Origin of the sequence: Enterobacter sp. JMULE2, assembly GCF_013337145.1 — a bacterium.
GTDB classification, from domain to species: domain Bacteria; phylum Pseudomonadota; class Gammaproteobacteria; order Enterobacterales; family Enterobacteriaceae; genus Enterobacter; species Enterobacter mori.
On the sequence record NZ_SGWD01000013.1, the window covers coordinates 1 to 57671 of the forward strand.

The 57671-nt window shown below is 53.6% G+C and carries 49 protein-coding genes and 8 pseudogenes (1 of these 57 running past the window's edge); 47 read left to right on the forward strand and 10 right to left on the reverse strand.

Features of this window, described 5'->3' with window-relative positions; translation table 11 throughout:
• Positions 1–130 precede the first annotated feature (130 nt).
• Positions 131–325 (reverse strand): hypothetical protein, encoded by a 195-nt coding sequence (locus EXW94_RS12265; protein WP_050862694.1) that lies wholly within the window; start codon positions 323–325, stop codon positions 131–133.
• Between the two features lie 337 nt (positions 326–662).
• Between EXW94_RS12265 and EXW94_RS12270 the strand changes: the two genes are divergently transcribed.
• The 7 genes and pseudogenes from EXW94_RS12270 (at position 663) to EXW94_RS12305 (ending at position 5834) form a co-directional block, all read left to right on the forward strand.
• Positions 663–1016, forward strand: a complete 354-nt coding sequence (locus EXW94_RS12270) for a hypothetical protein (RefSeq protein WP_174340214.1) — start codon at positions 663–665, stop codon at positions 1014–1016.
• 162 nt (positions 1017–1178) lie between these two features.
• Complete coding sequence (locus EXW94_RS12275) at positions 1179–1427, forward strand: hypothetical protein (RefSeq protein ID WP_174340215.1); 249 nt, start codon at positions 1179–1181, stop codon at positions 1425–1427.
• Between the two features lie 142 nt (positions 1428–1569).
• The gene (locus EXW94_RS12280; protein WP_174340216.1) at positions 1570–1974 is read left to right on the forward strand and encodes a putative zinc ribbon protein; all 405 of its coding nucleotides are present in this window, start codon (positions 1570–1572) and stop codon (positions 1972–1974) included.
• 4 nt (positions 1975–1978) lie between these two features.
• The gene (locus tag EXW94_RS12285) at positions 1979–2395 is read left to right on the forward strand and encodes a putative zinc ribbon protein (protein WP_174340217.1); all 417 of its coding nucleotides are present in this window, start codon (positions 1979–1981) and stop codon (positions 2393–2395) included.
• A 320-nt stretch (positions 2396–2715) separates the two neighbouring features.
• Positions 2716–3166 (forward strand): annotated as a pseudogene (locus tag EXW94_RS12295) (transposase); the annotation flags it as partial.
• Positions 3167–3336: 170 nt separating this feature from the next.
• Positions 3337–4449 carry an IS256 family transposase gene (locus tag EXW94_RS12300; protein WP_302480540.1) on the forward strand — a complete coding sequence of 371 codons (1113 nt, stop codon included), beginning with the start codon at positions 3337–3339 and terminating at the stop codon, positions 4447–4449.
• 251 nt (positions 4450–4700) lie between these two features.
• A complete protein-coding gene (locus EXW94_RS12305; RefSeq protein WP_174340219.1) occupies positions 4701–5834 on the forward strand; it encodes an IS110 family transposase in 1134 nt (377 codons plus the stop codon).
• A 319-nt stretch (positions 5835–6153) separates the two neighbouring features.
• Here EXW94_RS12305 and EXW94_RS12310 read toward each other — a convergent pair whose 3' ends face one another.
• From EXW94_RS12310 to EXW94_RS12320, 3 genes are read right to left on the reverse strand one after another with little or no spacing between them, the layout of a single operon-like run.
• The gene (locus EXW94_RS12310; protein WP_174340220.1) at positions 6154–7692 is read right to left on the reverse strand and encodes an IS66 family transposase; all 1539 of its coding nucleotides are present in this window, start codon (positions 7690–7692) and stop codon (positions 6154–6156) included.
• Between the two features lie 49 nt (positions 7693–7741).
• Positions 7742–8089, reverse strand: a complete 348-nt coding sequence (gene tnpB / locus EXW94_RS12315) for an IS66 family insertion sequence element accessory protein TnpB (protein ID WP_000612591.1) — start codon at positions 8087–8089, stop codon at positions 7742–7744.
• The gene (locus EXW94_RS12320; RefSeq protein WP_045910926.1) at positions 8086–8484 is read right to left on the reverse strand and encodes a transposase; all 399 of its coding nucleotides are present in this window, start codon (positions 8482–8484) and stop codon (positions 8086–8088) included. The genes tnpB and EXW94_RS12320 overlap by 4 nt, the downstream gene beginning before the upstream one ends.
• 1139 nt (positions 8485–9623) lie before the next feature.
• Here EXW94_RS12320 and EXW94_RS12325 point away from each other — a divergent pair.
• Entirely contained in the window at positions 9624–10238 is a 615-nt protein-coding gene (locus EXW94_RS12325) for a DUF2913 family protein (RefSeq protein ID WP_174340221.1), read from the forward strand.
• A 370-nt stretch (positions 10239–10608) separates the two neighbouring features.
• Here the strand turns inward: EXW94_RS12325 and EXW94_RS28215 are convergent, their stop codons facing one another.
• Positions 10609–10875 (reverse strand): hypothetical protein, encoded by a 267-nt coding sequence (locus tag EXW94_RS28215; RefSeq protein WP_254797833.1) that lies wholly within the window; start codon positions 10873–10875, stop codon positions 10609–10611.
• 128 nt (positions 10876–11003) lie between these two features.
• Between EXW94_RS28215 and EXW94_RS28470 the strand changes: the two genes are divergently transcribed.
• A complete protein-coding gene (locus tag EXW94_RS28470) occupies positions 11004–11135 on the forward strand; it encodes a hypothetical protein (RefSeq protein ID WP_302480539.1) in 132 nt (43 codons plus the stop codon).
• Positions 11136–11264: 129 nt separating this feature from the next.
• Here EXW94_RS28470 and EXW94_RS12335 read toward each other — a convergent pair whose 3' ends face one another.
• Positions 11265–11507: a TraR/DksA C4-type zinc finger protein gene (locus EXW94_RS12335; protein WP_174340222.1), complete on the reverse strand. Its 243-nt coding sequence runs from the start codon at positions 11505–11507 to the stop codon at positions 11265–11267.
• Complete coding sequence (locus tag EXW94_RS12340; RefSeq protein WP_174340223.1) at positions 11500–11721, reverse strand: ANR family transcriptional regulator; 222 nt, start codon at positions 11719–11721, stop codon at positions 11500–11502. The genes EXW94_RS12335 and EXW94_RS12340 overlap by 8 nt, the downstream gene beginning before the upstream one ends.
• Positions 11722–12225: 504 nt before the next feature.
• Between EXW94_RS12340 and EXW94_RS12345 the strand changes: the two genes are divergently transcribed.
• From EXW94_RS12345 to EXW94_RS12490, 30 genes and pseudogenes are all read left to right on the forward strand, one after another.
• Positions 12226–12903, forward strand: a complete 678-nt coding sequence (locus tag EXW94_RS12345; protein ID WP_217436435.1) for an SDR family NAD(P)-dependent oxidoreductase — start codon at positions 12226–12228, stop codon at positions 12901–12903.
• A gap of 85 nt (positions 12904–12988) precedes the next feature.
• A complete protein-coding gene (locus EXW94_RS12350) occupies positions 12989–13300 on the forward strand; it encodes a putative quinol monooxygenase (protein ID WP_174340224.1) in 312 nt (103 codons plus the stop codon).
• A 187-nt stretch (positions 13301–13487) separates the two neighbouring features.
• Positions 13488–14120 (forward strand): helix-turn-helix transcriptional regulator, encoded by a 633-nt coding sequence (locus tag EXW94_RS12355; RefSeq protein ID WP_174340225.1) that lies wholly within the window; start codon positions 13488–13490, stop codon positions 14118–14120.
• Between the two features lie 268 nt (positions 14121–14388).
• Positions 14389–14880: a type VI secretion system contractile sheath small subunit gene (tssB, locus tag EXW94_RS12360; protein WP_174340226.1), complete on the forward strand. Its 492-nt coding sequence runs from the start codon at positions 14389–14391 to the stop codon at positions 14878–14880.
• 34 nt (positions 14881–14914) lie between these two features.
• Positions 14915–16461, forward strand: a pseudogene (gene tssC / locus EXW94_RS12365) (type VI secretion system contractile sheath large subunit).
• A 13-nt stretch (positions 16462–16474) separates the two neighbouring features.
• Positions 16475–17812, forward strand: coding sequence for a type VI secretion system baseplate subunit TssK (gene tssK, locus EXW94_RS12370; protein ID WP_174340227.1), 1338 nt, complete (start codon positions 16475–16477; stop codon positions 17810–17812).
• A pseudogene (gene tssL / locus EXW94_RS12375) lies at positions 17809–18461 on the forward strand (type VI secretion system protein TssL, short form). Before tssK ends, tssL begins: the two are co-directional and overlap by 4 nt.
• Before the next feature lie 3 nt (positions 18462–18464).
• Positions 18465–20176: pseudogene (locus EXW94_RS12380) on the forward strand (OmpA family protein).
• Positions 20177–20191: 15 nt separating this feature from the next.
• On the forward strand, positions 20192–20683 hold the full coding sequence (hcp, locus tag EXW94_RS12385) for a type VI secretion system effector Hcp (RefSeq protein WP_050862713.1): 492 nt from the start codon (positions 20192–20194) through the stop codon (positions 20681–20683).
• Between the two features lie 443 nt (positions 20684–21126).
• Positions 21127–22485: a group II intron reverse transcriptase/maturase gene (ltrA, locus tag EXW94_RS12390; RefSeq protein WP_254797834.1), complete on the forward strand. Its 1359-nt coding sequence runs from the start codon at positions 21127–21129 to the stop codon at positions 22483–22485.
• Between the two features lie 230 nt (positions 22486–22715).
• A pseudogene (gene tssH, locus EXW94_RS12395) lies at positions 22716–25360 on the forward strand (type VI secretion system ATPase TssH).
• 14 nt (positions 25361–25374) lie between these two features.
• Positions 25375–25947, forward strand: coding sequence for a type IV secretion protein Rhs (locus EXW94_RS12400; RefSeq protein ID WP_174340228.1), 573 nt, complete (start codon positions 25375–25377; stop codon positions 25945–25947).
• 44 nt (positions 25948–25991) lie between these two features.
• A complete protein-coding gene (locus tag EXW94_RS12405; RefSeq protein ID WP_375336647.1) occupies positions 25992–26408 on the forward strand; it encodes a putative T6SS immunity periplasmic lipoprotein in 417 nt (138 codons plus the stop codon).
• A gap of 17 nt (positions 26409–26425) precedes the next feature.
• Positions 26426–26644 carry a hypothetical protein gene (locus EXW94_RS12410; protein ID WP_174340229.1) on the forward strand — a complete coding sequence of 73 codons (219 nt, stop codon included), beginning with the start codon at positions 26426–26428 and terminating at the stop codon, positions 26642–26644.
• 67 nt (positions 26645–26711) lie between these two features.
• Positions 26712–29348 carry a type VI secretion system Vgr family protein gene (locus EXW94_RS12415; protein ID WP_174340230.1) on the forward strand — a complete coding sequence of 879 codons (2637 nt, stop codon included), beginning with the start codon at positions 26712–26714 and terminating at the stop codon, positions 29346–29348.
• Positions 29341–29880: a hypothetical protein gene (locus tag EXW94_RS12420; RefSeq protein WP_174340231.1), complete on the forward strand. Its 540-nt coding sequence runs from the start codon at positions 29341–29343 to the stop codon at positions 29878–29880. Before EXW94_RS12415 ends, EXW94_RS12420 begins: the two co-directional genes overlap by 8 nt.
• 8 nt (positions 29881–29888) lie before the next feature.
• Entirely contained in the window at positions 29889–31802 is a 1914-nt protein-coding gene (locus EXW94_RS12425; RefSeq protein ID WP_174340232.1) for a LysM peptidoglycan-binding domain-containing protein, read from the forward strand.
• Positions 31799–32383: a hypothetical protein gene (locus EXW94_RS12430; protein WP_174340233.1), complete on the forward strand. Its 585-nt coding sequence runs from the start codon at positions 31799–31801 to the stop codon at positions 32381–32383. The genes EXW94_RS12425 and EXW94_RS12430 overlap by 4 nt, the downstream gene beginning before the upstream one ends.
• A 93-nt stretch (positions 32384–32476) precedes the next feature.
• Positions 32477–32743: a PAAR domain-containing protein gene (locus EXW94_RS12435; RefSeq protein ID WP_174340234.1), complete on the forward strand. Its 267-nt coding sequence runs from the start codon at positions 32477–32479 to the stop codon at positions 32741–32743.
• 3 nt (positions 32744–32746) lie between these two features.
• A complete protein-coding gene (locus EXW94_RS12440) occupies positions 32747–33907 on the forward strand; it encodes a hypothetical protein (protein ID WP_174340235.1) in 1161 nt (386 codons plus the stop codon).
• Positions 33894–37313 carry an ImcF-related family protein gene (locus tag EXW94_RS12445; protein WP_174340236.1) on the forward strand — a complete coding sequence of 1140 codons (3420 nt, stop codon included), beginning with the start codon at positions 33894–33896 and terminating at the stop codon, positions 37311–37313. The genes EXW94_RS12440 and EXW94_RS12445 overlap by 14 nt, the downstream gene beginning before the upstream one ends.
• Entirely contained in the window at positions 37313–38908 is a 1596-nt protein-coding gene (tssA, locus tag EXW94_RS12450) for a type VI secretion system protein TssA (RefSeq protein ID WP_174340237.1), read from the forward strand. Before EXW94_RS12445 ends, tssA begins: the two co-directional genes overlap by 1 nt.
• A gap of 20 nt (positions 38909–38928) precedes the next feature.
• A complete protein-coding gene (tssF, locus tag EXW94_RS12455; protein ID WP_174340238.1) occupies positions 38929–40692 on the forward strand; it encodes a type VI secretion system baseplate subunit TssF in 1764 nt (587 codons plus the stop codon).
• Positions 40647–41747, forward strand: coding sequence for a type VI secretion system baseplate subunit TssG (tssG, locus tag EXW94_RS12460; RefSeq protein WP_174340239.1), 1101 nt, complete (start codon positions 40647–40649; stop codon positions 41745–41747). Before tssF ends, tssG begins: the two co-directional genes overlap by 46 nt.
• Positions 41728–42264 carry a type VI secretion system lipoprotein TssJ gene (gene tssJ / locus EXW94_RS12465; protein WP_174340205.1) on the forward strand — a complete coding sequence of 179 codons (537 nt, stop codon included), beginning with the start codon at positions 41728–41730 and terminating at the stop codon, positions 42262–42264. The genes tssG and tssJ overlap by 20 nt, the downstream gene beginning before the upstream one ends.
• Entirely contained in the window at positions 42257–42709 is a 453-nt protein-coding gene (gene tssE / locus EXW94_RS12470; protein ID WP_174340240.1) for a type VI secretion system baseplate subunit TssE, read from the forward strand. Before tssJ ends, tssE begins: the two co-directional genes overlap by 8 nt.
• A 14-nt stretch (positions 42710–42723) precedes the next feature.
• Entirely contained in the window at positions 42724–43194 is a 471-nt protein-coding gene (locus EXW94_RS12475) for a hypothetical protein (protein ID WP_174340241.1), read from the forward strand.
• A gap of 81 nt (positions 43195–43275) precedes the next feature.
• Positions 43276–44652, forward strand: a complete 1377-nt coding sequence (locus tag EXW94_RS12480) for a VasL domain-containing protein (protein WP_174340242.1) — start codon at positions 43276–43278, stop codon at positions 44650–44652.
• A 29-nt stretch (positions 44653–44681) separates the two neighbouring features.
• Positions 44682–45329 carry a hypothetical protein gene (locus EXW94_RS12485; protein WP_174340243.1) on the forward strand — a complete coding sequence of 216 codons (648 nt, stop codon included), beginning with the start codon at positions 44682–44684 and terminating at the stop codon, positions 45327–45329.
• A gap of 606 nt (positions 45330–45935) precedes the next feature.
• The gene (locus EXW94_RS12490) at positions 45936–46172 is read left to right on the forward strand and encodes a hypothetical protein (protein WP_174340244.1); all 237 of its coding nucleotides are present in this window, start codon (positions 45936–45938) and stop codon (positions 46170–46172) included.
• A 112-nt stretch (positions 46173–46284) separates the two neighbouring features.
• Here the strand turns inward: EXW94_RS12490 and EXW94_RS12495 are convergent.
• Positions 46285–47033, reverse strand: a pseudogene (locus tag EXW94_RS12495) (IS5 family transposase).
• A gap of 240 nt (positions 47034–47273) precedes the next feature.
• Here EXW94_RS12495 and glgB point away from each other — a divergent pair.
• The 3 genes from glgB (at position 47274) to glgP (ending at position 53586) form a co-directional block, all read left to right on the forward strand.
• Positions 47274–49460 (forward strand): 1,4-alpha-glucan branching enzyme, encoded by a 2187-nt coding sequence (gene glgB, locus EXW94_RS12500; protein ID WP_174340245.1) that lies wholly within the window; start codon positions 47274–47276, stop codon positions 49458–49460.
• 221 nt (positions 49461–49681) lie between these two features.
• The gene (gene glgC / locus EXW94_RS12505) at positions 49682–50974 is read left to right on the forward strand and encodes a glucose-1-phosphate adenylyltransferase (RefSeq protein ID WP_174340246.1); all 1293 of its coding nucleotides are present in this window, start codon (positions 49682–49684) and stop codon (positions 50972–50974) included.
• A gap of 164 nt (positions 50975–51138) precedes the next feature.
• A complete protein-coding gene (glgP, locus tag EXW94_RS12510; RefSeq protein WP_174340247.1) occupies positions 51139–53586 on the forward strand; it encodes a glycogen phosphorylase in 2448 nt (815 codons plus the stop codon).
• A 60-nt stretch (positions 53587–53646) separates the two neighbouring features.
• Here glgP and EXW94_RS12515 read toward each other — a convergent pair.
• Together EXW94_RS12515 and EXW94_RS12520 are read right to left on the reverse strand one after the other, a co-directional pair.
• A pseudogene (locus EXW94_RS12515) lies at positions 53647–54128 on the reverse strand (transposase); the annotation flags it as partial.
• A gap of 37 nt (positions 54129–54165) precedes the next feature.
• Positions 54166–55197 (reverse strand): IS630 family transposase, encoded by a 1032-nt coding sequence (locus EXW94_RS12520; protein WP_174339222.1) that lies wholly within the window; start codon positions 55195–55197, stop codon positions 54166–54168.
• A gap of 163 nt (positions 55198–55360) precedes the next feature.
• On the opposite strand from EXW94_RS12520, the gene EXW94_RS12525 reads away from it, so the two are divergent.
• The 5 genes and pseudogenes from EXW94_RS12525 to EXW94_RS12535 form a co-directional block, all read left to right on the forward strand.
• Complete coding sequence (locus EXW94_RS12525) at positions 55361–55951, forward strand: hypothetical protein (RefSeq protein ID WP_174340248.1); 591 nt, start codon at positions 55361–55363, stop codon at positions 55949–55951.
• 40 nt (positions 55952–55991) lie between these two features.
• Positions 55992–56150, forward strand: a pseudogene (locus EXW94_RS28220) (ISAs1 family transposase); the annotation flags it as partial.
• Between the two features lie 165 nt (positions 56151–56315).
• Complete coding sequence (locus tag EXW94_RS28225; RefSeq protein WP_254797835.1) at positions 56316–56768, forward strand: PD-(D/E)XK nuclease family protein; 453 nt, start codon at positions 56316–56318, stop codon at positions 56766–56768.
• On the forward strand, positions 56707–57315 hold the full coding sequence (locus EXW94_RS28230) for a hypothetical protein (protein WP_254797837.1): 609 nt from the start codon (positions 56707–56709) through the stop codon (positions 57313–57315). The genes EXW94_RS28225 and EXW94_RS28230 overlap by 62 nt, the downstream gene beginning before the upstream one ends.
• Positions 57316–57418: 103 nt before the next feature.
• On the forward strand, positions 57419–57671 hold the 5' portion of the coding sequence (locus EXW94_RS12535; RefSeq protein WP_174340249.1) for a restriction endonuclease. 929 nt of this gene lie beyond the right edge of the window; the window shows 253 of its 1182 coding nt (coding positions 1–253); the start codon lies at positions 57419–57421; its stop codon lies off the right edge, out of view.

Consider the following 57671-nt stretch of genomic DNA (forward strand, 5'->3'; position numbering starts at 1 on the left):
CCTGCTCATCAGAACGTCACCCGACGCCCCTTAAACCTGCACGCGCCCTGCCGCATGCGACGTTCGCTGAACCTGTCGCAGGGCTCCCCGTGCCATTGATACAGAAAGGCTATCCCATGAACCACCCCATTTATGCTTCAGCAACCCGCTGGGTTTGCACGCAGTGCCACCGCCAGTACAGCGGGGCTAAATCCTGTTCTTTCTGCCGCAGCGCGCTGTTCAGCGTGCCGCTCCTGACCCGGGGCATGCGCGATGGACGGTAAGCAACCCGTGGCTGACGCGCGTCTGCGCCTGCTTCGCGAGGCGACTGCTCCGTATCCGGCATTGCTCGCGCAGCGCGCAACGTGCCCGTTACCGGCTCCGCCGACGTACATCCGAATGCTATGGGGCAGATCTTCCGTTGCCGCCATGCCGATCCTGGTGCTGCTCAGTCAGCACAGCCTTTACCGCCCCCGGCACGATCGCTCGCGGCAATGCCAGACCGGCGCGCTCCTTGCCCTGGCCGGCGAGGCCTGGTCAGCGGTTCATCCCGCTGGCATCCGGTGCCTGTTATCCGCCCCCGTCTGGCTGCAGGTTAGCCGGGAAGATACCGGACCTTATCCCCTGCAATACGCGGCCCTGGTGCGTGAGGTCATGCCGCTGTCCCCGGTTCTTCAGGGAGGGTGAGCGTGTACTTTACCACCACCATCAGCTACGCCATCGGTGCCGGTGGCAGACGCGTGCGGGCTTCAGCGCCGGGCCTCAGCGACCGGGTTCTGTATGTCTGTGAAGGCTGCGGTGGCGGGCTGCTGCTGACGACCCTCGATGGCGTTCGCCAGTTTGTGCACAGCCTCCACAACAACGTGGCGATCGTAAAAGCGGCGACGTGTCCGCGCATGCCCCGCGAGCGCAGGCGCACGCCCCGCCAGGCCACCGTGACGCAGCGCTGGTACTGCATCCCGTGCCGGACCCGCTGGTACGGACCCCGGATGTGCCCGTACTGTGAGGACGATCAGTGCGCCATACCGGCACTCTGACCTTCAGCCGGTCACGGTGATTATTGACCATCCCCGGAACATTTTTGAGGCGAGGTCACGAAGCCTCCCTCCCCATTTTCAGCAAAGGTAAAACATGAACATGATGAACATTCACGCCGCGGGTGCGGCCAGTGAACAGCCCGTTACGCCGGAGGAAAACCGATGGAGCCGGTAAAGATTATGTATGCCCTGAACGAACACGGTGATCTGGTTTATGCGCAGGATGCGTGGTTTATCTGGCGTCATTACTGCGTGCTTTGCGGTGCGCTGATGGTGCCGGTGGCCGAAGCCGTGTTCGATTTCGACCACTTTATTCACGATCCGGATGCCGCCGCGCCCGAACAGAAGATCGTATGCCCGCTGCTGGAGAAGGCTGACCACGCCGACGACAGCGACAGCCCACTCCCGTAGTGTCCGGGCAGGATACAGGGGACGATCGGCCGATCCTCCCCGCTTCCTGCGATATCCCTAACCCCGCTGTTCACACGTCACCAGGCTGCCCGTACCGGGACGCCTGGCGCCTGCATGTCGTATGGCGGTAAGGAGAACCACGATGTATGCCAAATCTTTCATAGCCCTTGACGGTCATGGTCGTCTTACCGGAGCCCGAACGGCACAGCGGTATCCGTATGACCGCTACACCTGCCACCTGTGCGGCAGTGCGCTGCGTTACCATCCTGAATACAACACTGAGCGACCGTGGTTTGAACACCGGTCCGACATGCTGACAGATAACGGGGATCAGCATTGTCCGTATGTCAGACCAGAGCCTGAGGAGGCCTGTCTTACCCGGCAACTTAAATATTATGTACCCCATGCCCGCCCGCTTGTTTACCAGTATGACTGGCACTGCAGTGGCTGCGACAGCCATTACCATGGCGAGCACTACTGCCTGTGCTGCCGAACCGGTGAGTTCAGCAGGATGCTCTCTGAGCGGAAATCCGGACGGCAGAGGTAAGGGGATGCGCCTGCTGAAATGTTATCTGGCAAATGACCGTGAAGGTCACTTTGTGACGGCCGGTGAGGCCATGAGCGCACAGGGGCAGATATGGAGCTGTGCTTCCTGTGGATGTCGTCTGGTACTGCATGCCGGCACTTTCAGCGACCCGGCGTGGTTTGAACACGATACGCTGGCCGTGGCCCGGGATGTGCTGATGAACTGCGCTCATCTCGACCCGGAAGTGAAAGCGGAGGCCCGGCACAGGAAGCTGCGCAATATGCTCAACGGACTGGATGCAACGGTAATGACGCTGTCCTGGTACTGCGCGTGGTGCGGGGATCATTACCATGGTCTGAAGCACTGTTACCGGTGTCAGACCGGTATCTACAGCATCGAAGAAGTGAACTGGCAGAGAAACTACTGCTGCAGTATCAGGTAGTCCCCCATCCTTATGAACGCGATACCACCACAGAGGGGGCCTCCCTGATTTAATCCAGAGAGAGTTTGCATTGTGAATCAATCTTATATCCGGGCGTCTGATGCTGTCAGCGTGCGTTTCTGCAGCGGGCCGTTGACCATGACCCGGAACTGGTGGCGCTCAGCGTTACGCCTGGATTGCCGTACCGCGAGAGTATGGCCGATTACCGGTCATTGATTCTGCGTTTGCATACCGAAGTCAGGCAGCGAACTGGTGAATCAATCGAACGTTTAGGTGCCTGGCGGATCTTATCGCTACAGTTTCTTCAGCATCGGATCCCCATAGCAAAGCAAAAGTTTAAAATCACCAACGGGTCAGCTTACAACAACGCGCTCAGGCAGCATGGTTCGATTACAGTCTGGCTTGATGAATCAGCTATTGCTGCATGGACTGACAGTGCACAGCCTGAAGGCCGTAGCCGATCTCTCCACTACACCGATATGGCGATCACCCAGGTTCTGATGAAGCGCGTGTTAAACCTGCCGCTCCGGGCATTAGCTTCATTGACTCGATTTTTACCTGACGGTTCTGCCGCTGCGCTGACTACTCTCAGGTCAGCAAACGGGCAAAGCGCGCCAACGTCAGCATAAAGGTGCCAGCCCGGGGGGAATCTCGACTCTGGTTATCGATGCTACTGGCCTGAAGGTCTTCGGCGAAGAGGAATGGAAAGTCAGGCTAAAGGGGGCTGGCAGGCGCAGAGTATGGTGCAAGCTCCATCTGGCCGCAGACACGAAATGGTAGAGTCTTAGGGCGTGGTGTAAATTCGGAAGGATGGTGAGAGCCATCGGTTTATCCGGTAAGGTAATGGTTAATCAGACAATGATCTTAGAAGGAGTCAACCGATGGCTGACAACAGCATGACATTCAGCAACACCCTGATGTAACTTGGCGGCGAGGATTTTCTGCGTGAGCTCACCGAGTTTATGCTCAACCGCATCATGGAAGCTGATGTTACGCAGCGTATCAACGCAGAGCCTCACGAGCGCAGTATTCAAACCGGCATCGGCGATGTCTGCATCAAAGTGCCGAAGGTCAGGGATCGCAGTGGCAGCGGCATTCGCTTCAACAGCCCCCTGCTACCGCCCTACCTGAAGCGGGCTAAATTTGTTGAGGAGCTGTTGCCCTGGCTGTACCTGCGTGGCATTTCTACCGGCGATTTCAACGAAGTGCTGTCTGTCTTACTCAGCGAAGGCGCTTCCGGCCTCTCAGCCAGCACCATCAGTCGTCTGAAAGCGCAGTGGCTGGATGAGCACCATGCCTGGGCGATACGCGGTATGTCTATCTTTGGGCTGATGGCATTTACAGCAATATACGGCAGGCTATGCCTTCTGGTTGTCATCGGCGTCACTGAACACGGACGTAAAGAACTGATAGCGGTTGAAGATGGCTACAGGGAGTCGGAATCCAGCTGGTACGAGCTCCTGAGCGGCCTTCGCTCACGTGGGCTGACGGCATCGCCGAAGCTGGCAACCGGCGATGGGGCTATGGGCTTCTGGAATGCACAGGCAAAGGTGTTTCCTGATACCCGGCACCAACGCTGTCTGGTACATAAGACCGCTAACGTAATGGCTTCCTTGCCGAAGTTGGTGCAGCCGAAGATAAAAAGTGACCTGAGGGATATCTGGCTGGCAGAGAATCGTGAGTCAGCAGACACGACGCTGGATGCGATGCTGGTGAAGTATGGCGACAAATATCCGGCTGCCATGAAGAAGCTGACGAAGGATCGCGAAGAGCTGCTCGCTTTCTACGATTTTCCGGCGGCGCACAGGGCGTCAATAAGGACGACTAATCCCGTCGAGTCAGCGTTTGCGACAGTCAGGCTACGTAGCAAACGGGCGAAGAACTGCGGCTCAAAAGCAACGACGCTGGCAATGGTATTCAAGCTGCTCCAGACAGCGCAAAAAAGCTGGAATCGACTTAAGGGGGTTGAGCTGTTGACTCTGGTGGCCAACAACGTGCCGTTCAAAGACGGCGAACAGGTGGACGATGAAGCATCAGATCGGAGCGTTGCCTGATGGCTTCATACACCAGATTTGACAATAACTCGTAAGCCATTTGCCCTCCAGTTTCGTGTTACGTTCATGCGCTGATGAAGGTTCAGATTCTCTCCTGACCGACTGACGTCTCAAAATACCAGTAAGACATAATGACTTTCCGTGAGACAGGCGCTGGCCAACGTGGGATATTGAACGCGGGTTAACATCGTTGCCAGTGCCGCATAGCTGAGCTGTTGCTACACCCCGGTATTTCCATCACGGAGGCCTGCATGAACAACAATAGCACGTTGTACGTCGGATTAGATGTTCACAAAGAATCCATTTCTGTTGCCTATGCCATCAATTCAGAACAAGTTGAATTTATGGGTAAAATTAGCTCGACACCCACTGAGATTGAACGTCTTTGCAAGCGCCTGCAGTCAAAGTCATCTCAGGTAAGTATCGTTTATGAGGCCGGCCCCTGCGGCTACGGCCTTTATCGGCGACTGGTGAAGTTCGGCTTTGATTGCATGGTCTGTGCCCCTTCGCTTATGCCAAAAAAACCGGGCGAACGGATCAAAACTGACCGGCGTGATGCCATCAGACTGGTGCGCTCACTGCGTGCCGGAGATCTTTCTGCTGTCTACGTACCCGGTATTGAAGATGAGGCATTCAGAGATTTGGCCCGGGCATGGGCATCTGCCCGCGATGATTTACGGCATGCCCGACAACGACTGAAGTCGTTTCTTTTGGTCCATGGAATCCATTATGTCGGACGGGCTGACTGGGGGCCAGCGCACCGACGCTGGCTCAGCAAATACTCATTCGAGAGTCCCTGGCGGCAATTAGCTTTCGACGAGCACCGCCGCACAATAGAAGACCGGCTGGCACAATGCGAACGGCTGGAGTCAGCCCTGAGGGAGGCGGTTACCGAATGGAGACTTTACCCTGTGGTGGAAGCTCTGCAGGCGATGCGGGGAATTCAGTTTATTACGGCAATTGGATTGATTTCTGAACTGGGCGACCTGACCCGTTTCGAACATCCTCGACAGCTAATGTCATGGTTTGGTATCACTCCATCGGAATATTCGTCAGGTGGAAACAGACATCAGGGCAGCATTACTAAAGCCGGGAACAGCTTTGCAAGGAAACTGCTGGTTGAAGCTGCGTGGAGTTACCGGCATCCGGCACGTATCAGTCCGGCAATACAAAATCGTCAGGAACATTTACCCCGCCCCGTCATTGACAGGGCATGGGATGCTCAGGTCAGGCTTTGCAGAAGGTATCGAAAACTTCAGGCAAAGGGGAAGCATGTCAATATAACGATTGTTGCTGTTGCGCGAGAACTGGCGGGTTTTATCTGGGATATCGGTCGGATAGCAATGTCATTGACACGGCAATCACAACATCAAAAACCAGCATGACGACAGAGGCATCATTTAAAGAAGAAAGATGTATCAGTTTCCTGAAGGCGGCGTAGCCCGGTACAAGAGTAACCCACGTTTACGCTTAGCGACGGCGGAACAGAGCCAATTCGCGACGTAAGAAAGTGGCAGGCTCATATGACGGACCTCTGTAATGCGGTACCCAACCCGCGAATATCAGCGTGATTCACCGTCGGATTTACTGCTACGTCGCCCTCAGGGAATTAGACCCAAAAGATAATTGCAAAAAACCAGAGGTTTCGGTTTGACCCGGAAAGTCATATCAGCGTACAGCGAGAGCCGTATTGACGGGGAGGTGTTATTCAGTTGGCAGTGTGATGCGCCAGGGTAGCAGTTCGCTGACCCGGTTGACCGGCCAGTCAGCTATGACGTCAAGTACATGGCGAAGGTAGCTTTCTGGATCCACGCCGTTCAGTTTGCACGTCCCGATCAGGCTGTACAGCAGCGCTCCCCGCTCACCACCATGGTCAGAGCCGAAGAACAGGAAGTTTTTACGACCCAGACTGACCGTCCGCAGGGCATTTTCAGCGATATTATTGTCTGCTTCGGCCCAGCCATCGTCCGCATAGTACGTCAGTGCCGGCCACTGGTTAAGTGCGTACGCGAACGCTTTCGCCAGCTCTGAGTGTCGCGACAGCGTTTTCATCTTTTCACGCAGCCAGCTTTCCAGGCATTTCAACAGCGGTTTCGTTTTTCGCTGACGTTCAGCAAGCCGCTGCTCCGCCGGCATTCCCCTTATATCCGCCTCTATGGCGTACAGCTCGCCGATACGCTTCAGGGCGTCTTCCGTCAGCGCTGACGGGGGGCGGACGTGCACATCGTGGATCTTTCGGCGGGCATGAGCCCAGCAGGCGGCTTCCGTTATCCGGCCATTGCGGTACAGCTCGTTGAACCCGGCGTACGCATCCGCCTGCAGCACACCGCTGAAGCCGGCAAGATGGGTCTGCGGATGGATGCCTTTTCTGTCCGGGCTATAGGCGAACCAGACCGCCGGTGCCAGCGCTGAACTGGCGTTGCGGTCGTCACGAACATACGTCCACAACCGTCCGGTTTTCGTCTTCTTATTGCCCGGCAACAGCACCTGGACCGGGGTGTCATCGGCATGGAGTTTGCCGTCGGTCAGGACATAGCCCTGAAGCGCCTCTTCCAGCGGGGACAGCAGCCGGCAACATGCATCCACCCAGCCCGACAGCAGTGAGCGGCTCAGCTCCACACCCTGCCGGCCGTATATCTCTGACTGCCGATATAGCGGCGTGTGCTCTGCATACTTCGAGGTCAGCACGCGGGCCAGCAGCCCCGGTCCGGCGATCCCCCGCTCGATGGGCCGGGAAGGCGCCGGAGCCTGCACGATGGCATCGCACTGAGTACAGGCATGTTTTTCCCGCACCATCCGGATAACCCTGAAGGCGCTGCGCATCAGCTCCAGCTGTTCGGCGGTATTTTCGCCCAGATAGCTCAGCGAACCGCCGCAGTCCGGGCAGCACGACTCCGCAGGCAGTAGTCGCTTTTCGTCACGGGGGAGTGATTCGGGGAACGGTTTACGTGTACGGGTCTGACGCAGCGGGCGCTGTACTGCCGGGTCATCCACCCGACCGGTCAGCGTATCGCTCTCTTTCTGCAGCCGGTTCAGATCGGCTTCCATCTGTGCGATACGGCGGGATACCTTTTCGGAACGACTGCCGAAGTTCATCCGACGCATCTTGTCCAGTTGCGCCTGCAGGTGGTCTATTTCGCGTTCACGATCGGCCAGTTTTTCCAGCAGAGCACGGTTCAGCGCTTCCTGTTCGGCCAGGCGCTGTTTCAGTAGAAGGATGTCGTCAGGAGAGGTGTCGTTCATAAGCCCGCATTTTACCAGGCTTATTCAGTGACAACCAGGATAAAGAGATTTACAGCATGGTCAGAGAGGTCAGCAACCGTTTAGGCTGACGCCAGTCGATACCTTCCAGCAGCATCGCCAGCTGCGCCTGCGTCAGGAACACTTTGCCATCACGGGCTGACGGCCAGGCGAAGCGGCCGCGCTCCAGCCGTTTGGTCAGCAGACACAGCCCGTCACCGGTAGACCACAGCAGTTTGACCTGGCTGCCGCTGCGGCCCCGGAAGATGAAGACGTGGCCCGACATCGGATCATCTTTCAGCGCTGTCTGCACCTTTGCGGCGAGGCCGTTGAAGCCGTTTCGCATATCGGTGATACCGGCGACCAACCAGATCTTGGTTCCTGATGGTAGTGGGATCACCGTTTGAGCTCCTGTATCAGCAGGTTCAAAATAGTTTCGCTGATGGCTCCATTCAGGCGGAGTGAACCGTGCCGAAACGTCACTTCACAGCTGATATTGAGTGATTCAGGTACCGCCGTTACAGGCTGTGACCGGGTGGACATTGCAGGGACATCTTCAGCATCAAGCGTTATCGGCAGCAGCTCAGGCATGCGATTCTCTGTTGTTGCAGGAGGTCGGAGTTTTCCTTCACGCCAGTACTGGCGCCACTTGAACAGCAGGTTGTCGTTGATCCCATGCTCACGTGCGAGTTGTGCTACGGAGATCTCTGGTCGGTGTGAGAGTTCAACCATTTTGATTTTGAACTCAACGGGATAATTAGGGCTTTTTTTACGCACTGTGGTTAATGATTTCATGGATAGTGTCCGCCATATTTAGTGTCCACTATCCTCTCAGGAATTTCAGGATCTACCAGACGGTGCTGGGACGACGCTTACAAATACCACGTAGTTTCCCAATTAAATCCATCGTTCTGTTTCCTTTTAATCCTGCCTGGCAGCAATATAAATGTAAGCGCTACGGCAATGACGTCTGTCGACGCCTCTTAGTTCCGCCGATGACAGAATCGGCATCCCCACGCCAGCGGGTAACCTACGCCATGCTGTTCAGACTCGACCTGGTTCAGCGCTCACTACAGCCCGGTGCCGGCGCATTTCTGCTTGTCGTCACTGAGCTGATGGTACTGGGCGATACGACAAGATACCGAGTTATAAATCTTTCAGTGAAAAGTCAACGTTAAGAAATAATCAGTCACACACGTTTTGTGTGAAATTATACAATAAGAAAAATAAAAAAAGCCGCACGGGGCGGCTGCTGGTAAATCTAAACGTCCAGACAAACAGGGAATAGTGTGGATTTGCAACAAACGATTCATTGTTTCATATTGAGGGATGCTGGCAAGTTGCCTTGACTGGTAATTTTATATATCAAAATGATTTATTTTTTCGTTGGCGGTATGTTGCGTCATTCCTTTTATAAATCCGCATTTTTTGCAAACTGGCTTTTTGAAAAATATTGTAGCTTAGCGCCCCTCAACCGAAATGGCGTTACGGCGAGTGAAAATCAAGGCATCTTTGAGTCAGGCGGCGGACGCCGTAGCGCCATCCCGGTTGCGGTGAATCCCCCTCAGCGGCGGGGCTGTTTAGCTGGCATTACCCGAACACGCGTACCTGAGAGCGGATCTGTAGTGGCTAAATACAGGTTCACCTGGAGGCACCATGCGCCGCAATTTCTTCGATTTATGTATCTGTTGTTATCAGCGCGCAGAGTGCAGAGATGTTTAATGAGCCTTTCCGCGCATTTGCATTTATGTGGCCCTGTCCCTGATTCTTGTTTACGGCAACTGAGCAAAGGGAACCGAATGTTAAGCCACCGTATTTACCACGTTCACAGACTGGTTTAACAGCCGTCAAATCGGGTGCCCTATTCGATATTCTCGCGGCTTCTCATAAAAACACTCTTTCATCTTTTATCCCTCCGTTTATACTCCGGCACCATGAAACAGAACAACACATTGACTGCAGAAGAAACCCTGGCCGCGCTGGGGCATCTGGCCTGGTGTGCGCTTGTGGCGCTCAGGCTTGCGCAGCGCGACGGTCAGGCGCTGTCCCCGCTGATGGCGCACGCCTTCCTGATGCGCTGGCTTGGATCAGCTCAGCGGCAGAAACGCTTTTCCCGTGCCATCGCCGATGAAATTGAGGACCTGCTGCGTTGCGGGCGACAGAAGGGGGCGGGCGCGCAGCTTCAGCAGCGGCTGGAGGGCGTGCTTGCCGCCAGTAATGGTCCGGTGCAGGCGCAGTCTGAACTGCACCGCCTGACGTTCGCCATTGACCGGCTTAAATCGCAGGGCTGGGTAAATGCGGTGGTGACGGATAAGGAATGGCGGCGGGAGAGTCTTCAGAGGGAGTATGCCGGGGAGCGGGCCCTGCTGGTCCGCAAATCAGAGCTGGTGCGCCAGTTCTCGGACGCCGGCAGGCTGCTGGGACCGCTCACGTTCATGACCACCGGTGAGCCGGATGCGGTGCGCGATACCCTGTCGGCATTTGCCCTGCTGTCTGAGGTCGCAGAGCCGGACCTCATTATCGTTAAACCCTCTTCAGACGGCGCCTGAAGCGCTTTGTTGACCTTACCCGTGAGCGCCCGGTAAACCGCAGGGCGTGCCTGGCCCGCAGCTGAGTGAACGCTGTGAAGAAGCGCGAAACGGTCTGAACTCTGAAGGTTTTTTCAGAACAGGAGGTGTGGGCTGGCGGGGAGCTTAACAGCACAGAAGAGCAACAGGAAAACCACCGGGCCGATGGGGGGGCGTTTCACGCGCGGCAGCTTTATGGCGTTAACCGTTAAAACAGTCCGGGAAAACATCCACGCCCCCCTTTTCACCTGGGGGGGACTGGTGGCGATGTACGCCGCGTCTGACAGGCTGAACGCTTAAAGGCTGGCGCCGGCCCCCAGGTTTAGTACGGGCGTGAGGTCTGAGCAGAATATCAGTCTGTGCCTGTGCGCTGCCGGAAGTACCACAGCGTAAAATGAAGCAGCCCCATCGCAGCGTGCGCGACACTGTAGACTTCAATCAACCCGGTAAGCGTGACATGCCATTCGCGAAGGGCTGGTGCAAGAGAGGAGTCAAGGAGCCAGAGTATAAACCAGCCGGCACCGGAGAGCACAACAAGCGCTACTGCGCCGAGTCCCAGCCCCTGCACGGAGCCTGCAAGCCCTCGCAGAGAAGCCTCAGGCAGTCTGCGCTTAAGCACTGTGCGAACATCCCGCCGGATTTGTGCCGTGTCTCCCCAGAGATAAGGACAGTAATGCCGCAGACCGCGGAGCATTATGCAGTAAACCGCGGAGCATTATGCAGTAAACAATCAGTATGGCGCTGAGTATGAGTAAAGTCAGGCCCGTGGTGATATGCGCGAGGGCCGTACGGCGTACCGTCTGCGGTAAAAGCGATACCGTTGCTGGTGACGACCTGGCTGAGCACCAGAGCGGCGATAAAACCGTGCAGATAACGTAAAAAAAGCGGGCTGGGTGAGCTACAGGAAATGCCAGAAACTTCGCGGGGTGTTGCGGGTCTGGTACATGGTTTCTCCTTCATGAGTTAACGTGGCGGCGTTCTTTTACGCCGGTTGATTTCACTTTCGCGTCAGTCTGCGTCGTTATCAGCAACACGGACGGAGCCGACTTTCTGATAAAACTCGCTGCGCTCCTGGCATTCCACGCAGGTACTGACGCCGGGAAGCAGCTGGCGACGGCGTTCGGGTATGCTCACACCACAATGCCGGCACTCTTCAGTGCCAGACGATGCAAGCTGCGCGCGAATGGAGGTTAAGCCCTGCGTGATGAGCTGTTCTTCAGCGCCCTGCGCCTCATCTGCAATATCAGCCATGACGGTATTCTCCCCCGGTTTTTTGAGGTGCTGAGCCGCGAACACAACGCTGTTCGCAGTATGCTTTTCGTGCCTGCGCCCACTCCAGATTAACCCTGAACCGCGCTGCCGTTGATGCATCCTGCCAGAACAGCGCGGCATCGTCATAATTCCCTTCTCGTTCCGCATTGACCGCCTGTTCTGCCAGGCGGCTGAATTCACTGTATGGTTTCATTGCTGGTTCCTTGTCCTGTGCCTGCGATCCTTTGCCCTTTCACTGTCGGGGGCCGTGATAGTAGAGCCGGGATTAAGTCTGTACCCGAAACTCTGGTTAATTGGCTGAGAATAATAAATGCAGCATTAACCATTATTTTATTTTCCGGGTAATGCAAGTGTTTTTTAGGTCTTATTTTTATATCAAAATAAATATGTTTTCTTTTTTAAATAGTCTGGGGTGTTTTTTTTGTGTAATTTTAAACATTGAAGGGGCGGGTTATTTTTGGCTGGCATCCATTTACATCGCATTATAAATTGTGCAAACTTAACCTGATGGTGTTACGGCGAAAGCGAGTGAAAATCAAAAGCATCTTTGTGTCGGGCTGTGAAAGCTGTAACGCCATCCCTTTTTCAGTTTATGCAAGGCATCTGCCATTCAGATGCAATCAGCGCAACTGATTATTGCTGGTAGTGAAAGATATATTTTTATGTCTGTTGATATAATTTAACTGAAAGGGACGTCATGTCTGAGATTTGTATTGTAACCGGTGGCTCCAGTGGTATAGGCAAAGCAACCGTGCTCCTTGCCCTGTCACGTGGCTATCGTGTTTACAATCTTGATTTATTCCCGCCAGAGGCTGAACCGCCAGAGGCTTGCGGAATATTTGTCAAATGTGATGTAACAAATCGCAATGACGTGGACGAGGCTGTCAGTTCCGTCTTTGCACGGGAGAGCAGAATTGATGCATTAGTGGTAAGCGCTGGTGTGCACTTTTCTGCAAATATAGAGCAAACGACAGAAGATGATTTTAACAGAATTATGGATGTCAACGCCAAAGGCACCTACTTCCTGTTAAGGTCTGTGATCCCTTTTATGAAAGAAAGGCGGAAAGGCAGCATCGTCATTGTATCCTCCGATCAGGCTATTATCGGCAAGCCAGACAGCTTTGCTTACAATTCATCAAAGGCGGCAATAGCATCAATGGCAAGGACTGTTGCTCTGGATTATGCACAGTCTGGTATTCGCTGTAATGCAGTATGTCCCGGAACGATAGACACGCCCCTCTATCGAAATGCTGTCCAGCGTTATGCCTTAAAAAATGGACTGGATCCTGAGCAGGTTCACAGGGATGAAGCTCAGGCGCAGCCATTAGGCAGAATAGGGACCCCTGAGGATGTCGCATATTTTATTGATTTTTAATGAGTGAAGCTGCATCGTTTATAACCGGCGCATTACTTCCGGTCGATGGCGGCTATACGGCCCGATAAAAAAGGAATTAAGGAAAATGGAATATATTCACTGTGTGGCAAGGTTTCTGGCGAAGAAGGGGATGGCCGATGAGCTTGCAGACAGTCTGCGTAAACTCATCCCGGATACCCTGTCTGAAGAAGGCTGTATGGGCTATGAACTGACGCGGGAAATCGAGTATTCAGGCGCTGATGGCACAAAATGGGATGTCTGTCTGATCGAAAAATGGAAATCAAGGGCGGATTTTGATCTTCACTGCAGAATGCCCTACGTTGTTGAATTTTTTGAAAATACAGCAGCCGTACTTGTTGAGAAATCAGATGTTCGCCTCTATGGCATATTAGTTTAAGCATTTAAGACCTTTAAGGATATTTTCCATCACGTCTTCCCGGGTTACGCCTGTGAATATTTCGCACTCGCCCGTGTATTTTATTGCAACCCAGTAACCCTGGGTCGTTAAGTAGGTTAGTCTGATATCCTGGCCTGCGATATTGATAACTTCGCTTGATTTTGAATGATTAACTGTGATGTCAGGCATGACGATTGAAAAGTTCCTTTCAGATCCATTGATAACGATTGATTGCGGTATCATCCTTGTAAAGGATTTAAAACACCGTTTTATTGCATCAAATGCTGTTTTTTCCCGTCTTGCGGGGAAAAAAATCGACTCTCTGGTCGGCTTAAATGATTTTGATATGCCCTGGGCAGATAATGCAAGTATTTATGTAAATCATGAAAAAGACATACTGAGAGGCGATAATTATTCGGTTATTGAGCCTCTGAACGGTACGACACCGGTTAATCTGATGACAACTAAGAAAATTATTTATGATGCGGCGGGTAAACCGGCAGGAACCATAGCCACCGCAGTGGAAATTACGCAAAACATAAACTTCTTCAATCTTGCAGGCAAATCAGAAAGTATTAAAGTTTGTAACTATGGTGAGAAATATAACCTGACAGCCATCGAGTCAAAAGTGATGTATTTTCTTCTCAAGGGGTTAAAACGAGCAGCTATCTCCGAAAGTACGGGCATTTCTTTAAAGTCTGTTGACTTTCATCTGGCAAACCTTAAGAAAAAGTTTGGGGCGGATAATACGACAGAGCTGGTGATCCTTGCTTACCAGCGAGGCTATCAGGACATTATCCCTTTCTCAATTAAATTCTGAAACCTGTAATTTTTCTAGTATGCCTGAATTAAAAAACGACGTTAAATACCCGTAAGTCAGGTAAGGGGCTCTGCGGACCCCGGAGCAATACTGCTCTGTACGAAGCGGGGAAGGATAAACCTGCATCAGGGCAGGCGGTGTCGCTGTCAAAAACATGAGGCACAGGTTTGCGCGAATGGCGTATTTCTGGCTGATGTATTTTCAGTTCAGCCCTTTTCCGGAGTCTGACTGAAACAAGGTAAATAAAAAAACAAACGGAGGACAGACAATGAGCTATCAGTCAGAAATACCGAAGTCTCGGGTCAACATAAAGCTCGATCTGCATACGGGAACAGCTAAAAAGAAGGTTGAACTTCCCCTGAAGCTGCTGGTTGCCGGTGATTTCAGCAACGGTGCAGAACAGCGTCCCCTTTCTGAACGCCAGAAGGTCAACATTAATAAAAATAACATGAACAGCGTGCTGGCGGAATTCTCGCCGTCAGTCAGCATGGCGGTGCAAAATACCCTGGCCGGCGACGGCAGCGAAGATGCGATTACGCTCGCCTTTCGCGACATGAAGGATTTTGAACCGGAACAGGTTGCCCGTCAAATTCCCCAGCTGAAGGCCATGCTTGCCATGCGCAGCCTGCTCCGCGACCTGAAGGCCAACCTGATGGACAACAACGCCTTTCGCCGGGAGCTGGAAAAAATCCTCCTCGACCCGTCACTGAGCGCTGAACTGCGCGGTGAACTCTCCGCCCTGGCACCGAAACAGCCATAACGCCCGCAGCACGTAACGGATTAACAAAGAGAAGATGCTCATGTCTGTACAGAATGAATTGAATACCGGTGGCGAAACCGTTGTCCTGGACCGTCCTTCCGCCGGCGGGGTGTATGCCTCCCTGTTTGAAAAAATCAGCCTGACCCCGGTTTCTGAGCTCAGCGCGCTGGACATCTGGCAGGACGCGCAGGCGATGTCGGAGGCGACCGCGAATGAACGCCTGACCGCCGGCATGCAGGTGTTTCTGGAGTGCCTGACGAAAGCGGGCTCAAAAGTGGAGAAGCTCGACCGCAACCTCATCGACCACCATATGCGGAGCTGGACTACCAGATTAGCCGCCAGCTGGATGCGGTGATGCACCACCCGGACTTCCAGGCCGTTGAAAGCCTGTGGCGCGGCGTGCAGTCCCTGGTGGATAAAACCGATTTTCGCCAGAACGTGAAGGTTGAGCTGCTGGATATGTCCAAAGACGACCTGCGCCAGGATTTTGAGGACGCGCCGGAGATTATCCAGAGCGGACTCTACCAGCACACGTACGTTTCAGAATACGATTCTCCGGGCGGTGAGCCGGTTGCGGCCCTGATTTCCGCGTACGAGTTTGATGCCTCGCGCAGGACGTTGCCCTGCTGCGCAACATCTCGAAGGTCGCTGCCGCCGCGCACATGCCGTTTATCGGCTCGGCCGGCCCGACATTCTTCCTCAAGGATTCGATGGAAGAAGTGGCGGCCATCAAGGATATCGGTAACTACTTTGACCGCGCTGAATATATCAAGTGGAAATCCTTCCGTGAAACCGACGATGCCCGCTATATCGGCCTGGTGATGCCGCGCGTGCTGGGGCGTTTACCGTACGGCCCTGATACCGTGCCGGTGCGCAGCTTCAACTACGTTGAGGACGTCAAAGGGCCTGACCACGAGAAGTATCTGTGGACCAACGCCTCGTTTGCCTTTGCCGCCAACATGGTGAAGAGCTTCATTAACAACGGCTGGTGCGTACAAATCCGCGGCCCGCAGGCCGGTGGTGCCGTTCAGGACCTGCCCATCCACCTGTATGACCTCGGCACCGGCAGCCAGGTGAAAATCCCGTCAGAGGTGATGATACCGGAAACCCGCGAGTTTGAGTTTGCGAACCTGGGCTTCATCCCGCTGAGCTACTACAAGAACCGCGACTACGCCTGCTTCTTCAGCGCTAACTCCACCCAGAAGCCGGCCCTGTACGACACGGCTGATGCGACCGCCAACAGCCGCATCAACGCCCGTCTGCCGTATATCTTCCTGCTGTCGCGTATTGCGCACTACCTGAAGATTATTCAGCGTGAAAACATCGGCACCACCAAGGACCGCCGTCTGCTGGAGCTTGAGCTCAATACCTGGGTGAAAGGTCTGGTGACCGAAATGACTGACCCGGGCGACGAGCTGCAGGCCTCGCACCCGCTGCGCGATGCGAAGGTGGTGGTGGAAGACATCGAGGACAACCCGGGCTTCTTCCGCGTGAAGCTGCTACGCCGTACCGCACTTCCAGGTGGAAGGTATGGACGTCAGCCTGTCGCTGGTATCCCAGATGCCGAAAGCAAAAGCATAAGCCAGGAGCAGGGATGAAAATTTATCGTCCGCTTTGGGAGGATGGGGCCGCTCTGGCCCCGCAACAGTTCCAGCAGCAGGTTCGCTGGAATGAGTACGTTGCCGACATGGTCGCCCGGATGGGTATTTCTCATCCCTGGGGCGTGGTGGCGGCAGAATTTGATGATGCTGCACTGGTGCTCTCGCGCCTGAACTCTACCCGTCTGGTCGTACGTTTTCAGGACGGCACAATTGTTGATACGGATCTGGCGGATAATATTCCGCCGGTCTGTGATTTGTCCGTCGCAAACGGCTTTGAAGCTGTTGAGGTGGTTGCCGCACTACCGCTGCTGAGTGCCAGTGGTGGCAACCTCGATAACGGGCAGGAGAGCGAACGCCCCCGTCGCTGGAAAGCTGAGCGCGTGGTGGTGCAGGAGCTGGCCGGGCATGAAAACGGTGAGCTGGCGATCCTGCGCAATGCCATCACGCTGCGTCTGTCCACCCAGGAAAACACGGCATACCTGACCTGTCCGGTGGCTCGTCTGGTGCGGAATGCGCAGGGGCAGTGGAGCCGTGACCCGGCCTTTATCCCGCCGATGCTGTCCGTTGCTGCAAGCCCGTGGCTTGCCACCGAACTGGGCGACCTGCTGGTCCGTCTGCAGGCCCGCCGTCGTCGCCTGATGTCCATGCGCCGTGAAAGCAATGAGCGGATGGCCGACTTTGCGGTCGCGGATGTCTCCCTGTTCTGGCTGCTGAATGCCCTTAACAGCGTCGGACCGGTGCTGACGGAACTGCTTCAGACGCCTGAACGTCACCCGGAGCTGCTGTACCGCGAACTGACCCGTCTTGCCGGCAGCCTGCTGACCTTCTCACTGGAGCATGACGCCGACGATATTCCTGCCTATCAGCACGATGCACCGGAACGGGTATTCCCGCCGTTGCTGGCACTGCTCGATAAGCTGCTGGAAGCGAGCCTGCCGTCACGGGTGGTGAATATTCACCTGGAGCACCAGGATCAGATCTGGAAAGGTGCCCTGCACGATGCTCGCCTGCGTGAAGGGGCTGATTTCTACCTCTCCGTTCGTTCCTCGATGCCGAACCATGAACTTCAGACGAAATTCCCGCAGCTGTGTAAAGCGGGCAGCCTGGATGATGTGTCCGATGTGGTGAATGTGGCCCTGAGCGGGATGGTTATCAAACCGCTGACGCATGTTCCGGCCGCTGTCCCGTTGCGTCTTGAGAACCAGTATTTCTCGCTGGATCTGAGTAGTGAGGCAGCGCGGGCGATGCTGGAAGCGGGAAGCTGCACCTTCTATACCCCGCGTTCACTGGGAGATGTGAATCTTGAACTCTTTGCGGTGCTGCGCTCATGAATAAATCCGAACTCAGTCAGATTGAACGTATTTTCTACCCGGGCTGGTTGATGGCCAGCCAGCTGCGGGGTGGTCAGGAAGTCCGGGACGGGGAAGGGCTCTACGCCGCGCCTGTCGTCTGGTGCAGGAGGCAAAAGCGGCGCTCACGGAGGCAGGTTACAGCGACATCAGCCGTGATCACATGGTCTATGCGCTGTGTGCCCTGCTTGATGAGAGCGTGATGAACCGCGGAACCACCGATGATGGTTACCTGACCTGGCGTCGCGATCCGTTACAGGCCCACTTCTTTGGCACCCTCAATGCCGGTGAAGAGCTGTGGGAACGTATTCGCAACCTGCTTAAAGAAACAGCACCAGACATCGCGGTGCTGACCTGCATGTACCGCACTTTGCAACTGGGCTTTGTTGGTCAATACCGGGCCGAAGACGATGAACGACGCGAAGATGTGGTGCGGGCGTTAGGTGAGCGGGTGCCGGCCTTTACGCTGGCACAGGACGCCCCCATCGTTGCCCGGGCATCACGCCTGCGCAGCGGTCGTCGCTGGTACTGGCTGACCTGGGTTGTGGCCGCTGTCGCCCTGGTGGCTCTGTGGTTCTTCCTTTCGTCTTCGCTTACCGAGCTGGTAAGCCAGACCGTCAGGCCGGTGTAAGCGATGCGGGATGCATACCGAAGTCTGTTAACTGCCCTGGGTGCCGTGCTGGCGCTGTGGCTCATTCTGGGATTCTGGCCACTGTCCACGGGTAGCCGCGTGGCACTCAGCCTGCTGGTTATTCTGGTATCAGGCGTGATGTTGTGGCGTCAGCGTCGGGCTTCGCAGGCGCGGGCGACCGCTGTACGGGAAATTGTGGATGAAAACCTGCCGCCGGAAGATTTTCAGGGGGCGGTTATCCTCGTCTGTGGCGATAACGCCCCGCTGTTTGTGTCCGGTTCCCGTCACCGGGAAACCCGGCAGGGCTGGTATCTGTGGGTGAAGGATGGGGAACAGCTGCCACTCCTGGCACAGCACCTGAGTCTGGTGCGCCCGGCACTGGTGTCGCAAACCTCCGTCATGCTGGCGGTGGTGCCTGAACAGCACACCTCCGGCGATGATTTTACCCAGTCCCTGCGAGGCTGGCAGCGTGCTGTCGTCCAGTGCCGTGCGACATTTGGCACTATCCCCCCGATGTGGACCGTGACCTGGGTATCACCTCCTGTGGCCTGCGCGGAGGCTGAGCCCGTCTGGTTTACCACGGTAAGCCAGCGAAGCGGTATTCAGGTGTATCAGCCTGGTCAGGGCAATGTGTCACTGACGGAGTGGACCCGGGAGACCGGTTCAGATGGGCGTCTTTCGCGTATGAGCCAGGGCCTGTGGCTGGACAGTCTGCTTGCCTGGCAGAGCGGCGCGGTGAATGACCTGCTGTCGGTACGACAGGGTGAACTGCCGGTGATGAAGCCCTGCGTGCAGGGTATGTGCATGGTGCCGGTGAGCGGTATCGCGGGCAATCTCTGGCAACAGCACATCACGCCGTGACGGCGCTGCCACCGGATGCCGTTGTGACGACAGAGCCACTGCCGCTGCCTGAACTGCTGATGCCGGCGTTACCGCGCCGACGTGGTGTCAGCCGCAGAATGGTGTTCTGGCGCTATGCCGGATTACTGGGCGGGATTTTCCTGACACTGGCGATGCTGGCCTCCTGGGTGAATAACCAGCGTCTGATCCGCAATGTCGGTGATCACCTTGCTTTCTATCACCATCTGGACGGTCAGCCCGTTGCCCCCAAGCTCCGGGCGCAGCAGCGTCTGCGTGCTGACGGGGCGCTGCTGGATGACTGGCAGCGACGAGGGGAGCCTGTTCGCTACCGGTTAGGGTTGTATCAGGGACTGCGTCTGATCCCGCCGGTAGAAGCGGCCGTGAATGACTGGGCTCCGCCCCCGCCTCCGCCGCCGGTTATCAAAAAGATTATTCAGGGACCGAAAACCGTTCGCCTCGACAGCATGTCGCTGTTCGATTCCGGAAAAGCGGATCTGAAGGTGGGGTCGACCAAAGTGCTGGTGAACTCCCTGGTGGGGATTAAAGCCCGACCGGGCTGGCTGATTGTGGTGGCGGGTCACACCGACAACACCGGCAGCCAGCAGATCAACCAGCCGTTGTCCCTGAAGCGTGCTGAATCGGTGCGCAACTGGATGCGTGACACCGGTGACGTGCCGGAAAGCTGTTTTGCGGTGCAGGGCTATGGCGCAAGCCGACCGGTCGCCACCAATGACACGGCGGAAGGCCGCGCAGCCAACCGGCGTGTAGAGATAAGCCTTGTGCCGCAGGCTGACGCCTGTCAGGTGCCGGGCAAACCAGCGTCACCGGATGAAAGTGACGCATCAACTCAATAAATGGAGAAGTAAACCATGGCAATTCCTGTTTATCTGTGGCTGAAAGACGACGGCGGCGCGGACATTAAAGGTTCTGTGGACGTTCAGGATCGTGAAGGCAGCATCGAAGTGGTCGCTCAGGAACATAACCTGTACATCCCGACCGATAACAACACCGGCAAACTGACCGGTACCCGTATCCACACCCCGTTCCTGTTCACCAAGGAAATCGACTCCTCCAGCCCGTACCTGTACAAGGCGGTGACCACCGGTCAGACCCTCAAGTCTGCGGAATTCAGGTGGTACAAAATCAACGACGCTGGCCAGGAAGTAGAGTACTTCAACACCAGACTGGAAAACGTGAAAGTGGTGAAAGTGAATCCTGAAATGTATGACATCAAGGATCCTTCTAAAGAGAAGCACAACCACCTTGAGCGCATTGAACTGCGTTACGAAAAAATCACCTGGACCTACAAAGACGGCAACATCATTCATTCCGATTCCTGGAACGAACGCGCCACCGCGTAAGCCCGATGCGGACGGGGTTTCCTGTCCGCAGTTTTTTGGTGTGCCGGGCATGCCCGACAGCTTGGGGGTGAGAGTCCCCTGTCCAGCCTGATGGTGGCGAAGGACTAGTGAAGCGCAAGGGCGTCGTCGTGAGGCGGGGTCTGAAGGAAGTGTGGAGCAAAGTTATGACCTGACGAACAGGAATCTGATAAGGCCTATGCATTCGGATGAGCGAGCCAAAGGTCGCGAAAAGCCATAACCATCAAGGGGTGTGTAGGTAGATCAGGCAGGTGTGTAACGAAGGCTGTCGGGCTTACCCCGGGAGATCTGTATGTCGTCCCGTCCCCGGGACTGGATGCCTCGCAAGAGGCATCGATCGGCATCCAGAAGTCAGCAGAAGGCATAGTAGGGGAGACCTGAAGGCCTGAACAGTTATGAGTGGTGAGTATCACCGGAGGTTCAGAATGGCCATGCAGCAGAAAACGCAATGCGACCCTGTCAGGCGGAGACCGGGTGAAGCCCGGGTCATACGCCTGCCCGGGGCTGAAGCCGGTCTGGCACACCCGGAGGAAGAAAGCCCGTCGTCAGGTGACAATCTGATGGAAGTCATTCTCAGTCCTGAGAACCTGAAGCAGGCTCTGAAAAGGGTTAAAGCCAATAAAGGGGCCGCAGGTATTGATGGGATGAACGTACACGAACTTCCCGAATACCTGAAGCTGCACTGGGGGGAATTACGCACCAGTTTGCTGGTAGGCACTTATCAACCACAGCCGGTGCGCAAGGTGGAAATCCCTAAACCGACGGGAGGTTCCCGACAGTTGGGTATTCCGACGGTAGTTGATCGTTTTTTCCAGCAGGCAGTGTTGCAGGTACTGCAAAGCCTCTGGGATCCAACGTTCAGCGACAACAGTTACGGGTTCCGTCCTGGGCGATCTGCACATCAGGCCGTGAATAGGGCGAAAAGTTACGTGGAAGAGGGACACCACTGGGTGGTGGATCTCGATCTTGAAAAGTTTTTCGACCGTGTGAACCACGATGTTCTGATGAACCGGATAGCAAGGCGGTTAACGGACAAACGGGTACTGAAGGTGATACGCGCTTTCCTGAACTCAGGAGTGATGGAAGCGGGAGTCGTCAGACCCCAGACAGAAGGTACTCCGCAAGGAGGCCCGCTGTCCCCGCTCCTGTCGAATGTATTACTGGATGAGCTGGACCGTGAACTGGAAAAGCGAGGACTGAAATATGTTCGCTACGCCGATGACTGCAACATCTACGTCAGAAGCGAGAGGGCCGGAAAGAGGGTTAAAGAAGGCATCACCCGTTGGCTGGATAGTAAGAGACTGAAAGTAAATGAGCAGAAAAGCGCGGTATCACCGCCTTATGACCGCAAATTTCTGGGGTACAGCTTCCGGCGTTACAACGGAAAAATACGGTGTGTCGTAGCCAAAGAATCGCTTAAACGATTTAAAAATCGAATAAGAGAACTGACAGGTAGAAACAGGGGTTGGAAACTCGAACGAGTGATCAGTGCTCTTCGCCAGTATCTGACAGGATGGCTGAACTATTACGCTCTCAACGAGAATGTATCTACAGCAAGACTGTTGGGTAAATGGCTCAGGAGAAGGTTACGTAGTCTGGTGTGGAAACAATGGAAAACATGCCGAAACCGTTACGATCAACTTCGAGAGAGAGGTGTAAATCATGACCTTGCAGCAATGACCGCAGGTGGTCGGCAAAAGCAATGGGCAATAAGCCAGTCTCAACCTCTGTGTATAGCGATGCCCAATAAATTTTTCCGAGATATGGGCCTGCCTGATATGTAGGTAGGTGACGATCAACATAACTGAACCGCCGTATACGGACCCGTACGTACGGTGGTGTGGGAGGAGGCGGTCCGTGAGGACTGCCCCTATCCCGATCTGAGTGCTGTGTGAAACGGGCTTTCAGCAAAGAAAACCACAAACTGCCAGCCCGACCGTATGCGCTTTGGTCCCCTTCACGGGAAACAGCGAGGGGCGGTAGCGTGTCCAGGAACCGACAAAGAGAGAGATTCATGGAAAATCCAGCCATCCTGTTGCGACGTCTGAACCCTTACTGTGCCCGTGCGATGGAAGGGGCTGCTTCCCTGTGCCAGACCCGCGCGCATGCGGAAATTTTGCCGGAGCACTGGCTGCTGAAGCTGCTCGAGCAGGGGGAAGGTGACCTTACGGTGCTGGCGCGCCGTTATGAGTGGGATATGGACGCCCTGTGGCAGGACTTACTCGGCTGGCTGGACAACCTGCCGCGCTCGGTGCGTGGTCGTCCTCAGCTGTCTGACACTATTCAGACCCTGATGCAGCAGGCCTGGCTGATTGCTTCCCTGAACGGCGAGGAGCATATCCGTAGCATCCATCTGCTGATGGCGCTGGTCGATAAACCGAAACTGGCACGCTGTGACGGTCTGTGGCCGCTGCTGACGCTGGGCCAGAGCCAGCTGGAGCGTCTGCGTCCGCTGCTTGATGCGCAGTCGGATGAGCGCCCGGAAATGCAGCAAGATGCAGAACTGGCCGAACAGGGAAGCGATGTCGAAATGGTCGGCCGTCCGATCGGGGCGGAGGTAAAAGACGGCGAACTCAACCCGGCACTGCAGAACGCGCTGGATAAATTCACTCTCGACGTCACCGCCAAAGCGAAAGAGGGCAACATCGACCCGGTGTTTGGTCGTGATACCGAAATCCGCCAGATGGTCGATATTCTGTCCCGCCGTCGCAAGAACAACCCCATTCTGGTCGGCGAACCTGGCGTCGGGAAAACAGCCCTGGTGGAAGGTCTGGCGCTGCGTATTGCTGAAGGCAACGTGCCGGAATCGCTGAAAACCGTCAGCCTGCGTACCCTTGACCTCGGCCTGTTGCAGGCGGGCGCAGGCGTGAAAGGCGAGTTCGAACAGCGCCTGAAAAACGTCATCGACGCGGTGCAGCAGTCACCCACCCCGATTTTGGTGTTTATCGATGAAGCCCACACCATCATCGGCGCCGGTAATCAGGCGGGCGGGGCCGATGCGGCCAACCTGCTGAAACCTGCGCTGGCGCGTGGCGAACTTCGCACTATCGCCGCCACCACATGGTCTGAATACAAACAATATTTTGAGCGCGATGCTGCCCTGGAGCGTCGCTTCCAGATGGTGAAAGTCGACGAGCCGGATGACGACACAGCCTGCCTGATGCTTCGCGGTCTCAAATCCCGCTATGCTGAACACCACGGCGTACATATTACCGACGATGCGGTGCGTGCTGCGGTGACACTGTCCCGTCGCTACCTGACGGGACGCCAGCTGCCGGATAAGGCGGTTGACCTGCTGGATACCGCGAGCGCCCGCGTGCGAATGAGTCTTGATACCGTACCGGACACCATTGTGCGTCTGAAAGCCAGCCTGACAGCGCTCGGCATGGAAACACAGGATCTGCTGGAGGACATTTCCGCAGGCGCATCGTCACACGGAGACCGGCTGGCAGTCATTGAAATATTGCGCACAGAGCTGGAGGCGGAACTTGACGAACAGGAAGCCCGTCTTCACGTCGAGCGCCAGATGGTCGGCGAGCTGATAGCCTGCCGTCAGGACATCAGTCGTTATTCGGACATCGCAGAGCTCCGTCAGCAGCTCTCGCTGCAGCAGGAGAACGACGTGCTGATACAGGTGGAGGTTGATACCCGTACGGTCGCAGAGGTCATCGCCGACTGGACAGGCGTGCCGATCGCTTCACTGATGAAAGATGAACAGACCGAACTGCTGACCCTGGAAAATGAGATCGGTAAACGTGTGGTCGGGCAGGATGCCTCCCTTAACGCTATCGCTCAGCGTCTGCGTGCGGCCAAAACCGGGCTTACGTCCGAGAACGGTCCGCAGGGCGTGTTCCTGCTGGTTGGTCCGAGTGGCGTCGGTAAGACTGAAACTGCGCTTGCACTGGCAGACGTGCTGTACGGCGGTGAGAAATCCCTCATCACCATCAACCTGTCCGAGTATCAGGAGCCGCATACGGTGTCGCAGCTGAAAGGCTCGCCGCCGGGCTACGTGGGTTACGGTCAGGGCGGCATTCTCACCGAAGCGGTTCGCAAGCGCCCGTACAGCGTGGTGCTGCTCGATGAGGTGGAAAAAGCACATCGTGACGTCATGAACCTGTTCTATCAGGTATTCGACCGCGGCTTTATGCGCGACGGCGAAGGGCGCGAAATCGACTTCCGTAACACGGTTATCCTGATGACCTCGAATCTTGGTAGCGACCACCTGATGCAACTGCTTGACGAACAGCCGGAGGCCACCGAAGGCGACTGCATGAACTGCTGCGTCCGATATTGCGCGACCACTTCCAGCCGGCGCTGCTGGCCCGCTTCCAGACCGTGATTTACCGTCCGCTGGCGGAAGCTGCGATGCGTACCATCGTGGAAATGAAGCTGTCACAGGTCAGCAGGCGCTTACATCATCACTACGGCCTGACCACGCAGATTGATGAGAGCCTGTATGACGCACTCACTGCCGCCTGCCTGCTGCCGGACACCGGTGCACGCAACGTCGACAGTCTGCTCAATCAGCAAATTCTGCCGGTGCTGAGTCAGCAGCTGCTGACCCATATGGCGGCGAAGCAGAAACCACACTCTCTGACGCTCGGCTGGAATGATGATGAAGGGATTGGGCTTGAATTTTCAGGCGCGGCTGAACGCTAATCCGGAGGCAGGGAATGACCATTCATGATGCCAGCAAGAAGAAAAAGAAGGACGTCAAAAAGCAGGACGATAATTCCGTCAGAAAACTGACCTCCGGGGAAATCGCCTTAGCCAGAACGGTATTCGGTAACCGGATCGATTACGAGAAGGTGAAAATTCATCATGGCAGCTATCTGCCGTTTAATGCGCAGGATGCGAATACGGCAATGACACCTAATGGTGAAATCTACTTCATCAATCAGTACCGGGATGATTTTTCACAATCGCTGTATTCGCTTCAGCATATGTTTATTCACGAAATGAGCCATGTCTGGCAGCGTGAAAAAGGGATGAATGTTATTGGACGAGGCCTGGTGAGCTGGCTTGTCAGTTATCGCTATACGCTTGATGGTCGCCTGCTGAGTGACTATCCGATGGAGCAGCAGGCACAGATTATTGCCGATAATTTTGTTTTACAGACATTTGGCTATGAAATCTGGTGGCACCTTGAAAATAAAAAGTACCCCGACATTACGCTTGATGGCGACATTTCTGAGGCGGCAATACGTGAAGGGTATAAAAATTCTCTGAGAGGTTTTCCGTGGTGAGTGTGAACCATTTTCGAAAAATTATCTTTATCGTTGCATTAGGCATGTCGTCGGTAGCCCTGACTGGTTGCCCAGGCCCTGGCGACAGAATGAGTCTGGATGAAACTGCGCTGGTGAGCAGAAAAGGTAATGACGTTTGCATGAGTATTAATGATGCGCGAGATTATCAGCCTGCAGACATGGGTATCAATCTTCGGGGTACGCCGCCTAAAGAGAAAGAATTCAACTTCTCACCAGATCTTAAGATTGTTGATGGTGCATTGTGCATTCCACCGTCTTACTACCATTTCATGGATGGTAATAAATACATTGTTGAATTCGTGCTTCATTCAGCAAACAACAAAGATGAACCCCGGAATTTTGTTGTCGGAATAGGCGTTAATGATACCCAGGTATATAACTTTCCTTTGACCGACCGCGAAATTTCAAGGTCTTATGGCTCTATTGACGTTTCTGAATAGTGCCCCGGTAGAACGCCATGAAGGTTTTTATCTTTTTAACTTTAGTGGTGGCGGGAGTGCTGTTTCTTCCGGATACGTGTTCTTACACATTCGTTAAGCGCTTTATCCCCATTAGCGGCGACGGCGAATACGGCATGAATAATTTTGAAATGACCGCTTTGCTGATGAAAACTCTCGCCTGCGCCCTCGGGGCTGGAGCCGTAATCACGCTTTTCGTACTCGCTGAGTACCCCTGATTAAACCTGTTACTTGCCCGTCGGCAAGAAAGTCATGGACTGCAGGTTATCCCATGGAGTCAAAATCATGAGTCTGACAGATACGCTTAAGAACACCCTGTCTGCGCTAACAGAAGGCGGGCTGAACCGCTACCGTCTGGATATTCCGTCCTGCACAGCTTCACTGGATGTGGAAGAGTTTAACGGTAAGGAGTTCATGAGTGAGCTTTACCACTACGACATCATCTTTACCAGCAGCGATCAGAATATCAGTTCAGCACAACTGTTGACCAAACCTGCCACGCTGACCATGGGAACCGGGCCTCTGATGGGGCTGACCGGGCAGAAAGTGGTGCATGGTGTGGTGACGCATTTTAAGCGTATCAGTGGCTCACGTGACCAGGCGACGTACCAGATTATTATTGAGCCGTTCCTGTCTTTGCTGCGCAAGCAATTCCGCACCCACCGGTTTTTTGTCAATAAATCGGTACCGGAAGTCGTCGCCGAAGTATTGCAGGAGCATGGCCTGAAAGGCTGGGAGTATGAGTTCACTCTCAAAGCCGACTATCCGAAGCGTGAGCAGATTAACCAGTACAAGGAAAATGACCTTGCGTTCATTGAGCGTTTGCTGGCTGAAGTGGGGATTTTCTACTTCTTCACTCTGCAACCTGACACCCAGACTGAAGTGGTACATTTCGCAGACAAGCAGAGCGCATGGACGTTCGGTAAGTCTCTGCCGCTCAGCAGTCCATCGGGAATGAGTGACAATGCAGCGGATTCGGTATGGGGGGTTAACGTCCGACAGAACGTGGTTGAGCGTAATGTTACCGCCAGTGATTACAATCACCGTGAAGCCCAGAATGTCCTGGCCTCTGTACCGGCGGACATGACCCGGGGCGACGGTGACGGTGTTACCTATGGTGAGGTCTATCACTACCTGCCGCGTCATCTTGAACGTGGCGACAAAATCACACCTTCAGCAGAAACCGGCAACTTCTGGGCTCGCCTTGAACACGAGCGTTTTCTGTCAGGACAGACGACTATAAGCGGCTGCGCTAATGATGCGCTGCTTTCTCCGGCCCAGGTGTTGACCATCAGTGAAAGTGTGGTAACACCGACACTGCCATCAGAAACGGACAACGGTATTATCATTACCCGCACGGGCTATATCGCCAGCCGTAAAGATGCCCTGATCGTGATGTGGGAAGGGATGCCGTATTACGAGAACCGTTGCTGGCGTCCAGCCGCGAAAAAACGCCCGGTGGTCAGCGGCACGCTGATGGCGCGTGTGACCAGCGCCAAGGATAACGACATCTACGCCTGGCAGGATGCATCGGGCATGTACCGGGTGAAGTTCGATGCCGACCGCGATGATAAGCGCCAGGGCATGGAAAGTATGCCGGTGCGCTTTGCCAAGCCTTACGGGGGGGACAAATACGGCTTCCACTTCCCGCTGATACAGGGCACTGAAGTCGCCATTGCATTCCACGAAGGCGATCCTGATCGTCCGTATATTGCCCATGCTATGCACGACTCCCGCCACGTTGACCACGTTACTGAGGCCAACAGCACGCGCAATGTGGTCAGGACCGCGGGTCTGAATAAACTGCGGATGGAGGATAAACGCGGCGAAGAGCACGTTAAGCTCAGCACGGAGTATGGCGGCAAAACCCAACTCAATTTAGGCCACAACGTCAATGCTTCCCGCGAACCACGCGGTGAAGGTGCTGAGCTGCGTACTGACCGACATGTTTCTATCCGGGGTGGTGCCGGGGTGTTTATCACAGCAGATAAACAGCCGTTTGCCGGGGACAAGATGCTTTCCATGCAGGAGGCGATTGCCCAACTGGAGAATGCACTGAGTATTGCCCGAAGCATGTCAGACGCAGCTGAAACTGCGCAGGCGCTACCCGCTGATATTCAGAGCCAGGTGAAGTTGACTGATGCCCTCAAAGATCTCGCGCAGCCAGGGATGGTGTTAAATGCACCTGAAGGGGTAAGCATTACCAGTCCGCAGGCAGTGCGTATGGCCTCGGGAAGCGCCAGCGTCGGGATTATGTCACAACAAAACACTGACATCAGTGCACTTAAGCGCTTTACCGTGGCAGCGGGTGAAGCCGTGAGTATGCTGGCCCGTAAGGCCGGGATGAAACTCTTTGCGGCTAAGGGAAAAGTAGAAATTCAGGCTCAGGATGATGCGCTTGATGCGATAGCTAAAAAGGATGTGACCGTAACCAGCACGGAAGGGCGGGTTGAAATCACGGCGGCGAAAGATGTCGTGCTGAAAAATCTGGATGGGTCATTCATCCAGTTGCAGGGTAAGAATATTATTCTGGGTTGTGAAGGTAATATCCTGTGGAAATGTGCCAATGCGCAGAAAATGGGTAGTGTAAGCATGAGTAGTGTTATGCCACAGTTTCCATCTGGATATAGTGGAAAATTTACGGCATCGTCTGATGCAGGTGTTCCAGTTGCAGCTGCGGCATACATGCTGACATCGAGTAATGGGCAGAAATTATTCGGTAGAACAGACGAGAACGGTGAAACAATCCCAGTTTACTCATCAAACCCGAATGAGCCTTTTGAATTTGAAATGATTCAAAGTGATTATTGGTACGATAGTGAGAATATTGTGGATAGAGTACATTGTTCATCATTTTCAGATATGTCACTCCAGAGCGATGCCTGTCAATGCAGTGATTGTGAGGAAAATAAAAGTGCGTGATATTACTTTAAGGTTTAAATTTTTGTTATGCATGTTGCTGGCTCCATTTTTTTCTTTTGCAAGTGGTACATGGAATGCTAAATCAGCACAAATGCAATGTGGCTCAGCTTTGGTAAAGGTCAGTGCTGAATGCCAGGTGAATCAAAAAAGCCCAACAGAGAATATATGCAAAAATTACCAAATGGAAATAAAAAACGGCACGAATAATAAAGAGTTTTCTTTGCCATACATCCCGAATAGCCAAAAAGCCCTCCTGGAAGGACAAGGTTATTCCTTTAATGATGTAGTTAAGCCTGGTGATTGGGCCCCCTCCACAATGAAATGCTATGATAATGAAAACGTTGTGATCGGATACCATCTAGGGTTGGATGAAGAGGAGAGCGTAAAGGGTTCATTGTTGTCCTATATTGACGCCCCATTTATTGATCTTTCAGGTAACTTTGTTACAGGTAACAAGCTTTCTGAGCTTAGATCTCGAGAAATAAAAAAACCATACAGTAACACAAACATAGATTTTATTAGCAACCGCTGAGGTATGGTATGTCTGATTTATATGAGTATTTAAATACCAAGAAGGGAAAAGCATATTTTGATGACCAGATTAAGCCATTTTCGTTAATCTCACTTTATCCGGATATAGATACGACCAGAAAGTTAAGAGGCAACAGTCGTACAGCAGGAGATGCAGATAAAGATGTCCAGGATGCTATTATAGATATGATTATTACCATAGCTGTCCGTTATGGATTAAGTTATAAAGAGATATCATATATTTTATTAACAACTAAGGTTGAGTCCGGATTTAACCCTGATGCGGCTGCGGGGGCCACTAGTGCTGCTGGTTTAGCGCAAGGTACTGTTGGCTTTATCAAGGATGCATTGACAAAATCTGAGGATATTCTTGGTTTTCAACTTGACCTTCGCGCGGAAAACGTATTTGATGCCGAGAATGGATGTTATGCGGTAATTTATTCATTTTTACTTAACAAATCTAAGGTGATGGAAAGTTATACATCAGATCAAAGTGAATACTGGGAGTGGCTTTATTTACTGCATCATGATGGAGCCTATAGCTTAGGGAAATATCTCGATGGTACACGTGAGAAAAGTGCAGACGGCAAGAAATGGGCGCTTTATATCACTAAGCATTTATCTGTTGTGGAAGGGTTGCTAAAAAACACTGAAGTTAATACTAAATTTAAATTATCCACGGGGGATAATACAGCATTCAAGAACAAAAATTATATTGCTGCAATCTCTCCATTTCCAAGTTCAACATGCCCAAATTTAGTGTCAGACTATGAAAAAACTCTGGTTTTTATCAAAGGTGTGACAGATGTAAATGGGATGACTGAATCAGTCAATGCTATCGCAGGTTCAGAGGTTGTGTTTACTATTCTTGCTGATAATTACAAAGAATTAGCTAAAGCAACCAGAGAAAAAAACACTGATGAAAAGCATAAGACTCTAACTTATACCGTTAAAAAAGGTGACACTTTATCGGCAATAGCTAAGAGCCATGGTGTATCAATTGAGAAACTTGCAAGAATTAATAAGATTCATAACGTAAACATGTTACGTGTGGGTGCTAAATTGAAAATACCCGACAATAGTCAAAATCATGGGTATGTTAGCCGCTATGTTTCAGATAAGACAAAAAAAGAGATTCTCAAACACGTAGGTGTTGAAAATGCTAATACTAAAGCAGCAATAGAGTATGCCAGAAGTCATATTGTGTTGCCTAAAGGAAGCAAATCAGCAGACTCAGATAAACAACACAATGTTATACACATCAAGACAACCTCAACGAGTAAGGCTGTTAATGATAGAATTAAAAGTGAGCCTGAAAAACATAAAACTGATAAAACAGGCGCAGCAAAACCTATCCGTGTGACAAGGGATTTTGAACCTGTTATTAATTGGGATAACTCAGCTATACAAAGTGTTGTAAGTGCTAAAACAATTAGTGTGTTGAAGGATATAATGAAAAAATCAGGTGTCCATAAAATATACATAACAAGTACAATAAGAACACTTGAATCACAAATCAGGGCTATGTTATATGCAATTGAACATCCTCACACTCCAGGGAAGGGAGTAGAAGAACAGCTTAAAACATATAATTCAGTCGGTGATCAAGTAATACTTGCGTATGCAGATGCGAATAAATTAAAGCCTAACGACCATACTTTTGCTTATAATTGTATGCTAGAAAAGGCAAGAGAGTTGAAAGCAAATGGTAAATTAATATCTAGACATAATGTGACGCTGGAGGAGTATAACAAGGTAAACACATTAGACATCTCATATACGAGGATTGGGGGGAGGGCTAATATGAAGAACTTCATCAATGCGGTTCTTGAGCACAAAAAAAATACTGGTGATATAAAAAACTTTTTCTATCCTGGCAATTCTCGTGGCGAGCATGCATTACATTTGGAGATAATCCAATGATCAAGATTATCATCGGCATCTTTTCTCTGCTGTTCATTAGCACTACTCATGCAGATACGAATAAAGATATTTTGCAAAATGGAACTTACTATATTCAAGATGGTGTTGCACCACAAAAAGATGAAAATGGTGAGTATGTTTTATCTTACAGACCAGAATCTATAAACGAACTTTACGTTAAAGTCCAAAATGACAAAGTTATAATCTATTATTATAAATCCGGTGATAATTGGGTTTCTGGGCGGGCAGAGGCCACTTACAACCCAAAAAAACATGACATTGTTGTAAACAAAATAGTCGAATCTATTCATATGCCAAATGATACATCGAAGACTAAAGTTGGTGGTAATTTAAATGGAAAGGAATTGATTCAAGTTAAAAGTGAAATAATCCCTGTATATGGAATCACTGGCAACGGTTTTATAGTTGACTGTGATAAATATGTAAGTGAAAATAGAATTCAAGCGTTCAACTTCCCAGACAATTACATTATGTCCACTGAGGGAGCGTATTGCAATCAGGCTTATGATGATGATGGTGAACTTACTCACCTTAAAATCAAAGTGATAAAAATTGAATGATGTTCAAATTTAAATCTCGCATATGAGATTTGGCTCGAGAAACCATCGACAAAAAATTTCAATGTAATTATCGTTGCTGAAATAGGGTTTTGTATGTCTAAAGGATTTGTATTACTCGGAGATAAAACAACACATGGCGGTGAAGTTATATCTGCGTCCTCGACCATGATTGTGAACGGGAAGAAAGTCGCCCTCGTTGGCGATGAAATTAATTGCCCTGTTGAAGGACATGGTATTAACGCCATTATCGAAGGATCACCAGAATGGGTTTCGGATGGTAAACAAGTTGTTGTGGATGGCTGCGAATGTGAATGCGGTTGCCATGTTATCTCCAGTGCGCCGGATTGTTCAGTAGGATAAGTTATGAGCTGGGAGCGTCAGAAAGCCACAATATCTGTAGAACCTGATGAGCCGTCACTGGTCATCTGGCTGATCGCAGGCCTTGTTGCTGTTATTGCCGGAGTGTTGTTCTTTGTACTCCACGCCAATCAGTTTCTGGGTGAATTGCAAAAATTTAACCTCTGGATTGTTGCCGGAAGCCCTCTTTTTATCTGGTTCGTGGCGATTTGCATTCGCGGCTGGATGTATAACCACGCAATGGATCGTCACCAGTTTGAGTCTGATGAAGCAGATTATGCACAGCACCAATGGGTTTCCTGGGCCGGGCGTTATCTGGCGGTTCTGTATAGCCGGGTTATCCTGCCTGATAACTTGACGCCATCCACATTTCTGCAGGCCCCCAAAGATCTCGAACAGGGTAGCTCTCTTTCTCGGGGAATAGCATTACCTGTTGGCGAAGATGTTTTTTCAGCATTGATTGTGGGCCTGGACATATCAGAATTACAGCGCTTATCTGACCTCCCTTTCCACGCAACCTTACTGACTGATTCACACGATCCTGATGAGACACTGCAGAAAGAATTCTCAGCATGCTGGCTCCAGCTAGTTGGGCAGGCGTATCCTGTACCGTTATTGACGATTCTTAAAGACCGGGCTTTCGATTGGGTGGGTGAACGCCTTAAAGCCCCGATTCTGGATGTTGAGCTTCTGTTGGTTCACCAGACTCAGGGAGGGAATGAGTACAGTGATTCGCTCTCGGCTTTAATGCTGACCTCTGATGATGTAGCAACGAAGTATCAGCTAAACCATCACGCTCGCCTGCTTCGGCCTATGTCGCTTGAATCAACCCAAAAGCTGAATGAAGAGCTCGACACCTTTTTCTCAACCCAGTCGCAGGCTATTGCCGCGCGTGCAATTGTGGGCGACAGCATGGAATGGGGTGATGATTTTTCCACTCTTCTGGCCAGTGCAAAGCAATATGAAGGCAACTGGAAGGCCCAACAGTGCCATTGGCTTGAGAAATATGCAGGACTCAGCGGCCCTTTCTCACCGTGGATTATGGCCGCCGTCGTCAGTGATATAACCATGCTCACAAAAGAAGATTGCCTGATGCTTTCGGGTAACAAAGAGCAGCGATTTGTAAATACCGTAACTACAGGGAATCTGATGAATGGCGAAGGATAACTCAGTGTGGCGTGGTAACTGGGGACGCATCAGTATTACTGCGCTGATTGCTGCCGCGATCGGATTAGCCATCTGGAAAAAGGGTGATGCGTTCGGACTGACCAGTAACGGCCTTAAGCTGCTGGTATTTGTGGCGGTGATAATCCTTCTGCTACTTGTCCGCCATGGCAAAACCATTAGCCTTGCGATTAAACAACAGTGGTCGCGTTTTCAGGCGAAGCGTAAAAGTGTCCTGCCTGCCGATGAAGGTCGCGTCAAGCAGACCGCGCCTCGCAATGTCACCGTTGATACCATCCGTGACGCCATGCGTAACCTCTACGGTCGGCGTTGGGGACGTAAAACACGCATCCTGCTGATAACCGGCACCGCCTCTGAGGTGGAACAGCTGACGCCAGGTCTTACAGCTCAGCTCTGGCAGGAAGACCGCGGTACACTGTTGCTGTGGGGCGGTGACCTCAATACGCCAGCAGACAGCGCCTGGCTGACCGCGCTGCGCAAACTGCGTCGCCGCCCTGTGGATGGTCTGGTGTGGGTCACCTCGGCCTTTGACCAGATCTCAGCCCCGGGGCTGGAGCAGCCGCTGCCGGTACCGTCTGAAAGCACCATGGATTCCCTGTCCCATGCCATCAGCACGCGTATGGATAAGCTTGGCTGGCAGCTCCCGCTGTATGTCTGGTCCCTGCACCCGCGCGCCGGTCAGCCGGAAGGGCGTATTACTCAGGCGGCAGGTTGTCTGTTGCCTGCTGGTTGTCGTACCGAAGGGCTGGCAGAACAACTCTCCGCCCTGACGCCGGATTTGACCTCACAGGGCCTGCAGCAGACCTGCGGTGAAGTAAAACATAACTTCCTGCTGACGCTTGCCGACCAGCTTATTCGTGAGCCGGAGAGCGTGACTGCGCCGCTGTCGGTGATGCTCAATCCGTACCGCCCGCTGCCGCTGGCCGGTGTGGTGTTCAGTCAGCTCTCTGCCGGTGCTGAACGTGCCGTGACACACCACTGGGGCATGGATAAGCGCTGGGATGTTTTGCCGGTGTCTGTCCGTACGCTTCCTGCCGGACTACGCCCACACAAGCCGGGTTTTCCATGGCGCAAAGTTTTTGCGTCTGTTGTCGCCCTGGCGATGGTGGGCTGGGCTGTCTGGATGGGTATCGCCTATGTCACCAACCGCAGCCAGATTGACGGTGCGAATGCACAGGCCACACTTGCCGCCCGACAGAATCAGCCGCTGGAACAGCGCCTGCACGCACTGTCTGAACTCCAGAAAACCCTGGCCCGCCTGCAGTACCGTTCTGAGCATGGTGTACCGTGGTACGAGAAGGCCGGGCTGAGCCAGAATAACGCCCTGCTGGCCGCACTCTGGCCACGCTATCAGGACTGCGCGTTACCGCTATTGCGGGATGCGGCTGCGGACCATCTGCAGACTCAGCTCAGTACCTTCAATGCGCTGCCGCCGGGCAGCCCGCTGCGTGAGCAGATGGCAAAAAACACGTATGACCAGCTCAAGCTCTACCTGATGCTGGCGCGTCCGGAACATATGGACGCCGCCTGGTTCAGTTCGGCGCTGCTTCGTGACTGGCCAAAACGTGATGGCGTGAAAGACGGCGTCTGGCAGGGTGTAGCACCGTCGCTGCTGTCGTTCTATGGTGCGCAGCTGGTCACGCATCCGGAGTGGAAGCTCCGTGCTGATGAGGGCATGGTCAGCCAGGCGCGCTCGCTTCTGGTTCGCCTGATGGGCGTGCGTAACAGCGAATCGACCCTGTACCAGAAGATGCTCTCCCAGGTGGCGCACCTGTATGTCGATATGCGTCTTGACGATATGACTGGTGATACCGATGCATCCCGTCTGTTCAGCACCACAGAAATCGTACCAGGCATGTTTACCCGCCAGGCCTGGGAGCAGGCCGTTCAGCCCGCCATCGAGAAGGTGGTGAAGGCCCGCCGGGACGAACTCGACTGGGTGCTCACTGACAGCAAGCGCCAGGTGAATAAACAGGATGAGACCTCGCCGGAAGCGCTGAAAAAGCGCCTGACCGAGCGTTACTTTGCGGACTTTGGTGTGGCCTGGCTTGCGTATCTCAACAGCCTGCGCTGGAACCAGGCCGCGACGCTGTCGGATTCCATTGACCAGCTGACCCTGATGGCCGATGTGCGCCAGTCACCTCTGGTGGCGCTGATGAACACCCTGAATGTGCAGGGGCGCACCGGGCAAACCGGCGAGGCGATTTCAGACTCCCTGGTGAAATCAGCCAAAAATCTGCTGGGCGGTGATAACAAGGATGCCATTGACCAGAGTGCCGGCGTTCACGGCCCGCTGGATGCAACCTTTGGTCCGGTGCTGGCGCTGATGGATAAAAGCAACACTGTTGCGCAGGCGCTGAGTCTGCAGTCCTACCTGACCCGCGTGACGCAGGTTCGTCTGCGCCTGCAGCAGGTGACTAATGCCGCTGACCCTCAGGCCATGACCCAGACCATTGCTCAGACCGTATTTCAGGGTAAAGCCGTGGACCTCACCGAAACCCGCGACTACGGCAGCCTGATTGCAGCAGGTCTGGGGCAGGAGTGGAGCGGCTTTGGGCGGACGGTGTTTGTGAACGCGATGGAGCAGGCCTGGCAGCAGGTGCTGACCCCTGCGGCAGACAGCCTCAATGCCCAGTGGCAGCAGGCGGTGGTGGCTGAGTGGAACAGTGCCTTTGGAGGCCGTTATCCGTTTAGCAATTCCAGCAGCGATGCTTCTCTGCCATTGCTGGCCAGATACCTCAATGCTGATTCAGGGCGTATCACTCAGTTCCTGCAGACCCGTCTCAAAGGCGTGCTGCATAAAGAGGGCAACCACTGGGTACCGGACAGCATCAACTCGCAGGGCCTCGCCTTTAACCCGGCATTCCTCAACGCCATCAACACCCTGAGTCATATATCGGATGTGGCCTTCACCGAAGGCAATGCTGGGATGAACTTCGAACTTCGCCCGGGCACCGCCGATGGGGTTATGCAGACCGACATGATTATCGACAGTCAGAAGCTGACCTATGTGAACCAGATGCCGGCATGGAAACGGTTCACCTGGCCTGCTGATACAGAAGCACCCGGTGCTAACCTGAGCTGGATCAGCACCCAGGCGGGCACCCGCCAGTACGGCGATATTCCGGGTAGCTGGGGTCTGATTCGTCTGCTCGATAAGGCCGCCGTCAGCGCCTACCAGGGTACGAGCAGCAGTTACAGCCTGAGCTGGAAAGCACAGGACGGTCGTACGCTCAATTACACCCTGCGTACCGAAGCCGGCGAAGGCCCGCTGGCGCTGCTGAAGCTGCGTAACTTCCGTCTGCCGGAGACCATCTTTAGTACTACTGGCGTGGCAGTGTCAGACCAGGTCGCCAGTGCAGGAAATGATACAGAGGACGTATATTGATGAGCACGCTCAATGCCTTAATCAGCGCCTGCCATATTGAGCAGGAACCACTGCTCGCGGCCACCCGTGAGCGGGTGGCGCTCTGGGACAGCTGGCTGCAGCCGCTGTCTGGTCCATCACCTTTGGGTGATGACCCGGGTTATGACGACGACTTTCAGCAGATGCGCGAGGAGGTCAACAAACTCTCAGGTGCGGATACCGAACTTATCTGTCGGCTTGCCGAGAAGCTTCTGACCACGACCGCCAAAGATATCCGTGTGGCCACCTACTACTGTTGGGCAAAGCTGCACCGCGAAGGTGAGCAGGGGCTGGCCGAAGGACTCGAGTTGCTGGCTGGTCTGCTGGAGCGCTTTGGACCACAGTTGCATCCGCAGCGTGACCGCAGCCGTAAGGCGGCACTGGAATGGCTGGCGGGATCGCGAATGACTGACTCTCTTTCCCTATACCCGGAAGTGGTCAGGATCGATGCGGTGCGTACCACCGGAGCACTGCTGCTGATAGAGCTACTGATGGAAAATGAGCCGGATGAAACCCGACCGGAACTCAATACGCTGTATGGTGCTCTTGAAAGCCGCTTGCAGAAAGCGGGTGGTGTGGATGCGGTTGTGCCGCAGAACGCCAGTACCAGCGAAACACCTTCGGCTGCCAGCCACAGTGATGCCCCGTCAATCGGACGCATCACGTCCGGTCAGGATTTGCTGGCCCAGGCCCGCACCCTCACCGAATACCTTCGCGAGCAGCCGGACGGCTGGCTGTCAGCACACCATCTGATGAAGAGCCTGCGTCACGACACCCTGCGGGCCATCCCGGCCCCGGATGCGCAGGGGCGCACACGCATTGAGCCGCCAAGGGCGGATCAGCGCGCGTTACTCAAACGTCTCTACCTGCAGCAGAACTGGGCTGAAATGCTGGAAACGGCCGACAGCACCTTTTCCCGCGGAGCCAATCACCTGTGGCTGGATTTGCAGTGGTACATCCACCAGGCGCTGACGAAATCTGGAAAGGAAGCGCTGGCCGACATAATTGCTGCCGACCTGAAAGGGTTGTTGTCGCGCCTGTCCGGGCTGGAAACGCTGGCGTTCAGTGACGGTACCCCCTTTGCGGATGAAGTGACGCTGAACTGGATCCAGCAGAGCGTGCTTGATACCACAGATGGGTGGGCCAACGATACGCCATCAGCCCCGGCCACCGCCGGTAACGACGACATTCTGGCGCTGGAGCCGGAAGCCGTGGCGCTGGCCGACAGTGAAGGCCCGGATGCCGCGCTGGGCTGGTTGCAGACCCAGCCGGGCATGACCACCGATCGTCAGAAGTGGCTGCTGCGCCTGCTGATGGGACGCATTGCCGAGCAGTACGGTAAAAATGACCTGGCGGTGCACCTGTTTGCTGAGCTGGGTGAGCGTGCCCGTGTAGTGACCCTCAGTGACTGGGAGCCTGAGCTGTTGTTCGAGGTACAGGCCCGCCATCTGAAACTCCTGCGCCTGAAAGCCGGTCGCAGCGAGGCTGATAAAGCCCGCCTTACGCCAGTAATCGACCATTTACTTGCCGGGCTGATCGCCGTCGATCCCGCCCGTGCCGCCGTGCTTTGCGGTTAAATCCACAGGAACAGAAATAAATGGAAGATTTGACCCTGCGTTATTACGACGCGGAAATGCGCTACCTTCGTGAAGCCGCGAAAGAATTTGCTCAAACCCATCCCGATCGCGCAGCAATGCTCGACCTGGATAAGGCCGGCACACCCGATCCGTATGTTGAACGGCTGTTCGAAGGCTTTGCTTTCTCAATGGGACGGCTGCGGGAGAAGATTGACGACGATCTGCCGGAACTTACCGAAGGACTGGTCAGTATGCTCTGGCCTCACTACCTGCGTACTATTCCGTCACTCTCTGTGGTGGCGTTCACGCCAGTGCTTCAGGCCGTGAAGATGGCGGAAGTCATGCCCGCGGGTCTGGAAGTTTACTCCCGCCCGGTGGGACCTAAAAATACGGTCTGCCGTTATCGTACCACCCGCGATGTGATGCTCAACCCGCTGAACATCTCAGGGGTGACCATGACCACCGAGCCTGACGGGCGCTCGCTGCTGCGGATACGTTTTGCCTGCAGCACCCAGGCGGACTGGTCCCATGCGGACCTCAGTCACCTGAGTCTCTATCTCGGCGCGGATGCACCCGTCAGCAGCCAGCTGCACCTGATGCTGACTAAACGTCAGGCTGCCCTGTATATGCGCCTTCCCGGGCAGACCGACCGCATTCGCCTCGACGGGTACTTCTCACCGGGTGGATTTGCAGAGGAGGACGGGCTGTGGCCGAAAGGCGATACGGCGTTCAGTGGGTACCAGCTGCTGCTGGAGTACTTCACCTTCCGTGACAAGTTTATGTTTGTCCACCTCAACGGCCTGGCCGGTATCACGCCACCTGCCGGGGCAGAGTACTTCGACATTGAGGTCGTGTTCAGTACGCCGTGGCCATCAGACCTACCGGTCACCGATGACGCGGTTCGTCTGCACTGCGTGCCGGTGATTAACCTGTTCACGCTGGAAGCTGACCCGCTCACCATTACCGGGCTTGAGAGTGAGTACCTGCTGCGCCCCAAACGTCTGCAGGACGGACACACCGAGATTTATTCGGTGGATTCGGTGACAGGCTCAAACCGGACCAGTGACGCAGAGTATGTGCCGTTCAGCAGCTTCAGGCACAAGGGCGGGATGATGCGCCGTCATGCACCACCCCGTTATTACCACACCCGAGTGAAGCGCAGCGTGACCGGGCTGTATGACACCTGGCTGATTCTCGGTGGTCACCAGTGGGAGAATGACAGGCTGTTTGAGCGCGAAGCCGTATCGCTGCAAATCACCGGCACCAACGGTCAGTTACCGCGCCGGGCGCTGCAGAGCACGCTGCTTGACCGCTGTGAGCAGGTGGTGCAGACGCCATTGACGGTGAAAAACCTCTGCAAACCCACGCTGCCGGTTTACCCGCCAGCAGAAGACCGTTTTCACTGGCGGGTACTGAGCCACCTCGGCTCCGGGTTCCTGAACATGATGAGCACCGCCGAAGTGCTGCGCGGCACGCTGGCACTCTATAACTGGCAGGAAGATGAACTGAACACCCGCCGTCTGGAGACGATTCAGCATGTGGAGCACCACCGCCTGCAGCGTTTTGAGCAGGGCTACCTGCTGCGGGGGCTGGATATCGAAGTAACCCTCGACAGCAACGGCTTCACCGGTGAGGGCGATATTCACCTCTTTGGTGAAATGCTTAACCGGTTCTTTGCGCTGTATGCCGATATGAACCAGTTCAACCAGCTCACACTTATCGTTCAGCCAGAAGGAAAATGCATCCGGTGGAAAGAGAACCACAGTCCGCGTCTGCCCGGCTGATAGCGCAGCTGGAAGACCGGCTGCCGTATATGAATTTTTACCGCTTCTGCCAGCTGCTGGAGCAGAGCCAGCCGGACAACCCGGTCACCGGCAGCACCTGGCAGGTACGACATGAACCGGTACGTTTTCGACCGCACCCGGGGATGGGCTTTCCGGCCTCTGAAATCAAAGGAATTGAGCAGCCTGAGCATTCGCATCTGCCGCCAACGGTACGCATCACCTTTATGGGGCTCTACGGTGTGGAGTCCCCGCTGCCGACGCACTATACCGATGACATTACCCGGCGGCGGGAAGGCTATGAGGCCACGGCGGATTTCCTCGATATCTTCAACCACCGGCTGATTGCCCAGTACTACCGTATCTGGCGTAAATACTCATACCCGGCGACCTTTGAAGAGGGGGGGAAGGACAACACCTCGCAGTACCTGCTGGGGCTTGCGGGACTCGGCATTGACGGCTGTGCACAAAACATTGCCACCCCGGCTTCGCGCTTTCTGGCACTGCTGCCGGTCATGTTACTGCCGGGGCGTACCGCAGAAGGCATGGCCTCGCTGGTGCGCCTGCTGGCATCCAACACGCAGGCGAAAATCTGGCACCATGACAAACGCCGTGTGCCGCTGAAGAAGCCACTGACCATGCGCGTCAGCCAGCCCGCCACCCTGACAAACCGACCGGTGATGGGCAGCTATGCCACCGACGTAAACAGCCAGGTGCTGATGCGTCTGACCACCACTGACCCGGCAGAAGTGCAGGGCTGGTTACCGGGCGGGGAGCTTCACACCGACCTGATGGCGCTGCTGCACGTGTATCTCGGGTCTCGCCTGGATTTACGGCTACAGCTGTGTGTCGACCGCAGCCTGCTGCCGGACGCGACCATGAGCACGAAACCCAAAGCAGGCGCGGTGCAGCTGGGCCGCACTGCCGTAATGCGACCGTTGAATGCGGTTACCGCATCACACCCAAAAACAATCACCATTAATCTGGGCCGCTATGAGCGGGTACAGGAAAATATTCACCGCAGGGAGACCGATGAAGATGGCGATTACCGCTGGTAAATTTCCTCTGGCTGCGCTGGCCGCCGGTATCACCCTGATGCTGGCGGGGTGCGGGTTGACTCAAAAAGTGACAGACGGCACCGTTGCTGTGACCAAATCGATATTTTATAAGCAGATAAAGACCCTGCATCTGGATATTCGGGCCCGTGAGGCAGTGAACAGCAATGCAGGCGGCGTGGCACTGTCGACGGTGGTGCGCATCTACCAGCTTAAGGATCGCAAAACGTTTGACAGTACTGACTATCCGTCACTGTTTAAAGATGACAGTCAGGCCATCAGGGCAGACCTGCTGGCGGAGAAAGATGTCCGTCTGCAGCCCGGCGGGGCGGTGATGGTGGATATGCCGATGGAGGAGGGGGCCCGGTATGTGGCGGTGGCCGGGATGTTTATGTCGCCGGACCAGGAGAACAACACCTGGCGGGTGGTGCTGAGCCGTGATGATCTCGATCCGGATAAGGCTCGCGTCATCGATGCGGGCAATAACCGCCTGACCCTGCAGGCGCTGAAAGATGAGTGATTCACCTCGCCCACCACTTTATGAAACGCTCTACGGCAACTTCACCGGCGGCCTCGATCTCCATCAGGTCAGCGAGCAGAACCAGGTCGTTTTGTCCGTGCTCGACAACATGCAGCGCGTTCTCAACTGCCGTGCAGGTACGCTGGCGCATCTGCCGGACTATGGGTTGCCCGATATGACGAAAATCCTGCAGGGCATGCCGGGTACGGCCCATGAGCTGATGGGCACTTTGTCTGCCGTGCTGCTCAGATATGAGCCGCGTCTGAAAAAAATCGCCGTTGTCCTGCTGGAGCAGAACGCCCCCGGTGAACTGCGCTACGCGATTGATGCTGAACTTAAAGGTGTCGGTCTGGTGCGCTACGGCACTGAATTTATGCCTGAAGGCCGCGTGCTGCTGCGACACCTGAAGAGTCAGCAGTATGTGGACTCAGCAACCCGTCCCTGAGGTCAGATAACATCATGTCACTAAAATCACAGTTTCTGAAACAGGAGCAGGCCGGACAGCCCGCTCCGGTTGCATCAGCCACCTGGCGTCAGGCCGATATCGCAGAGTTTCACCTGAGAATGACGCTGCTTCAGGATCAGATGGACGCGTGGCTCGACGGTACCGGGCTGAAGGTGGGGACCTTCAGCGTCTGCGTTACGGACCTGCTGGCGGAGGTTAGAGCATTTGATATCGACGGCATCGTACTGCGCGTGGACGACCGGGCTGTAAAGTTTACGCCGGTATTTTTGTACGGCCAGAGCGTGGTCGGACGTGTGGACGTGACCCTTCACGCAGAAGGGTGCATCACTTCAGTGGGGCGTTTATTCATGCAGGCAGGTCAGCTTAACGACTGGCGACTGACTCAGCCAGGGGCACCGGCCATGCCGGGAGAGCATTTTGACGAAGGCGCATTTTTTGGCCTGATTTTATCGCGGCTGCCATAGCGGACCTGCAGAGCCCGCAAACCCGCGCGAAGCCGCTTAACCAGAAAACAACGTCCGTCATTCTGATATGGATATTCAGCCGTGAATAACATGACTCCCCGTAAAATCAAAACCGGTGGCGACCCCAGGGCGCTGCCGGATTATGCCGCCCTGCGCGATGAGCTGAGCAAACTGACGCATCCGGCGCGTCCGGATGTGAACTGGCGATATGCCGAAAAACTCTGCCTCTCACTGTTTGAGCAGAACGGCGTGGAGCTGCAGACGGCAGCCTGGTACACCCTTGCCCGTATGCAACTGGCCGGCCTGTCCGGCCTCAATGAGGGGCTGGCAATACTGGAAGCACTGATAAGCCATCAGTGGGGGACGCTCTGGCCGCAGCCGGTGCATGCCCGCATGGAAATCCTCAGCAGCCTGAGCATGCGCCTGCAGCAGCGGATGCGCACGCTGGCGCTGAATTACGGCGACCTCAGCCAGCTGTACCGGGCGGAACAGCTGCTTGGCCGTCTGGGTACGGTACTGCAGCGCCTGGAGCTTAAGCATCTGAGCCAGCTGGATGTGCTGCGCACGCTGATGCACAACAGCGCCGTCCGGCTGGAAAACAGCGATGGCACCGGCGCGAACATTCAGCCCGGTATCGTGTTGCCTTCCACCATGATGAATGGTTCGACCGCATCCACGAGGGACCTTGCTGGTGGTCCGGATGACGATTTCAGGGTACCAGACAGTGCAGTGAAGTGGGTGTATGTCGCGCAGCCTGAACAGCAGCCGAACGTGGACGTTCTGGCGACAATGCCCGCGCCGGTAAAAAAATGGAAATCCTTCGCGGGCGGGATGTGTACCATGCTGCTGATAAGCTCAGCTGCCGCATTCGTCTGGCAGTATCTTCACCGTTCCGACCCGCTACAGGTTCAGTTTGCCGCCTCCCTGGCACCGTTACCGGCCGTGCTCACGCCTGAGCAACTGGCCATTCTGCAACAGCGGTCACCGGTACCAGCACAGGTAATCGCTCAGACACAGCAGCAGCTGGCCAGGCTGGAAAAATTACCTCCCGACTGGAATATCGCCTATGGCAGAAAACTCGCTGAACAGGCACGGACGCTGTGGCCGGAGCAGGCTAAGCCTCTGGTACAACAGTGGGAACAGCAGCTCAGTAGCGCCTTGCTGCCAGCGGAACAGCTGAACGGCTGGCATCAGGGAATGACAATCCTGCAAAAACTGAGCGACAGGCTGAACGGGCTGGATGAGCAGAAAGGGAAATACATGACGGTCAGCGAGCTCAAATCACAGGTTTTTGCTGCTACGCAGGCATTCGGTAAAACGGTACCGGTTGAAGAACAGCTGCGGCAAATGAGCATTCCGGGCCTTTCACAGACAATCCCGGCCGCGCAAAAGATGCAGACAGAACTGCATCTTAAGCAGTTAATCACGCGGTATTCCGCCGTAACAGAACGCCAGTAACCGTCCTTATGCGTATTTTCGGAGTTTCAATGGATGAGAACGAGCTTCACAGAAATCACTGGTGCGAATGGTCAGCTGCAGACCTCACTTTTCTGGAGGTCAACTACCGTACCATGCCCCTGCCTGAGCTTGCCCGCATTCTGGGGCGAACGCCCGGCTCCGTTCGCCTGATGGCTCATAAACTGGCCTGTCAGGAAAAGGCATCGCCACGATGGACCGCAGAAGAAGACGATATCATTCGTCAGCACTATGCTTCAGGCGCAGGCGCTGCATTCATTGCGACGCTTCTTAAAGACAGAACGTCTTCGGCTGTCTTTACCCGGGCCGATACGCTGGGAGTGACCAGCGGCAGGTACTGGCGTGAGGAGGAGCGTCGAATTCTGAAGGAACACTATCCTGCTATCGGTTCCGGGGTGCTTAATCTGCTGCCAGGCAGAACCCCTGAGGCTATCAAAATAATTGCGGGAAGAATGGGGCTTCGTAAATCAAGCAGCAGCCGCGAGGGGTTTCGTCCGTGGAGCGACGCAGAGTGGAGGCTGCTGGAGGAAAACATTCATCTCAGCATTGCTGAGCAGCAGGCAACACTGTTTCCGGACAGAACAAAACGAGCAGTGGAGAAGGCCCGCGAGCGATTACTCAAAAAAAAACGGGCTCTTTGCCGCGAGTTTAAGGCGTGATGCGTTAGCCAGTTGTCTTTAGTGCCGGATAACGCCAGGCGAACCGTGCTGTCCGCCACAGGCAACGCCTCAACTTTGTGGTGAGCATTTTCCCGTAACGTCGATGCCAGACCATGCCCGCCCGGAGCGGAATACGCAATAACGGCCTGCTGACAGGCATCGTTAATTTAAATCCCACTTTAAGCAATAACGATATTTCGCTTATATCCACCCCGCATCATAAATCCCTGGCGCGGTTCGTAATATTCGAAATTCGCAAGTGAAAAATCAAATCAAAAAAGAAATAGCAAAGAAATGCTGTGAGTAACTTTATATTTTAATTAGGGAGGATCTGGTGCGTCAAGAAATCATAAGACCATGCCGGCATTGTGGGGCGCTTATTTCAACTGATGCCACATGTAAAGTCAGGAAGCCCTTTTCCGGACGGCGGGCAGAGCATTTACTGCCGTGGATACTGAGTGCCTTATTACTTGCCGGTTTTGTGTTATTTACCTCTTTTTACGGGTGATATATATGGCCTGCATATACAGGATGGCGGGAACGTCATTGCCTGAACTTATTTTCAAACAGCACCCGTTTGGGTGAAATTTTAAAATGGAGTTGTAAATGAAAGAACTGAACATTACAGATGAAGTTGATAAGGCCGGTGAGTGGCTTGTAAAAAATCAGGGGTTATTAACTGAATACGCGGTCAATATTATTTCGGCCACCGTCCTGTTAATTACCGGACTGATACTTGCCCGCCTTGTCGGTACGGCGCTGGAGCGGGTGCTCTCCCGTCGCGGGATTGACGTGACGGTGTCGGGCAGGGAAAGATCACGAAAAGTACATTTTTTGAACTAAAATATGTGCATTTTTTGTTCATTAAAGATGCAGTAAAGTGATGTGCAATCCTGGTTTTTAATCTCCTTATGTGATCAAATAACCCCTTAATAATATTAAGGACAATAAGAGCCTATCTCAATAGGACTTTATTCCAGACAATAAGACCACAGGCAAAATGCAACATGGCCTCGTAATTTTCAGTCTTCTTTTCCCATCGTGTCAGAACCCGGCGAAAGCGATTCATCCAGCTATGAGTTCTTTCGACAACCCAGCGATGGGCTTTGAAGTCCGTGTTTTTACTGGCATCTGACTCTTCTTTACGGGACTGGATATGCGGCTCGTAACGGCGGCTCTGCAGATATGTTTTCAGCCAGCCTGCATCGTAACCTTTGTCCAGGCAGAGTCTGAGTTTTTGCCCCGGACGACCCGTCTGAAGGGCATCGAGCGTATCCGCAACCAGTTTGATGTCGTGCGTGTTCGCTGCTGAGACAACCAGCGACAGAGGAAGCCCGCAGGCATCAGTCATCAGCCTGCGCTTTACGCCTTGCTTCCCTCTGCCAATGGGATTGCGGCCCCTGACTGCGGTGATTTGGTCATACAGCCGTCTGTCGACAACCATGACCAGTCAATGCCGTCCAGATGTGCGCAGGCAGGCAAACCGTTCTGCCAGAAGCGCCCGAAGACTCCAGCATCGCGCCATTCCCGGAAGCGCCGGTGTGCAGAACCCGGTGAACATATCCCGGTGGCATTCAGCGCGTTCCACTTGCAACCGGTCCTCAGGACGAAGAATATGACATTCATGGCCGCACGGTTATCAACGCGTTTACGATGAGTACCGAGCGGATGGCTGGTTTTGTGCTCAGGGATAAGCGGTGTCATTTTTTCCTAAAGCTCATCGCTGATCTGTCATATTTTCGCCTTCATAAATTACCAGTTACGACATTCTCACAATACCTTCAGGGATAGGTTCTTAATCGAGAAAAAGCCTATATCAAAATCCATAAGGGAAATGATAAAATTAATTTATTTTAACTTTAATTAAAAAAAGACCCCGGCTATTTACAGTATTTATTTATATAAAAGTATTTCCTCAAAAAAGTATATAAAAGGATTAATATAATGTCCGATCGTGTGGATAGATACGTGATTCATGCACTTATTGCGGGTCATTTCGCTGACCCCTTTTCTGTGCTTGGGATGCATCAAACTGAGGATGGTCTTGAAGTTCGGGCACTGTTACCGGATGCCACAGAAGTCTGGGTGATTGAACCCAAAACCTGCCGCAAGGTCGGTAATCTTGAATGCCTCGATTCCCGTGGCTTCTTCTCGGGCGTGATGCCCCGCCGTAAAAACCCTTTTCGCTATCAGCTCGCCGTTCTCTGGCACGGTCAGCAAAACCTGATTGACGATCCCTACAGCTTTGGTCCTCTGCTTAAAGAGATGGACGCCTGGCTGCTCTCCGAAGGAACGCACCTTCGCCCTTATGAAACCCTGGGTGCCCATGCCGATACCATGGACGGCATTACCGGCACGCGGTTCTCCGTGTGGGCGCCTAACGCACGGCGCGTCTCCGTTGTCGGCCAGTTCAACTACTGGGACGGCCGCCGCCACCCGATGCGCCTGCGCCGGGAAAGCGGCATCTGGGAGCTGTTTATCCCCGGCGCGCACCCCGGGCAGCTTTATAAATTCGAGATGATCGACGCTAACGGCAAGCTGCGCATTAAAGCCGACCCGTATGCCTTCGAAGCGCAGATGCGCCCGGATACCGCGTCGCTGATTTGCGGCCTGCCGGAGAAGGTCGTCCAGACGGAGGAGCGCAAACAGGCCAACCGTTTTGACGCGCCCATCTCCGTCTATGAGGTACACCTTGGCTCCTGGCGTCGCCACACCGATAACAACTTCTGGCTGAGCTACCGTGAGCTTGCCGACCAGCTGGTGCCGTATGCCAAATGGATGGGCTTTACCCACCTTGAGCTGCTGCCGGTCAACGAGCATCCGTTCGACGGCAGCTGGGGCTATCAGCCCACCGGGCTGTATGCGCCAACGCGCCGCTTCGGCACGCGCGATGACTTCCGCTATTTCATTGATGCCGCGCACGCCGCAGGGCTGAACGTCATCCTCGACTGGGTGCCGGGCCATTTCCCGTCGGATGACTTTGCGCTGGCAGAGTTTGACGGCACGAAGCTGTACGAGCACAGCGACCCGCGCGAGGGCTATCACCAGGACTGGAACACGCTGATCTACAACTACGGTCGCCGTGAAGTGTCGAACTACCTGGTCGGGAATGCCCTGTACTGGATCGAGCGTTTTGGTATTGATGCCCTGCGCGTCGATGCGGTGGCGTCGATGATCTACCGCGACTATAGCCGCAAAGAAGGCGAGTGGATCCCGAACGTGTTTGGCGGCCGTGAAAACCTGGAAGCGATTGAATTCCTGCGCAATACCAACCGCATTATCGGCGAGCAGGTGGACGGTGCCGTGACCATGGCGGAAGAGTCAACCGCCTTTGCGGGCGTCTCCCGCCCGCCGTCATCAGGCGGCCTGGGGTTCTGGTACAAGTGGAACCTCGGCTGGATGCACGACACGCTCGACTACATGAAGCTGGATCCGGTTCACCGTAAGTATCATCACGATAAGCTGACGTTCGGGATGCTCTACAACTACACCGAAAACTTCATGCTGCCGCTGTCGCACGATGAAGTGGTGCACGGCAAAAAGTCGATTCTCGACCGCATGCCGGGCGACGCGTGGCAGAAGTTTGCCAACCTGCGCGCCTACTACGGCTGGATGTTTGCCTTCCCGGGCAAGAAACTGCTGTTTATGGGCAATGAGTTCGCCCAGGGACGCGAGTGGAACCACGACGCCAGCCTCGACTGGCACCTGCTGGAAGGCGGCGACAACTGGCACCACGGGGTGCAGCGTCTGGTGCGCGACCTGAACCTGACCTACCGCCACCACAAAGCGCTGCACGAGCTCGACTTCGATCCGTATGGCTTTGAGTGGCTGGTGGTGGACGACCACGAGCGCTCGGTGTTTGTCTTTGTGCGTCGTGACAAAGCGGGTAACGAGATCATCGTCGCCAGTAACTTCACGCCGGTGCCGCGCGAACACTACCGCTTCGGCATTAAGCAGCCGGGCAAATGGCGCGAGATCCTGAATACCGACTCCATGCACTACCACGGCAGTAACGCCGGTAACGGCGGGCTGGTACAGAGCGACGCCATCGAAAGCCACGGGCGACCCAACTCCCTGAGCCTGACGCTGCCGCCGCTTGGCACCATCTGGCTGATGCGGGAGGGCGAATGACGCAGCTTACGGCAGGTAAACCCGAACCGCTCGGCGCGCGTTTTGACGGAAAGGGGGGGGCAATTTCCCCTTCTTTCAACACTCAGAGGGGAATCCTGTGTGTTTGAGTATGAAGGTAACGAGAACCGCTGTGTTTTCCGTATTACACCAGTAATTCAGGAACACTTTCATTCAGTAAACATAATGATGTCACTTTAAGTAATGATAAAAAGGAGTTGTTGGTGGTTAGATTAGAGAAGAACGATCCGTTAATGTTGGCACGCCAGCTACCATTAAAAGCAGTTGCCCTGATACTTGCGGGCGGGCGCGGTACACGTCTGAAAGATTTGACCATCAAGCGCGCGAAACCGGCTGTTCACTTTGGTGGTAAGTTTCGTATCATCGACTTTGCGCTCTCCAACTGCCTGAACTCGGGCATTCGCCGTATTGGCGTCATCACGCAGTATCAGTCGCATACGCTGGTTCAGCATATCCAGCGCGGCTGGTCATTCTTCAGCGAAGAGATGAACGAGTTTGTCGATCTCCTTCCCGCTCAGCAACGCGTCCACGGCGAGAACTGGTACCGCGGAACGGCGGATGCAGTGACGCAGAACCTCGATATCATTCGCCGCTATAACGCAGAATATATTCTAATCCTGGCTGGAGATCACATCTACAAGCAGGATTACTCCCACATGCTGATCGACCACGTCGAAAAAGGGGCGCGCTGCACCGTAGCGTGTCTGCCTGTGCCCGTTGCTGAAGCGACGGCGTTTGGCGTGATGTACGTGGATGCGGACGACAAAATTATCGACTTTGTTGAAAAGCCGGCGAACCCGCCAACCATGCCCGGCGATGACACCAAATCGCTCGCCAGCATGGGGATTTATGTCTTTGATGCAGATTATCTTTATGAGCTGCTGGAAGACGATGACAAAGACGCAAACTCCAGCCACGACTTCGGTAAAGACATCATTCCGAAAATCACGAAAGCTGGCATGGCGTATGCGCATCCTTTCCCGCTGTCCTGCGTGCAGTCCAACCCCAATGCGGAACCCTACTGGCGCGATGTGGGAAACCTGGATGCGTACTGGAGAGCGAACCTCGATCTGGTGTCAGTCGCGCCTGAACTGGATATGTACGAACAGAACTGGCCGATTCGTACCCATATGGAATCGCTGCCGCCGGCCAAATTCGTGCAGGACCGCTCCGGCAGCAATGGTATGGCACTGAACTCGCTGGTATCCGGCGGGTGCATTATTTCAGGCTCGGTGGTGGTGCAGTCCGTGCTTTTCCCACGTGTGCGGATAAATTCATTCTGTAATATCGATTCGGCAGTCTTACTGCCTGATGTCTCGGTAGGACAGTCATGTCGTCTGCGTCGCTGCGTTATTGACCGTGCCTGCATCATCCCTGAAGGGATGGTGATTGGTGAAAACGCGGAAGAAGACGCGCGTCGTTTCTACCGTTCAGAAGAGGGGATCGTGTTAGTCACACGGGAAATGTTGCAGCAACTGAAAATAAAACAGGAGTAATGATACCGATTTACATCTTCTGCAGTTATGTAATAAACACGACACACTTAAGGCCAGGAGCGCAGCCAATCATGACAGCTAAAATGTCAGGTCGCGGACATGGTTTTAGTCGAAAGTGTGTCCCGTTTTAGTAATGCTTGATATAAGAAGACTACATAACAGATATGAACGCTCCATTTAGCTACTCTTCACCCACGCTCAGCGTTGAGGCGTTAAAGCACTCCATCGCCTACAAGCTGATGTTCACCATCGGGAAAGATCCGGTTATCGCCAGCAACTACGAGTGGCTGAATGCCACCCTTTTTGCGGTGCGTGACCGTTTAGTTGAACGCTGGCTGCGCTCCAACCGCGCCCAGCTCTCGCAGGAAACGCGTCAGGTTTACTACCTGTCGATGGAATTTTTGATTGGCCGGGCGCTGTCCAACGCGTTGTTGTCGCTCGGAATTTATGACGACGTCAAAACCGCCCTGGAAGAGATGGGGTTAGATTTAGAAGAACTGATCGACGAAGAGAACGACCCGGGCCTCGGCAACGGCGGCCTGGGGCGTCTTGCCGCCTGCTTTCTCGACTCTCTGGCGACGCTGGCGCTGCCGGGCCACGGCTACGGCATCCGCTATGACTACGGCATGTTCAAACAGAATATCGTCGACGGGTGCCAGAAAGAGTCGCCGGACTACTGGCTGGAATACGGTAACCCGTGGGAGTTTAAGCGCCACAATACGCGCTACAAGGTGCGCTTTGGCGGACGTATCCAGCAGGAAGGCAAAAAATCCCGCTGGGTCGAAACGGAAGAGATCCTGGCCGTGGCCTACGACCAGATTATCCCCGGCTATGACACCGATGCCACCAACACGCTGCGCCTGTGGAGCGCCCAGGCCAGTAGCGAAATCAACCTCGGTAAATTCAACCAGGGGGACTACTTTGCGGCGGTGGAAGATAAAAACCACTCCGAGAACGTGTCCCGCGTCCTGTACCCGGACGACTCGACCTACTCCGGCCGCGAGCTGCGCCTGCGTCAGGAGTATTTCCTCGTCTCCTCGACGATCCAGGATATCCTCAGCCGCCACCATCAGCTGCACAAAACCTACGCTAACCTGGCGGAGAAAACCGCGATCCACCTTAACGACACCCACCCGGTGCTCTCCATTCCGGAGCTGATGCGCCTGCTGATTGACGAGCATAAGTTCAGCTGGGATGACGCGTTTGAAGTGACCTGTCAGGTATTCTCCTACACCAACCACACGTTGATGAGCGAAGCGCTGGAAACGTGGCCGGTGGACATGCTCGGCAAAATCCTGCCGCGCCATCTGCAGATTATCTTTGAGATTAACGACTACTTCCTCAAGACGCTGCAGGGGCAGTACCCGAACGATACCGGGCTGCTGAGCCGCGCGTCCATCATTGATGAATCAAACGGTCGCCGCGTGCGCATGGCCTGGCTGGCGGTTGTCATCAGCCACAAGGTCAACGGCGTGTCCGAGCTCCACTCGAACCTGATGGTGCAGTCGCTGTTTGCGGATTTCGCGAAGATCTTCCCGACGCGGTTCTGCAACGTGACCAACGGCGTCACGCCGCGCCGCTGGCTGGCGCTGGCCAACCAGCCGCTCTCTGAGGTGCTGGACGAGAATATCGGCCGTACCTGGCGGACCGATTTGAGCCAGCTGAGCGAGCTGGAACAGCACATTGATTTCCCGACGGTGAACAAAGCCGTGCGCGAAGCCAAGCTGCTGAACAAAAAGCGTCTGGCGGTCTGGCTGGCGATGCACCTCAACGTGGTGGCAAACCCGAAAGCGCTGTTCGACGTTCAGATCAAACGCATCCACGAATACAAGCGTCAGCTGATGAACGTGCTGCACGTAATCACCCATTACAACCGTATCAAGGCCGATCCAACGGCCGAATGGGTGCCGCGCGTGAAGATCTTCGCCGGTAAGGCGGCCTCTGCCTACTACATGGCGAAGCACATCATTCATCTCATCAACGATGTGGCGAAGGTGGTTAACCAGGATCCGGACATTGGCGACAAGCTGAAGGTGGTGTTCATTCCGAACTACAGCGTAAGCCTGGCGCAGATGATCATCCCGGCGGCGGATCTCTCTGAGCAGATTTCTACGGCGGGTACGGAAGCATCCGGCACCAGTAACATGAAGTTTGCTCTTAACGGCGCGCTGACCATCGGCACGCTGGACGGGGCGAATGTCGAGATGCTGGAGCACGTGGGCGAAGAAAATATCTTTATCTTCGGTAATACGACGGAAGAGGTGGAGGCGCTGCGCAGGAAAGGCTACTCGCCGCGTCAATATTACGAAGAGGATGAAGAGTTACGTCAGGTGCTGACGCAGATCGCGACCGGCGTGTTTAGTCCTGATGAACCGAGCCGCTACCGCGATCTGGTGGACTCGCTGATTAACTTTGGCGATCACTACCAGGTGCTGGCGGATTATCGCAGCTACGTGGACTGTCAGGATAAGGTGGACGAACTGTACCGTCAGCAGGAGAAGTGGACCAGCGCCGCGATGTATAACATCGCCAATATGGGGTATTTCTCGTCTGACAGGACCATCAAGGAGTATGCCGAGACGATCTGGCATATTAAACAGGCACGCCTTTAAAGCAAGCATTGTGTTAAGGTCGGCAGAGCATCAATCGAGCAGTCAGACGGAACTGAACCATATACGGGCCAGCGCTTCAGTATCATCAGGCTTGTGCCTGCGCCGACGATCCTGCAAGTTCTTCGACATGCCATACAGTTGCGCACGTGAGACCCGGAGACAACAACTGACAAGGCTTATTCGCCATCCTCCGGCAACAAGGGCACGTGCGCTATCCACTTTTTTTGTCGGCCATATTCAACGGCTTCTTTCAGCAGCTCGTTTTCCATGGTTTTCTTGCCGAGCAGACGCTGCAGCTCTTTGATTTGCTTCATCGCAGATGCCAGCTCCGAAGCGGGTACAACCTGTTCACCAGCGGCAACGGCTGTGAGGCTGCCTTCCTGATATTGTTTACGCCACAGGAACAGCTGACTGGCAGCAACACCATGCTGACGGGCGACCAGCGACACGGTCATTCCGGGTTCAAAGCTCTGCTGAACAATGGCAATTTTTTCCTGAACGCTGCGCCGTCTGCGCTTCTCAGGACCTAAAACATCAATCATCCGGACTCCAACGACTAAATAGCTGCGCCTAATACCGCTACACTTTTTCCAGTCCATGCTGTCCTCCCGGGAAGGGACTGACGGTTTCCATAAAATGACGAACCTTTTTCAGTAGCTGCCACATTGAACGGCACTGATGATTACGCGTTATCGTGTCATGCAGCGCCTGCCATAACCGCTCAACATGGTTTACCCACGGTGAGTAAACTGGCTGATAAATCACTCTGAACTTCGGGTTCCCTTTCAGCCACCGCTGTGTTTCATGGCTTTTATGGATAATGTAGTTATCCACGATGAGCGTGATGGTTTTTGCCCGTCGATATGTGCCTTTCAGGTGCTTCAGCAGGCTGATGAAGAGTGCCGAACTCTTGCTGTTTCCACCCACATAGCTGACTTTGCCCGTGCCGCTGTGCAGCGCTCCGGCCAGATAGTATTTTTCATTCTGCCCCGGCGTTATCACGCGTTTCTGTTGTCCGCGCAACTGCCAGTCTGCACCGATTTTGGGATTAAGGTGGATATCCACTTCATCCTCATAAAAGACCGGGTGTTCTGCGCTGCATTCGTCCAGTGCTTTATGGATTGCCGCCATCTTTTCGTCCTTATGCGGATCGCGGATACGCAACGTTGGCGCAGCCCTGCGCCATACCAGTCCGGCAGAGGGCAACCAGCGACGCACAGTGCCTGCATGCAACTGACACCCGGTTATCTCATTGATTTTTATTGTCAGTAATTCGGTGCTCCAGCGTGAACGTTGATAACCAAAATCGCCGGGAGAGTGCTTTATCAGTTCACGTAACAAGGTGCAAATATGCTCAAAAGGCCAGCGTCGGGAGCGTCCTGCCGGTAAGGATTTGAGGCCTTCCACACCCGATAACGTGAACCAGTTAATCCAGCGTCCAACAGATGAACGGGCGCAACAGAGCGTTCTGGCAACGCAACTAACACTGTTACCCCGGTGCAGCATCAGCATAGCGGTGAGTCTGCGGGCATAATTTTTATCGCGTGTTTTATGGATAGCTTTTTGCATCAGGCGGCGTTCGTCGCGGGGTATTGGTGCTATGATCGGCATCGCTCAGTCCGGTTGGTGATTTGTTTTGATTTGGCGATTGATCAGATCGCACAATTCGGGCTGAGTTCCCTTTAAGTGATCTACTATTCGGCGCAGCTATTTAGTCTAAAAACTAGTATTAAGACTATCACTAACTTAAGTGATACCAACTGTCTGGAGATTCATGGGGCCGCCCCATGACTTGCGTCACAGATTGACAGGGTTGAACATATTTTTCAGGGCCATACTGACAAAAGGTGAGTTTGAGCATTATCAGTTAAGCAACTTACAGGCTTTTTTCGGCCCGGCGCTGATTAATGCTTACCATAAAGAGAAGGACATCCCGTCCCTTGGGTTATTTATAGACAGACAATGCGAGGAATATAATGAATATTATCCAACCCGGACATTTGACAGTGATGTCAGTTTCGTTTATTTTTGTCAGGATATTAAGGCGCTCATAAAGGAGTTTGGGGGTAAATTTCCTGTTGAAAAAGGATGGTCTTTTTCCTTCAATGAAATGGATAGTTTCCCCTTTCTTATTCATGAGGTGGAGTATTTAAAATCATTACACCACAATATGAACGCAAGTAAATGTGAAAAGGTTCGACTGAAACACCAGTCAGCATGGGACTATTACTGTCATGAATATGGTTCATTCCTGGATTTTCTGACAGGAAACGACTTCTGTCTGGATGAGTTATGTCCGGGCGTTAGCTTTCTGGAAAGGAAACAGTTAATGATGAATGAGATTCGTTATTTCCGTAGTTTATAAGTTTTTACAGATAATTCCAGTAATATATCGTATATGAACAGGTGAGGCAGTAGAGTTATTTTCAGGGATAAAATATATTTCGGTGAGTCTATTATCCCAGAATAAAGAGTTCAAAGCTGGATTGCGCAGATATATGCGCCGTGCGGCGATGGACAGGAAGTACTTCGCTTCAGTCCTTGCGGGCTGCGGGGTTTCGTAATCTTGTCTGTAAACAGATTTTTTAAAGGGAGGTTGAGTTGCATTCTGAAATTTTTTCTGTCGAATTTATTGAAAAACTGAAAGGTATCTCTGTTGAAGATGATGTTGAATTCAATTTTTTGAATTAGGAGGTTCCGGATATCTCGAAAATCCAACAACGGATTTGATGGCTTTGTTTATGGGAGCCCAGAAAATTGTGCCACCATGGTTGCTAAAAGCATTGCTATGTTGTCTGGATGATTCCCTCGATGTTGATGAAATTGATTTCACCTCTCTGGAATTAATTAGAGAGGCCAGAACAGATGATGGCAAATATCTTGATATTCTTATCAGACATGATGAATTTATCATAGGTGTTGAGCATAAGGTTTTGGCTGATACATATAATCCTTTCCCCAGCTATGCAAGTCTGATTGATAGTTACGGCGGCAACAATCAAAATCTATTCCGTTGTATATTAAAGCCAGATGGAAACTGCGCCAAAGGCTTAGACGGTTGGCAACTGATCAATTATTCACTCCTGCTGGAAACCGCCATCCGACGTCTGGGGGGGGGAGATGATGAATCAAGAGTTCAGAAAGTGGGCTGTTTTTTATCAGGAGTTTTTAAATCATCTTAAAAAATTAAGTGAGGTTAGTATGGATAAGATATCTGATAAAAATGTAGAATTTGTTACTGCAAATTTCTCGGCTTTAATCAAGTCTGTTCAATTGCTGGAAATGTACCAGAATGCTATCGCCGGGGAAGCTAAATTGGTTGTGTCCGAAGTGCTGCCTGATATAAATATAGCAACGGCTATTAATAACTTGAAGGGATTCTATAAAGAAATTCATCTGATGCCAGTATGCTGGGGGCAGGGTAAAACAGGAGTTACACTAGGCTACCGCCCTAATGAGGATGGGCGAGATGAAGCAGAGTTCTACGTATCTGGTTGGGTACATTCAGATGATTATTCTGAAATTAATGCACTAAAAGAAGAAATACGAGTTGCTTTAAGTGCTGGTAATTTTATTCCAACTGCCAACCCTGAAGACTATGAGGTTTCAATTAAATTGAAGGGGCAACTACTTGGACTGAGTTTTTGGGGGAATACGAGAAGTAAAAAAGATGCTCTGGTACTTCTCAAGGATATGACCAAGTGGATGGACTCAAAGATAAGAGCATGAATAAATCTCAGTGAATGAGAGCAGAGCTTTTGAAAATGGATTGATTAAAATGAAATTTGAAGTGACTAACACATAGTAGTTGGAATAAACGGAGGATATTCAAATGATTTATCAGTGTGATACGTGTAGCAGAACTACGTTTGAAATTAGTTGTCCATGGTGTAACGGTATTTTACCTTTAAAAACGTCTGCATGGGGTTCAGCATCATCGAACTCACAAGCAGCAGATATACAACGAATGACACCTTTGAATCCTTCGTTTTATCCTGAGTTTCAGTATCGCTCAAAGGGGGTGCTGAAAGATCTGTTCGGAAAAAAGAAAGAACAAAATCAGCTTAATCAGTTGCTTGAGAATG

What these genes read in the sequence shown, in the direction of transcription:
- EXW94_RS12335 (WP_174340222.1), bottom strand. Translation starts at nt 11,507, where the DNA reads ATGGCTGATATTGCAGATGAGGCGCAGGGCGCTGAAGAACAGCTCATC.
- EXW94_RS12400 (WP_174340228.1), top strand. Translation starts at nt 25,375, where the DNA reads ATGACCATTCATGATGCCAGCAAGAAGAAAAAGAAGGACGTCAAAAAG.
- EXW94_RS12340 (WP_174340223.1), bottom strand. Translation starts at nt 11,721, where the DNA reads ATGAAACCATACAGTGAATTCAGCCGCCTGGCAGAACAGGCGGTCAAT.
- tssB (WP_174340226.1), top strand. Translation starts at nt 14,389, where the DNA reads ATGAGCTATCAGTCAGAAATACCGAAGTCTCGGGTCAACATAAAGCTC.
- EXW94_RS12445 (WP_174340236.1), top strand. Translation starts at nt 33,894, where the DNA reads ATGGCGAAGGATAACTCAGTGTGGCGTGGTAACTGGGGACGCATCAGT.
- EXW94_RS28230 (WP_254797837.1), top strand. Translation starts at nt 56,707, where the DNA reads ATGATGAATCAAGAGTTCAGAAAGTGGGCTGTTTTTTATCAGGAGTTT.
- tssJ (WP_174340205.1), top strand. Translation starts at nt 41,728, where the DNA reads ATGGCGATTACCGCTGGTAAATTTCCTCTGGCTGCGCTGGCCGCCGGT.
- hcp (WP_050862713.1), top strand. Translation starts at nt 20,192, where the DNA reads ATGGCAATTCCTGTTTATCTGTGGCTGAAAGACGACGGCGGCGCGGAC.
- tssG (WP_174340239.1), top strand. Translation starts at nt 40,647, where the DNA reads ATGCATCCGGTGGAAAGAGAACCACAGTCCGCGTCTGCCCGGCTGATA.
- tssE (WP_174340240.1), top strand. Translation starts at nt 42,257, where the DNA reads ATGAGTGATTCACCTCGCCCACCACTTTATGAAACGCTCTACGGCAAC.
- tssF (WP_174340238.1), top strand. Translation starts at nt 38,929, where the DNA reads ATGGAAGATTTGACCCTGCGTTATTACGACGCGGAAATGCGCTACCTT.
- EXW94_RS12285 (WP_174340217.1), top strand. Translation starts at nt 1,979, where the DNA reads ATGCGCCTGCTGAAATGTTATCTGGCAAATGACCGTGAAGGTCACTTT.
- EXW94_RS12435 (WP_174340234.1), top strand. Translation starts at nt 32,477, where the DNA reads ATGTCTAAAGGATTTGTATTACTCGGAGATAAAACAACACATGGCGGT.
- EXW94_RS12440 (WP_174340235.1), top strand. Translation starts at nt 32,747, where the DNA reads ATGAGCTGGGAGCGTCAGAAAGCCACAATATCTGTAGAACCTGATGAG.
- EXW94_RS12280 (WP_174340216.1), top strand. Translation starts at nt 1,570, where the DNA reads ATGTATGCCAAATCTTTCATAGCCCTTGACGGTCATGGTCGTCTTACC.
- EXW94_RS12415 (WP_174340230.1), top strand. Translation starts at nt 26,712, where the DNA reads ATGAGTCTGACAGATACGCTTAAGAACACCCTGTCTGCGCTAACAGAA.
- EXW94_RS12325 (WP_174340221.1), top strand. Translation starts at nt 9,624, where the DNA reads ATGAAACAGAACAACACATTGACTGCAGAAGAAACCCTGGCCGCGCTG.
- EXW94_RS12490 (WP_174340244.1), top strand. Translation starts at nt 45,936, where the DNA reads ATGAAAGAACTGAACATTACAGATGAAGTTGATAAGGCCGGTGAGTGG.
- EXW94_RS12310 (WP_174340220.1), bottom strand. Translation starts at nt 7,692, where the DNA reads ATGAACGACACCTCTCCTGACGACATCCTTCTACTGAAACAGCGCCTG.
- EXW94_RS12520 (WP_174339222.1), bottom strand. Translation starts at nt 55,197, where the DNA reads ATGCCGATCATAGCACCAATACCCCGCGACGAACGCCGCCTGATGCAA.
- EXW94_RS12320 (WP_045910926.1), bottom strand. Translation starts at nt 8,484, where the DNA reads ATGAAATCATTAACCACAGTGCGTAAAAAAAGCCCTAATTATCCCGTT.
- EXW94_RS12410 (WP_174340229.1), top strand. Translation starts at nt 26,426, where the DNA reads ATGAAGGTTTTTATCTTTTTAACTTTAGTGGTGGCGGGAGTGCTGTTT.
- EXW94_RS28225 (WP_254797835.1), top strand. Translation starts at nt 56,316, where the DNA reads ATGGCTTTGTTTATGGGAGCCCAGAAAATTGTGCCACCATGGTTGCTA.
- EXW94_RS12265 (WP_050862694.1), bottom strand. Translation starts at nt 325, where the DNA reads ATGCCGGATACGGAGCAGTCGCCTCGCGAAGCAGGCGCAGACGCGCGT.
- EXW94_RS12355 (WP_174340225.1), top strand. Translation starts at nt 13,488, where the DNA reads ATGACGATTGAAAAGTTCCTTTCAGATCCATTGATAACGATTGATTGC.
- EXW94_RS12430 (WP_174340233.1), top strand. Translation starts at nt 31,799, where the DNA reads ATGATCAAGATTATCATCGGCATCTTTTCTCTGCTGTTCATTAGCACT.
- tssK (WP_174340227.1), top strand. Translation starts at nt 16,475, where the DNA reads ATGAAAATTTATCGTCCGCTTTGGGAGGATGGGGCCGCTCTGGCCCCG.
- EXW94_RS12345 (WP_217436435.1), top strand. Translation starts at nt 12,226, where the DNA reads ATGTCTGAGATTTGTATTGTAACCGGTGGCTCCAGTGGTATAGGCAAA.
- EXW94_RS12350 (WP_174340224.1), top strand. Translation starts at nt 12,989, where the DNA reads ATGGAATATATTCACTGTGTGGCAAGGTTTCTGGCGAAGAAGGGGATG.
- ltrA (WP_254797834.1), top strand. Translation starts at nt 21,127, where the DNA reads ATGGCCATGCAGCAGAAAACGCAATGCGACCCTGTCAGGCGGAGACCG.
- EXW94_RS12485 (WP_174340243.1), top strand. Translation starts at nt 44,682, where the DNA reads ATGGATGAGAACGAGCTTCACAGAAATCACTGGTGCGAATGGTCAGCT.
- EXW94_RS12405 (WP_375336647.1), top strand. Translation starts at nt 25,992, where the DNA reads ATGTCGTCGGTAGCCCTGACTGGTTGCCCAGGCCCTGGCGACAGAATG.
- EXW94_RS12425 (WP_174340232.1), top strand. Translation starts at nt 29,889, where the DNA reads ATGTCTGATTTATATGAGTATTTAAATACCAAGAAGGGAAAAGCATAT.
- EXW94_RS28470 (WP_302480539.1), top strand. Translation starts at nt 11,004, where the DNA reads ATGAGTAAAGTCAGGCCCGTGGTGATATGCGCGAGGGCCGTACGGCGT.
- glgP (WP_174340247.1), top strand. Translation starts at nt 51,139, where the DNA reads ATGAACGCTCCATTTAGCTACTCTTCACCCACGCTCAGCGTTGAGGCG.
- EXW94_RS12475 (WP_174340241.1), top strand. Translation starts at nt 42,724, where the DNA reads ATGTCACTAAAATCACAGTTTCTGAAACAGGAGCAGGCCGGACAGCCC.
- glgB (WP_174340245.1), top strand. Translation starts at nt 47,274, where the DNA reads ATGTCCGATCGTGTGGATAGATACGTGATTCATGCACTTATTGCGGGT.
- tssA (WP_174340237.1), top strand. Translation starts at nt 37,313, where the DNA reads ATGAGCACGCTCAATGCCTTAATCAGCGCCTGCCATATTGAGCAGGAA.
- EXW94_RS12305 (WP_174340219.1), top strand. Translation starts at nt 4,701, where the DNA reads ATGAACAACAATAGCACGTTGTACGTCGGATTAGATGTTCACAAAGAA.
- EXW94_RS12525 (WP_174340248.1), top strand. Translation starts at nt 55,361, where the DNA reads ATGGGGCCGCCCCATGACTTGCGTCACAGATTGACAGGGTTGAACATA.
- EXW94_RS12275 (WP_174340215.1), top strand. Translation starts at nt 1,179, where the DNA reads ATGGAGCCGGTAAAGATTATGTATGCCCTGAACGAACACGGTGATCTG.